The sequence below is a fragment of the Rhodococcus sp. G-MC3 genome (genome assembly GCF_030063335.1).
Taxonomy (GTDB): domain Bacteria; phylum Actinomycetota; class Actinomycetes; order Mycobacteriales; family Mycobacteriaceae; genus Rhodococcoides.
On record NZ_JASISW010000007.1, the window covers coordinates 115,343 to 172,605 of the forward strand.

Below are 57,263 nucleotides of genomic sequence, written 5' to 3' on the forward strand. Positions count from 1 at the left end.
AATGCCGCGACGGCCGAGACAGCGATCGGAGCAAAGGCCGAGTCGAGTCGTTGTGCACTGCGCGCCAGCGCACGTTCGAGAGTCTCCGGCAGTGACCCACCGCAGAGACGCGACCGGGCGGCCGGCGGCGCCACAATCCCGGTAGGACTGATGGGCGTGGGGAGATCCCGGGTCTTGTCCTGCCAGTAGAGCCGGTCTTTTTCGAAGCGCGAGGACTGTCGGTACTCGGTTTCGGCTGCGTACACATCTTCGAGCGGTCCAGCTTTCGATGGCGACGGTTCGACGCCCTCGATGCGGGCCGTATAGATCTCGGCCGCACGATTCATCAGCCGAACCGCACCGTAACCGTCGAGCGCCAGGTGGTGGACATGGGAGTACCAGAACGTGCGTGCTGTATCGATTCGAAGCGTCGCGGCTTTGATCAGCGGATCGGTGACCAGATCGATCGGCTCGGAGTATGCGCCTCGCATCCATTCGAGTGCCGCGCCCTCGGGATCGGCCTCGCCGGAAAAGTCGAGTGTCTCCGAATCGTTGCCCGCTGGCGTTTCGACGTACTGATGAGGTTCACCGTCGATCTCGATCAGACGGAGCGACCCGGCACCGAGTTCCGCAGCAGCCTGCCGCGCGGACTCGCGCATTCGATCGTGGTCAAGATCTCCGCGGACGTCGATGTAGTTGGCGATGGTGATCGGAACGTCGGGCATGAGGTGCTGCGCGAACCACAGGCCACGCTGCGCTGCTGTGAGCGGGAACGGGTCCGTCTGGGCGGCTGTTACGGTGTCGGCCGATTCCACAATGCGCTCTCTCGATTACCGGAGCGTGGTCCCGGCGGAAAATTGTGGGATCGACTAGGCGAGCGCTGCCCCGAGACGCCGTTCGCACTGTGGTCGAAAAATCCCAACCGCTGGGTTTGTCATTCCCGAGGTTTACACAATCGTTACCATCGGTCAACCGTCGTAACCGTCTCGCTGAACACCCGCCGAGAAGTCACAAAACGGTCATCCGGATTGGATGACACCTAACAACGACGAAGGCCCGCGCGACCGCCGGTGAGCAGTTAACGCGGGCCCGTTCGTCCGGTTCTGTCAAGCTTTCCAGACCGCGACCATCGACGGACGTGGCTGCGAATCGCCGCCGTCGGGCCAGTGCGACATGGGGTTGTCGGCCGATGCCTCGTCGAACTCGCCCGGGTGCTGGACCGATACGACGACCCGTTCGTCCTGCACGATGGGACCACACGTCTCGGCCCCTGCGGGAACCGTCAGGAACTGCCGTGTCTCTCCGCGACGCTCGCCGTCGAGGACGACGGCGAACAGTCCGTCGTTGGAATCGAGGGCGTTGCCGTCCGTCGAGATCCACAGGTTGCCCTTGGAGTCGAACGCCAGGTTGTCCGGGCAGGAGATCGGGCTGACCTGGGTTTTGTCGAAGCCCCCGTAGTAGGTGTCGGCTTCGCCTGGATCCCCCGCGACGATCAGAAGGTTCCAGACGAAGGTGGTACCCGCGTGGTCGTCCTCCAGTTCGAGGATCTGACCGTTCTTGTTCTTGTTGCGAGGGTTGGCCTCGTCGGCTGCCGCTTTGCCCTCGGTGCCGCGGTTCGTGTTGTTGGTCAGCGCGACGTACACCTTGCCCGTGACCGGGTTCGGCTCGAAGTCCTCGGGCCGGTCCATCTTCGTGGCACCGACCTTGTCGCCTGCCTGACGGGTGAACACGGCGACCTCCTCCGCGGACATGCCCGGTACGAGTGACTCGCCCTTGCCGTCCTCGCCGGTACGCAGCAGAGGGATCCACTCGCCTTTGCCTGCGAACTTGCCCGTCGACGGAACTGTTCCGCTGCCATCGATCGCATCGGGTGCGTCACCGGTCAGCACCGCGACGTACAGTGTTCCCGCGTCGAGCAGTGTGAGGTTGTGACGCTTGGCCGCCTGCCCGTTGCCGGACATCATCTTTCGGCTCGAGATGAACTTGTACATGTAGTCGAAACGCTCGTCGTCACCGCTGTACGCGACGACGGTGCCGTCGTCGGTGACGTAGATCGTCGCCGCCTCATGCTTGAAGCGGCCGAGCGCGGAGTGCTTGATCGGAGTGGAGTTCGGGTCCCACGGATCGACCTCGACGACGTATCCGAAGCGGTTGACCTCGTTGGGCTCCTGAGCAAGATCGAAACGCTTGTCGAAGCGTTCCCACTTGCGATCACTGGCAGCGCCCTCGATGCCGTACCGTGCAAGCCGCTCTGCGGCAACAGGTTCGGTGACCGACTCGGCGTTGCCGAAGTATTGGTTGATGTTCTCCTCGCCGGAGAGCACGGTGCCCCACGGGGTGAGTCCGCCCGAGCAGTTGTTGAACGTGCCGAATGCCGTAGCACCGGTCGGGTCCACCGAGGTCTTGAGAAAGTCGCTGCCCGCCGCGGGGCCGGTGATGGTGAACGCCGTTGTACCGGTGATACGACGGTTGTACTGGCTGAACGCAGGCGTAAGCTTGCCGCTGCCGTTCTCACCGTTCACCTGCAGTACCGAAAGACCATGTGCTGCAAGGGCGATATCGAATTGCTCGCGGGTGGGATTCTCGGCGTCGTATCCCTTGAACAGGAATGGTTCGGTGGTGTACTCGTGGTTGACCACCAGGAGGTAGGAGTTGTTGCTGCCTTCCATCGGCAGCAGGCCGGCGAAGTCGTTGTTGAAACCGAACTGCTTCGCCTGCGCCGCAGCGGTCTGGTTGTCGAAGTCGAATGCCGGTGCACCCTCGACCACCGGGTCGCCCCAGCGGACGACGACAGCCTGCTCGTAGCCCTCGGGAACTACGACGGCGTCTTCGGTGTTCGGTGCCACCGCAGTGAAGTCGACACCGTCCACCGGCGGAGTCGTCGTGGCGCCTGCAGAGCCGGTGGCTGCCGGCTCGTCGGTACTGCACGCGGCGAGAACGCTGCCCGCCCCGACCGCGACCACGGCCATCGCGCCACCGCGGAGCACTCCGCGCCTCGTCATCGCAGTCTTGACGACGTCGCCGAAGTACTGGCCCTTCGAGGTGTTGGGAACCGCGTGGAAGCACGCATCGCCGCATTTGTACTTGCAGGTCATATTCGAGCGCGAGGAACTTCCGTCGTGCGTCGTCAGGATCGGGAGAAGCTTCATGGAACGGCACAATGTCAGTCAAAAGCAAAAGTAAAGAAACGCTCAGGTGAAGCGCCGGAGAACGAGGATGCCCTAAGTGCTACAGCACCTGCGACAGAAAAGTCTTCAAACGATCGGTGTGTGGATCGTCGAAAAGCTGTTCCGGCGTTCCGGTTTCGACCGCGCTACCGTGGTCCATGAACAACACCTTGTTGGACACCGAACGTGCGAAGCCCATCTCGTGGGTGACGACCACCATAGTCATGCCGCCCGAGGCGAGATCTGCCATCAACGCGAGAACACCTTTGACGAGTTCGGGGTCGAGGGCGGACGTGGCCTCGTCGAAGAACATGATTTCGGGCTTCATCGCCAGCGCCCGAGCGATCGCGACGCGCTGCTGCTGTCCGCCGGACAGATTGCCCGGCCGCGAATCCGCCTTGTTGGCGAGGCCGACGAGCTCGAGCTGTTCGAGAGCCGCGGCCTGTGCCTCGTCCTTCGACAGACCCTTGAGTTTGCGTAGTCCGAGCGTGATGTTGTCGACAACGCTCTTGTGCGGGAACAGGTTGAACTGCTGGAACACCATGCCGATGCGCTGACGCAACTCGTCGGGGTTGTCCTTCAGGACCGACTTGCCGCCCAGGAGGATATCGCCCTGATCAGGCTCGTGCAGTCGGTTGAGTGCGCGCAGCAACGTGGATTTACCGGATCCGGAGGGCCCGATCACGGTGGTGGTGTTGCCGGCATCGACGTGGACGTTGACTCCGCGCAGCACCTTGTTGGTACCGAATGCCAGATGAAGATTGGTGCCGGTGAGGGATACGGATGGCATGTCTACCTCTCCACCACGATGGACGCCTCGACTGGATCGAGGGTTCCCGAGGTGTCGGCTTTGCCGGAGCGCAGCCGTTTGTCGATGAAGTTGACGAGGTGCGTGAGCGGGATCGTCAGGATCAGATAGAAGACACCTGCGGCGAGCAACGGCGACAGGTTGCCGGTCTGCGCGGCCGTGTCCTGTCCGACTCGAAACAGCTCACGCTGCGACGCCAGCAAACCGAGGAAGTAGATCAGCGAGCTGTCCTTGATCAGCGAAATGAACTGATTCACGATGGCAGGCAGCACCCGCCGGATGCCTTGCGGAACGACGACGAGAGTCATCGACTTCCGATAGCTGAAACCGAGAGCACGCGAGGCTTCCATCTGGCCGGTGTCGACACTCTGGATGCCGGAGCGAAAGATCTCGCCGAAATAGGCCGCTGCCATCAACGACAGTGCGGCTATCCCCAGCGGGAATGGGTTACGGCTGCCGGTCAGTTGGGTCAGTGTCGGTCCGAAACCGAGACCGATGATCAGGATGACGACGGCGGCCGGCAGTCCGCGAAAGATATCTGTGTAGATCCTGGCGGGCCACCGGAGCCAGCGGGTGCCGGAAATACCGGCAACCGCCAATCCGAGACCGATCACCGTACCGATGACTCCGGATGATGCAGCCAGAATCAGGGTGTTCGGCAATCCGACAGTGATCAGCTTGGGGACCGTTTCACCGATCAATTCCCAGTTGAAGAACGTGTCGTACAGATTCGACAATGTGCTCATTTTTTTCGAGAACTCAGATCAGCTTGCAGGCAGAACGGAAGCCTTGCTGCCCGGCTTCCAGTCGGCTGGAACCTCGCGGTCCGGGTACCACTCCTTCTCTAGGGTGTTCCACGTTCCGTCGGCGACCACGGCGTCGAGACCGGAGTTCAGTGCGTCGATCAACGGCTGGTTGTCCTTCGCGATTGCGAACGCCGTGAAGTTGGTCGTGTTGATCGTCTTCTCGAGGATGGCGACGCCGTCCTCTGCCTTGACCTGGCCCGAAGCCTGCTGCGACGGTGCGACCCATGCGTCGATCTGGCCGGACTTCACGTTGGCGTACGCGGTGTTGTAGTCCGGGAACCGAACCGGCTCGATGCCGAGCGTGTTGGTGACGTAGTCATCCTGGACGGTGCCCTGAACTACGCCGACGCGCTGCTGGGCGTCGAGGTCCGCGATGGTCTTGACCGCGTAATCGTCCTTCGCGACGAGCGCCATCTCACCGAAGTCGTATCCGTTGGTGAAACCGACGGTCTGGCGGCGAGCGTCCGTAGTCGAGATGGACGAGGAACCGGCGTCGTACACCTTGTTGTTGACAGCGGCAAGCAGGCCGGAGAACTCGGTTGCCGAGAACTCGACGGTGAGATCGAGTTTGGCTGCCACGGCCTTCAACAGTTCGTTGTCGAATCCGGTGAAGTTGCCTGCATCGTCGATGAAGATGTTCGGCGGGGCGTCGGACAGTGTGCCTACGTACAGGGTGCCCGGTTTGATCAGGCCGAGCTTCGAGGTGTCGATCTGGTCGACCGGGGCCACGTCGGCGGTCGTGTACTTGTCGAGGGAGGCCTGGTCCGAGCCGGCGAGGGCGTTCTCGCCCGTGCCACCGGAGCTGTTGTCGCTGGAGCAGGCGACGGCCCCGAGCGTGAGTGCGAGCGTCGCAGCCACGGCTGCGATGACACGGCCGCGTGTACGTCGACTGTTCAAGAGTGAACTCCTTGTTGTGCGGGGCGAGCTATTCGGATCAAAGGCCTCTGAGGCTAGCGCGGTCATGCCGCGGCCCGGAAGTCAGATTGCGGTTGTGTTAACCACCTCTCATTGCCTGGTATTCCCGCTTAGTAGATTTCGCGAGGGCACGACCGGAATCATGTCCGTAATCTTGTTGTACAAGGACAGGATTGGCGCTATCGCTCCTGGCTCGATCGCTTCGGCGGTCCATCTCGTCTCAGAATTTCTCGTTCTGCTTCGCTCGCCGCCGAGAAGGCGTGCATTGTTGTTTCGGTCATGGCCGTAGCGTGCACGCGTTGCTTAGATTTCGGCACCTATATTTGCCGAAAGGGCAAAATCATGCGGTGGAGTTGCGCCATGCGATGGCCGCCTTCAGTTCGGTGAGGTCGAAGTCGGGGCCGCCGGTTCCGACGGTGAACAGCGTGGCGCCGGCGTCGACGAATCCCTGAGCTTTATCAGCTCCTGGCCACGCAACCGAACGTGCAATAACGGACGCGTCGCGCCCCACGGTCTCTCCGTGCTCCGCCAGGATGCCGGACTTGCGCTTCAGTTCGTCGAGGTCTGCGAAGCTGTGCCAGATGTGCGCGTACTCGGCAACCATCTTGAGGGTCTTCTTCTCCCCGCCTCCTCCGATGAGGATCGGAATCTCACGTGTCGGTGAGGGATTGCCGACCGCGAGGCGGTTCTTGATGCGAGCGAGGTTGTCCTTCAACAAGTTCAGACGCGAACCGGCGGTACCGAAGTCGTAGCCGAAGTTGTCGTAGTCCTTCTGGTTCCATCCACCACCGATGCCGAGAATCAGCCGACCGCCGCTCATGTGGTCGACGGTGCGCGCCATATCGGCGAGAAGGTCCGGGTTTCGATAGCCACCACCGGTGACCAGCGCGCCGATCTCGACGTTCGAGGTCTGCTCTGCCCAGGCGCCGAGCATGGTCCAGCACTCGAAATGCTCGCCGTCGAGATCTCCGTACAGCGGATAGAAGTGGTCCCAGTTGAACACGATGTCCACTCCGGCATCCTCGGATCGCAGTACCGCGTCGCGGATCAAGCCGTAGTCAGGGGCATGCTGGGGCTGTAGTTGAACTCCGATTCGTATCGTCATGCCTTCCATGATGCCCCTCACCCGATTTTCACGCCCGTCTCCAGCATCGTCGTGCGCAGCAGGAATCCGGCTTCCTGTCCGATGATCTCGCCGACCAGTGTCACGAACCGGTCGACGAATTCGCCACCGTGCGAGGGTGTGTCCGATTGTTCCGGCTGAAAATGATGAGCCAGCTCGTGCAGAACGACGAGTTCCCGTAGCGCCCACGCCTCGTTGTGGCGATGCATCGGTACCGCGATGGTGTGCGTGTCTCGTTCGTAGTGCGATGCGCCCGCTCCCGAACGTTCACGGACATGTACGACGGTGCCCGCATGTGGCCATGTCTCGCGAATCCAGTTCAGCTCGAGGATGGCGTCGACGTAGCCCTGTATCGAATCGAGGGAGGCGAACTTCCGCTCGATCGGCAGTGTGATCGCCGAGCCGAGGATCTCCACGGTGCGTAGGTTGCGCTCATCGGCACGGTCGAAGATGACACGGACCATCGTTTCGGCCTCGTACACCTTGGAGCGTTGTGAGTCCCTGTTCTTCACCGCCGCCAGAGTAGTTGGGGCATACGACAGATGTGTCACCGGCGCCGAATTCCCTACTGGGGGTTCGTTTGTGGAGGAAGGGGTTCGTTTGTCAGACCCCTAGACAGCAGCGCTTCCAGAGCACTATTCTCGAACACATGTTCGACTACGGGGATTCAGCAGCGACAGTCGCACGCCTGGCGATCACCGACATCCACCACAGCTGGGACTACCACCAGAACTGGGACAGCGACACCACCGTCGCCGGACTCCTCGGCGTCCTACACCGCGACCGCATCACCGAAAACACCCAACGCGCCCGCATCATCGAATCCATCGCCGACATCCTCGACATCCGCACCATCGACACCGAAGACACCGAAGACGACCCCGCCGAAGCACACCGCGAAGCGCTCTGCGAAACCGCCGCCGCCCTCGGAGTCTCCCTCACCGTCGCCCGCCAGATGCTCACCGTCGCCGACACCCTCACCCGGCTACCACTGACCGCGATCCGCTTCGTCTGCGGCACCCTCGACTGGGCCCACCTCACCGTCATCACCGACATCCTCGCCGCCGCCCCCGACCACGTCATCACCGCCATCGAACACCACGCCCTCGCCGCCGCCGAACGCTACAACCCCCGATCCCTACGCACCCGAATCTGGCACCACTGGACACGCCAGGACCCCGACAGCGCCGCGCAAGCCCACACCGCCGCGAAGAAACGCGACTCCGGCGTCACCATCGACCCCGCCGATCACGGCATGGCAGTACTGACCGCGCGCATGAGCGATCTCCACGGCGCCGAAGTCGACGCCCTGATCACCGAGATCGCCGCCACCGTCTGCCCGAAAGACCCCCGAACAGCCAAACAACTCCGCCTCGACGGCCTCCTCGCCCTCATCCACGGTGAACACGCCCTCGAATGCCACTGCACCCCCGGCCCCGAAAACCCAGAATGCCCCGTCGCCGGCGATGCCGACACCAACCCACCCCGCCGCGGGCATCTACTGCAAATCCTGATCACCGTCGAAGCGCTCCTCGGCTTGACCACCGAACCGGCCACCCTCGCCGACGGCACACCCCTGGACCCCGCCCTCGTAGCCATGATCGCCGCCGACGCCCGCTGGCAAGCACTGCTCACCGAACTCGTCACCGTCCTCCACACCACCCAAGACGAAGCAGCAGCAGACAGTGCGCCGGCAGACAGTGCACCGGAACACAGTGCACCGGAACATAGCGCACCGGAAAGTAATGCAGCACCGTCCAACCCAGCCCGATCCGGAGCGCCGATACCGCCCTCTGCTCCCAGCGGCACCACAGCGCCCAATCCCGCCGCTGAACCCAATCCCGCCGCTGAACCCAGTCCCGCCGCTGAACCCAGCGGCACCACAACTGAGCCCGCCGCCCACCCGACGCCAGAGACCGCACCTGCGACCACGTCGGCACGCGAGAGCGCAAGCCCTGCAGCGGAAACGAGCTCCGCCCAACCGGCAGTTCCAGCCGCAGCGGAAGAGCCACCACTCTCGACAGACCCTGCCTCACCGTCCAACGAGCCAGCATCCCCCGGTCTGTGGTGCCCGGCGTCACCTACTGCGCTCACACCGCCCACTGACCCACCGGCACCGACCGGCGCTGCGCCTGCCGACCCGCCGACGCCGCCGGTCGCCCTCCTGCGGATCCTCGGCCGCGGACGGATTCGCCCCGCCGCCGCGCTTCCCGAATCGAACTTCGGCAGACCAGCAGCCTCCACCTCAGGGCAGGACTCTGCCCTGAGCCAGTACATCGCAGCCCTCCTCGCCCAGTACCGCACCGACCCCGCCGCCGGGATCCTCGACGCCGCCGGGCACGGCGGCCTCAGCGCACCACCACCCGGCGCCCTCACCTACACACCATCCGCAGCGACAGCAGCACTCGTACGCACCGCCTACCGCACCTGCACCTTCGCGAACTGCGAGATCCCCTCCGCGCGCTGCCAACTCGACCACATCGTCCCCTTCGACCACCACAACCCGTCAGCAGGCGGCTGGAGCATCGCCTCGAACCTGCACCCCGTCTGCACCTGCCACCACCAAGCGAAAACCACCAAAACCTGGCACACCGTCATGCACTTGAACGGGGTGATCATCTGGACCAGCAACACCGGCCACGTCCACATCACCGTCCCCGACTTCGCCCCACCCGCTACGGTCACACCCCGCCGCCGACCCGGGCCCGCCCAAGAGTTCGATCCCACCGCGAAAACCTGGTGGGAAAACAACATGACCGCCCACCGCACACCACCGACCGCCGCCGAGGAACGCGCCGCCGACACCGACATCGCCCGCAACCGAATCCGCCGAATCAGACGCAAATTTCGGCAGCACAAAGCCATCCAACGACTACGACAACGCTACGCAGACGACCTAGAACCCCCACCCTTCTGATGAGGTGCCATCGAACCAGTTTTGCCCGCGTCTCGAGATTGTCTGGGTCAGGCCTTGCAGCTCAATTCCATGCTGTCATCCTGCTTTGACGGAAAGTTCACCGTCACAGAACCGTTCGCGGGATCCCGCACATAGTCGAGATACGGCATTGTGTCGGGATGGTCTGCGTCGAGGATTTGGAATTCAGCGTAGCCACCGAACCTGGCAGTTCCGTGTCCTAAAAATCCGGTGCCCTAAAAATCCGGTGCCCTACGAATCCGGTGCCCTACTACCGTGCCGAGCTTTCGTTGAATTCGAGCGCAACTCCGATCCACCATGTGAGATCTGCGTCGGACAGTCCTTCGGGGTCTACCGCGATCCAAGACTTTCCCATGTCGCGGCCGCCCATATCGGCGGTGCGGGCGCCAGGGTGTGCGGTGAGTTCGTCCGACCGCGAAGGATCGCATTTCAGCAACAGCCTTCCGTCGACAGTCGCGCCGGCTGCCAGCTTGCCGCGGACCATGAACTGCAGTCCACCGAACATTTTCTTCTCAACCACGGAAGGTTCGCCGGACAACGCATACCGGATTCGGTCGGCTAGCTCGACGTCATAGGTCATGGTCACCAGTGTGAGGCCATTTGCCCGCCACCACCAGGGCAAAACGTTGGCTCATCCAGCATCGGCACCGCACTCGCCGTACGCGTAATTCTTGGGATGATTCACGTGCGAGGCGCTTTCAGCTCGTATCGCTCGGTGTCGTCGACTCTATAAGCAACGACTGTTGCGAGGACATCGCGACCGGGAGGCAGGATGCGCACGGTCACCGAGCCCGTCTCGGCGGCAGCGAGGCGCGTCGCGATTTCGGTACGAAGCTCAGCAACTGTGCCTGCGTCGATCCCGTCGAGCCCGCCGTCGTCCAGGAGTTGGACGGTGACGCCGCGTGCGCGCGCGGCTCGTGCAGCAGAGGCGATTTCGGGAACGTAGAGCGCCCGTGCCCGAATACTGTCACGCAGGCTGGCTTCGACCAGAATGGCCTCGCGGGCGACAGCGTCGTCGGGTTCGGTTGCGCCTGCGAGGCGTACGAGCACCGGCCTGGCCAGTTCGTCCAATCTACGAAGCTGACGACGCCGTTCCTCGGCGGTCGCAGCGGCAGCTGCCTTGGCGACGCGCTGAGCCGCTTGCTCCTCGCGCAGAGCATAAATTGATGCCGCAGTAGGTCTGATGAGGTAAGCAAAAAAAGACGCCATCAGCATTACACCCACGGACGTCACGAACGTCGATGCCGCTGCCGCCAGATCGGGCGCTGCGCTCCAGTACAGGCAGAACGCGGCGACCTGTCCCGCCCATCCGGTGACGACTCGTCCACGGACACACAGGAAAACGCACATTGCAGCACCACTGCCGACGGTGGTCGTCACGGCTTGAGTCTGGGTTGTGGAGGTGTCGACGACGGTAAGCAGTACTGACAGTTGGATGGTCGGGAGTATGGCTACCACCACGGCGCACCACCGAGGAAGTGGATCGCCCGGGACCGCGACCAGTAGAACCGCTCCAACCGCAAGGAGAGTCACGACGATGACTCTGGCGAAGATGCCGCCGCCGGGGGGACCGAGCATGGCGATACCCGCAGCGACCACAAAGAGACCGACGACTACGAATGCGCCTTTCGACTGCATTCCGATGATGGTCGATGCGTCGTTCCTGAGTGGGCCGCGTGGCCTCATTCGACTTTCGACCACTCGAGTAGAACCTTCGTTCCCGCACCCTTGCCACTGTCGATCTTGGAACTGCCTCCGTCGAGCTCGGCCATGCGGCGCACGATGCTCACTTCGATGCCGAGATGACCGGAACCGACCGCTTCGGTGTCGAACCCACCACCGGTGTCCGTTACGAGCACGCGTACGGCATCGGGTCGGAGATCGATCATGAGGCTGCGCTCGGCTTCGGGGTTCGCGTGTCGAAGGCTGTTGCGCAGCGCTTCGCCAGCGGCCCCGACAATCGCCGAAGCAACGGCAATGGGGTACTCGGATGCAGCGATGTCGATGTCGATGAAGACGACAACGTTGTCGGGGTCGTTGGTTCGATGGACGAGGGCCGCAAGTTGTTCGGCGAACAGGTTCGCTGACACCGTGCCGGAGCGTTCGGGATGCTCTGCGGCACGGTCGAGTTCGGCAAGAACAAACTTCGCGTCGCTGGAGAATCGGCCGCCCGTATCGGGACGGGCCGTGGCGAGCAGCGTAGCGAGAACTCGATCGTGGATCAGGGAGTCGAACCGCACCCGCTCCTGTTCACGCGCCTGAGATGCGGCCGCATCGGCGGCCGCGTATTCGTGGTTGCTTGTTGTTGCGTCGAGAATCGCCCCGGTACGCAAGGCCATGATGACGGCCACGGCGAGAAGTGTCGTGAAGCCGAATGCCCACACGGCGGCGTAGATGATGTCGAGCACCGAAGCGTCGGGGCCGAACAGCCCGTACTGGTCGACGGCCGCAGCTGAGGAAGTCGCAACAAGTTGGATGAGAATAGCCACCAGTGGGCGCCATACGAGAGCGGCGCACAATCCGGCGAGCCCGGCCAGCGCCGACAGCCAGGTGCCCCGGGCGGCACCATCGAGTTGGCCGCCGTTCCAGGCGAAGAACCACAGCGCCGACGCCAATGGGATCCCGATGGCGGCGGCTGCCGCGGCAACCGCGATTCGCGTCGGCGCAGCAAAGGTGACTACGAACAACGCGACACCGGGCGCGAAAACCAGGAATACCGCAACCGGTGTCCACCACGACTCCAGTAGTTGCGCTCCCTCGGCGAAGCCGGAAATGGACACGACGAAATACGCGACGAAGCCGAGGCCGAGGAACCGAGCGATGAGAAGCCTGATGCGCTGACCTGGGGAGTCTGGAAGAGGGGACTCTGGGTCAGGGGGGTCTGCTTGAGGGGACTCCGGGTGAGGGGTGTCGCCAGTATGAGCACTGTTGCCTACTGCTCGACCAATGCTCACTGTCGATACAGTACCGGGCATTCGCTGTGGTCAGCGATCACACGAGTCAATTCGCAGGCTTCACACCATCGAGTTGCCGGCTGCCCCGGCTGATCTCGGGCTCACCTCCGAGCCTTGCCGATCTGCCGGCCCGGTCGCCTGCTTTACGCGCGCCCTGCGAGTATCCGGCGCCGGCACTGTGTCGTTGCCAAGTGCCGCGTGCTTTCGAGGTGGAGGTGTAGTAGTCAGCCAACTCGACTTCCTTGTTGCGCAACACGAGTGCGGTACCTGCGTCCTGCTGTTCCTCGGCGATTGCCCTGACCTCAGCTTCTTTCTTCACCGACGCCAGACGCTTGCCGATGCGTTCGGCGAAGGCGGTCTGGAAGTTCAGGCGGGCAGTGACACCTGCAACGATGACGGTTTCCTGGCGCTTGTATCTCCTGCGGCCGATCGTCTCCGTGACCGTCCGGACGGCCGTCTCGTTCCTGTAGGCGCCGGACTTGATGTAGGCGTCGGATGCGCGGACCATCTGGATGAGCAAACTCGAGTACAGGGCCTCGCAGGTATCGATGTCGGACTCGAAGCCGTAGGCATACACCTGCGTCGACGACTGGGCGATGTCGCACTTGACGTCGTTGGCGAACGCGATGGAAACGAACAGGTGCACGAACGTCCTGAGTCCCTTCTTCCCGGGTTCGCCGATCCGGATGACGCGCTGCACGGGCGTGGCCTGCTTCTCACGCGTCGCACTGTGGGAGCGCGCTACTGCCAGATCGATCGAGGTTGCCGTTGCAAGGCGCTGTGCTGCCTCCATGAAAGCCTCGGCTTCATGGGGGTTGTCGGTCGACTCGGCCTGGCGGAGGAGACCGCCGATCCTGGTCAGCATCTTGTCAGAAGTCACGAAAGATCCTTGAACGTCACGGTCAACACGCTACAACGACCCTCTGACAATACGATTCGGGTCGTTCCGACAGGCTCCACTCCTGCGTTTCGGGTCGTTCCGACAAGCTCCACTCCTTGGTGTACCGATTCAGGTCGACGTGAATCACCCCCATCGGGCGAATTGTGTGCAATTGTGCGTATCGACATGTGCGTCGGGGGGAGCACAATCGTGTCCTTCTGTGTCCCTCCCCATACACGCCACCGTGTAACAAGCAAGTGGAGAAAATCAATGGCGTCTTTGATCACGAAGGCCGTGCTGTCCAAAGCCGCGGTGCTCGCAACAGCGGCAACGCTGCTGACGCTCACCGCATGTTCCAGCGACAGCGGATCCAGCGATTCAGCGGCGGACACCGACGGTCGCGGCCCCATCACGTACGTCGAGGGTAAGGACACCACCGAGACCGGTGTCGTTCGCCAGATCATCGACGAGTGGAACACTGCGAACCCCGACCAGGAGGTCACGTTCAAGGAGCAGTCCAACGACGCCGACCAGGCTCACGACGACCTGGTTCAGCACCTGCAGGCGGAGCAGAGCGACTACGACGTGATGGCACTCGACGTCATCTGGACCGCCGAGTTCGCCGCCAAAGGCTGGCTCGTTCCACTCGAAGGCGAGTTCGCACTCGACAACGCCGGGATCCTTCCCTCGACCGTCGAGAGCGCCACCTACAACGGTACTCAGTACGCTGCACCCAAGAACACCAACGGTGGCCTGCTCTTTTACCGCAGCGACCTGGTTCCGACCGCTCCCACCACCTGGGCCGAGCTCAACGCGAGCTGCACCGTCGCCGTCGAGAACAACATCGATTGCTACGCAGGACAGTTCGCGTCCTACGAGGGTCTCACGGCCAGCGTCTCGGAAATCATCAACGCGCACGGCGGATCATTCGTCGCCGCTGACGGTAAGACCCCGACGGTCGACAGCCCGGAGGCAAAGGCAGGCCTCCAGTCGCTCGTGGCGGCGTTCGAGTCCGGTGTCATCCCGGCTCAGGACACCACCTTCAAGGAGCCCGAAAGCCAGCAGGCATTCGAGGACGGCAAAGCCCTCTACCTGCGTAACTGGCCGTACGTGTACGGCACGGCAGCCAAGGAAGGTTCGGCAGTGGCCGGGAAGTATTCCGTTGCAACGCTCCCCGGTGTGACCGGCGTCGGAACCTCGACGCTCGGTGGCTACAACGCCGCGATCAGTGCGTACTCCCAGAACAAGGCGACGGCTGCCGACTTCCTGCGGTTCCTGCAGGGCGAGAAGGCGCAGCGCATCATCGCCGAAGGCGCACTGCCTCCCGTGCTCTCCTCGCTGTACGACGACCCGGCGCTCATCACCGAGATGCCGTACCTGCCTGCTCTGAAGGCATCGATCGAGAACGCGGTACCGCGTCCGGTCACGCCGTTCTACCCTGCAGTGTCGAAGGCAATCCAGGACAACACCTTTGCCGCCATCAAGGGTGAGAAGTCCGTGGATCAGGCAATCGCAGACATGCAGGCCGGCATCGAGACGGCCGGCTCCAACTAGAGGCACGTCCTCGTTTCTTACGGAGAATCCATGGCTCTACCTACTGGTGACACCAGTGGGGCTGTAATGGCAACCGCGGCCGGGGGAACTTCCCCCGGCCGCGGTCGGCATACACGCACCGACAAGAAGCGGAAGTTCGGACTTACGTCCGGCCGCGCCTGGCTGCTCATCGCGCCTACTCTGATCATTCTGGCGATCGTCATCGCCTATCCGGTTGTCCGTGCCCTCATCATGTCGTTCCAGAAGGACGCAGGTCTCGACCCGGCGACCGGGATGTTCATCAAAGGTGGCAGTGCCGGATTCTCCAACTACACGCACTGGATTCTGCAGCAGTGCACATCGGCGTCGGGGACGTCGGTGCCCTGTCCTCCTGGAACTCTCGGGTCCCAATTCTGGGGCGCAGTGGGCAACACCGCGTTCTTCACCGTGGTCACCGTGTCCATCGAGGTGGTCATCGGATTCGCGATGGCCGTCATCATGGGGAAGACGTTCTCCGGTCGCGCACTGTTGCGCGCCGCGATTCTCATCCCGTGGGCAATCCCGACTGCTGTGACCGCCAAGCTCTGGTATTTCATCTTCGCGTACGACGGGATCGCCAACAAGCTTCTCGGGACCAACATCCTGTGGACGGGCGACGCCTGGCCTGCCAGGTTCGCGGTGATCATCGCCGATGTATGGAAGACGACTCCATTCATGGCTCTGCTGATCCTCGCTGGTCTGCAGATGATTCCGGCGGACGTCTACGAGGCCGCGAGAGTTGACGGCGCATCAGCATGGCAAAGATTCACAAAAATCACCCTGCCACTGGTCAAACCGGCGCTCATGGTTGCAATCCTGTTCCGCACGATGGATGCACTGCGTATGTACGACCTCCCGGCAATCCTCACCGAGGGGAACCCGGCGACCCGCACCATTTCCATTCTGGTGGTCGATCAGATACGTCAGGGCTTCAACAGTGCCGCTGCGTTGTCGACCATCTCGTTCGTCTTCATCTTCGTCGTCGCATTCGTCCTCGTGAAGTTCCTCGGGGCCAATGCGGTAGCGACGCAGGAGAATCAGCGCAAGGGCACGGTTCGATGAGGACAGCTATGAAGTCGGCGCGCATCTACGTCGGTGTCGCGATCATCTTGGTGTGGGGCCTCGCGCCGTTCTACTGGATGGCCGTCACTGCGTTCCGCGATCCCCGCTACACCTTCGACACGACCCCGTGGCCGACCCACGTGACGCTCGAGAATTTCTCCAACGCGCTGTCGACGAGCAACGGAAACAATTTTCTTCGTGCGGTCGGCAACAGTCTGATCATTGGCGGCGTGACGACGCTCATTGCGCTCGTCATCGGAATCTTCTGTGCATATGCGCTTTCGCGTATCGACTTCCGGTTCAAGTACATCGTCGTCGGAATTGTTCTCGGTGCGTCGATGTTCCCCGTCGTCGCGCTGGTGACGCCGCTGTTCCAGTTCTTCACGAACATCGGATGGATCGGCACGTACCAGGCGATGATCATCCCGAGCATCTCGTTCGTGCTGCCGCTCACCATTTATACGCTGGCCGCATTCTTCGCTGAATTGCCTTGGGAATTGGAAGAAGCCGCACGTATCGACGGTGCCGGACGATTTCAGGCATTCCGCCTCGTGATGTTGCCGCTCGCGGCACCTGCCTTGTTCACGACGGCGATCCTCGCGTTCATCGCCGCCGTCAACGAGTATCTGCTCGCCAGCCAACTCTCCAGCGACAAGACCGAACCCGTCACCGTCGCGATCGCGCGATTCTCCGGCAACGATCCACACGTGGTTCCCTATGCAGCCATCATGGCGGCAGGCACCGTCGTGGCTATTCCGTTGGTCATCATGGTGCTGATCTTCCAGCGTCGCATCATCTCCGGCCTCACCGCAGGCGGGGTCAAGTCATGACAGCGCAGGACCATGTGCAGTTGCTTGCGGGCATTCTCGGATTCTTCGCGCTGATGGCGTTCATCGCTGCAGTCGTGGGCATTGTCGGCGGTGAACCCAGTATCTGGGCGTCGGCGGTGCTCTTGGGGTTGCTCGGCGCCCTGGCGTACGTGGTACGGAAAATTCGGGCCTGAATCAGCCCTCGATGCCCAGCGCTGCCCATGTGAGCGGAAATCCGTTGCAGGGGACGTATTTCCGCTCACATGGCGACGAAGTCGCCTAAGCCCCGATGATAAATTCTTCGAGCTGGGTACGAGCAACATCGTCCGGAAGCTGCTTCGGCGGGCTCTTCATCAGGTAGGCAGAAGCCGGAACAACCGGTCCGCCGATGCCGCGGTCCATGGCGATCTTCGCCGCGCGGACAGCGTCGATGATGACGCCTGCAGAGTTGGGCGAGTCCCAGACCTCGAGCTTGTACTCGAGGTTCAGCGGCACGTCACCGAAGGCACGGCCTTCGAGGCGCACGTAGGCCCACTTGCGGTCGTCGAGCCAGCCGACGTGGTCGGACGGTCCGATGTGGACGTCCTTGGTGTTGAACTCGCGCTGCAGGTTCGATGTGACGGCCTGTGTCTTGGAGATCTTCTTCGACTCGAGGCGGGTGCGCTCGAGCATGTTGAGGAAGTCCATGTTGCCACCGACGTTGAGCTGCATGGTGCGGTCGAGTTGCACGCCGCGATCTTCGAACAGCTTGGCCATGACGCGGTGCGTGATGGTGGCACCGACCTGGCTCTTGATGTCGTCGCCGACGATGGGAACGCCTGCGTCGGTGAACTTCTTGGCCCAGACGGGGTCGCTGGCGATGAAGACGGGCAGTGCGTTGACGAATGCCACGCCTGCGTCGATCGAGGCCTGTGCGTAGAACTTGTCGGCCTCTTCGGATCCGACGGGCAGGTAGGACACCAGGACGTCGACCTTGGCGTCGCGAAGTGCCTGTGCGACGTCGACGGATTCACCGTCGGCCTCGGTGATGGTCTCGCGGTAGTACTTTCCGAGACCGTCGAGGGTCGGTCCACGAAGAACCTGAACGTCCTTCGGCGGCACGTCGGCGATCTTGATGGTGTTGTTCTCGCTCGAGAAGATCGCGTCGGACAGGTCGAAGCCGACCTTCTTGGCGTCCACGTCGAATGCGGCGACGAACTCGACGTCGCGAACGTGGTACTTGCCGAACTTGACGTGCATGAGGCCGGGAACGGTGACGTTCTCATCGGCGTCCTTGTAGTATTCGACGCCCTGAACCAGGGACGAGGCGCAGTTGCCCACACCCACAATGGCTACGCGGATACTGTTCTCACCCATGGTCGGGTTCTCCTTCTGTCTTCGAAACTTTCTTCGGGGTCGGGTTGGGGGTGGCGGGCGGGGCCGCCTGCTCGGCTGCGATCACTTCGTTGAGCCAGCGCACTTCTCGTTCACTGGATTCGAGTCCGAGCTCGTGGAGCTGCTTGGTATAGCGGTCGAGCGTCCCGCTCGCTCGGTCCACAGCTTCTCGGAGCCCTTCGCGGCGCTCTTCGACCTGACGTCGTCTGCCTTCGAGGATGCGCACCCGCGCTTCCGCAGGTGTGCGACTGAAGAAGGCGAGGTGGACGCCGAATCCGTCGTCGGTGTAGTTCTGTGGTCCCGTGTCCGCAACGAGTTCGGCAAAGCGCTTTTTGCCTTCCGGAGTCAGCTCGTAGACCCGCCGCGCTCGACGTTTCACGAGAGTGTCCGGGCCGGCATTCTCGGCGATCAGCCCGTCCGCCTGTAGGCGACGCAGGGCCGGATACAACGAGCCGTAGGAAAACGCTCTGAAGGCACCGAGAAGGCCGGTCAGGCGCTTCCGGAGCTCGTATCCGTGCATCGGAGATTCGAGTAGCAAGCCGAGAATTGCGAGCTCGAGCATGCATCCTTCCTCTCCTGTGCCGATGGACCACTTACCTGATGCGATTACCGAGCATATACACAATTGTATCGCGGCGATACATGTACATACATATCGGCAAGTCGCATTGCAAGGACATTCGGTCAGATGATGGTGAGTTCGGGGTGGGCGAGCGTGCCGGAGCGCCGGCAGTCCGCCGACGCTGTGTCGAGGTTGCGCAGGCGGGGTGCGGAAAGTTGCATATGCACAGGTGGCGCACCGTGCCCGACACTGCTCGACGCCTGGCAACGACGGCGGCTGGCCCGTACCTCGGCGGCCGCACGTAGTCTGGTCAACGTGCGACTTCAGCGACAGGTGGTGGACTACGCCCTTCAGCGACGGTCACTGCTTGCTGAGGTCTACTCGGGTAGGACCGGGGTCAGTGCTGTGTGCGATGCAGACCCCTACCTGCTCCGAGCCGCCAAGTTCCATGGCCGCGGCAGTGACGTGGTGTGTCCCATCTGCCGTAAAGAACAGCTCACTCATGTGTCGTGGGTGTTCGGGGAGAAGCTCGGGACTCTGTCCGGCTCGGCGCGCACGGCGGAGGAGCTGGTTCGTCTGGCGTCAACGCAGGAGGAGTTCTCGGTACACGTCGTCGAGGTGTGCCGATCCTGCAGCTGGAACCACCTCGTGCAGTCCTACGTGCTCGGCGCGGTTCCAGCGCCGAAGCAACCACGACGCCCAAGATCCGAATCTCGCCAACCGAACTGCCGAACTGCGAGCGAGTGACACAATCGCAACGCTGACGAAGCCGGGCGGCGAACGGTCATGCCCACAGAGGTGCAGCCCTGCCGCCGAACGGGCAACACCGCAAACACTGGAGACCTGTAAGTGAGTTCCCCCTACGACAACAACCCGGGTGGTAAGTCCGGAGATGGCGAACCCTCGAGGCGTCCGCCGAATGGCCCACCGGGCGGCCCGTACGGCCCGCCTCCCGGCCAGCCGCCGCTTCGTCGCGATGCGCAAGGACGTCCCATCCCACCGCCGATGCGCCGTGATGCACAGGGGCGTCCGATCCCACCGCAGATGCATCGTGATGCGCAGGGTCGGCCCATCCCCCCACCTGCAGGCCGTCCTCCCGTCGGTCGACCGCCGACAGGACAGCAGCCGAGCCGGCCTCCGATCGGCCCGCCCCCTGGTCGTCCCATCGCGGGCGGGCCACCGCGCACGCCCCCACCGATCGATCCACCGGATGACGATTCCCCACGCTCTTCGGGCAGTGAGCCGCCCGAGCCGCCCGAGAGAGGTATCGCCGCGAAAACGAAGAAGAAGTCCAAGTGGCGTGTCGTTCGACGAACGATGTACGCGCTGATCGCGCTCGGTTTGATCGTCCCGCTTCTGGCGTTCATGGTGGCGTACACCGTCGAGGACGTTCCGCGTCCCGGTGACATCAAGACCAACCAAGTTGCGACCATTCTTGCATCCGACAGCACGACCGAGCTCGGTAGAATTGTTCCGCCCGAGGGCAACCGCACTGACGTCTCGATCGACCAGATTCCCCTGCACGTGCGCAACGCTGTGCTGTCGGCGGAGGACAGGGATTTCTACTCCAACCCCGGTTTCTCGGTCACCGGTTTCGGTCGCGCCCTTCGTGACAACCTGCTCGGTCGCGACAGCGCGGGCGGTGGTTCGACCATCACTCAGCAGTACGTCAAGAATGCGCTCGTCGGTTCCGAGCGCTCGCTGACCCGAAAAATGCGGGAGCTCGTCATTTCTTCGAAGATGGCGCGCCAGTGGTCCAAGGACGACATCTTGGCCGCGTACCTCAACACCATCTACTTCGGCCGCGGTGCGTATGGCATCGCAGCAGCGTCGACGGCGTACTTCGGCAAGCCCGTCGAGCAGCTGTCCGTCGAGGAAGGCGCGGTCCTCGCGGCGGTCATCCAGCAGCCCTCGAATCTGGATCCGGAGTCCAATATCGAGGGCGCAACGTCCCGCTGGAACTACGTCCTCGACGGAATGGTGAGCCAGGGCAATCTCGATCAGGCTCAGCGTGCCGCGATGGTCTATCCGCAGTGGATACCGAGCGCTCAGGCCGAGAACAGCGATTCCGACAGCGGCCCCAACGGACTCATCAAAGCGCAGGTGTTGCGTGAGCTCTCTGCCGCCGGCGTGAGCGGGCAGGACCTCAATACCGAGGGATTGCAGATCACCACCACGATCGATCCGGCCGCGCAGGCCGCCGCGATCGATGCGGTGAACACCAACATGGAAGGTGAATCGCCGGATCTGCGTACGGCGTCGGTCTCGGTCGATCCCAAGACAGGTGCGATCAAGTCCTACTACGGCGGCGCCGACGGCGGTGGATTCGACTTCGCCCAGGCTGGTCTGCAGACGGGTTCGTCGTTCAAGGTCTTCGGTCTCGCTGCTGCTCTGGACCAAGGGATCCCGCTTTCGCAGATGTACGACAGCTCTTCGCTGACCGTCAACGGAATCCCCATCAGCAATGTCGAAGGTGAGTCCTGCGGAACCTGCACCATCGCTGAAGCGCTCAAGAGATCGCTGAACACCAGTTTCTACCGCATGGAACTGGCGATGGACAACGGCCCGGAAGCAATCGCCGCGATGGCGCACAAGCTTGGTATCGCCGCGGAACTCCCCGGTATCGGACCCACATTGACAGAGGGTGCCGGAGTAGGCCCCAACAACGGAATTGTGCTCGGCCAGTACCAAAGCCGAGTGTTGGACATGGCATCTGCCTACGCGACGCTCGCAGCGTCGGGTGTGTACCACGCACCGCACTTCGTACAGAAAGTCGTCACCGCCGACGGCACCGTTCTTCTCGATCGCGGAGCTGAACCGGGTGAGCAGGTCGTGTCCCCTGCAGTCGCCGACAACGTGTCCGCAGCAATGCGCCCGATCGCCGGCTACTCCAACGGCCACAACCTGGCCGGTGGCCGGCAATCTGCAGCCAAGACCGGAACCGCGCAGCTCGGCGACACCGGTGAGAACAAGGACGCCTGGATGGTCGGTTACACACCGTCGCTGGCGACGGCTGTCTGGGTCGGCACCGAGCAGGGACTCCCGCTGGAGAACAGCTACGGCGGCGCGATCTACGGTTCGGGAATCCCGTCCGACATCTGGAAGGCCACGATGGACGGCGGTCTCGAAGGCACCCCCAACGAGACGTTCCCGACACCTGAACCGATCGCGGGACAGGCTGGTGTTCCTCAGTATTCGGCCCCGGCCGCACCGTCGACGCGGGCGACGGCTACGCAGGAGCAGCCGGCTGTCACGTTGCCGATCCCGACGGAGATTTCGCCTCCGGTGGTGATCACACCGCGGCAGGTGGAGATCCTTCCTGGCGTAACGATTCCGCTTCCTGGACTTGCACCGGCACCGACGCCGGAATCGCCTGCGGTCCAGGAGCCGTCACCCGCTCCAGCCAGGTAACCTGACCGGTGTGAGCGAGAGCAAATCCGGCAGGCCGGGTACGCGCAGAGTCGCGAGTCCGGCACCGCTTGCGCCGGATCTCGCCTCGGACAGCACGCGTGATCTTCCAGGAACATCGGATCCGACGACGGCTGAGTTCGCAGCCGTCGTCGGAGGTCCGGCAGGCAAGCATGCGCTGATCGGGCGGCAGCGTTTCATGACCCCGATGCGTGTCCTGTTGCTGTTGGCGTTGGTGTTTCTCAGCCTCGGATGGTTCGCGAAAGCCGGGTGTATCCAGCAGGCGCCCAACGGTCCCGGCGGGGAGCTTGGACTCGACTGGAGCGGCAGCCGTCAGTACGTCGCTATGTGCTACTCGGACACTGTGCCGTTGTACGGCGCCGAGCGACTCGACGAGGGTGCGTTCCCCTACAAGAAGTCGTGGGAGGAAGCCTCTTCCGACGGAACCACTCAAATCCGGTACATGGAGTACCCGGTGCTGTCCGGCCTCTATCAGTACGGATCCGCGGTTGTCGCGAAGGCGTGGAATTCGGTTCCGTGGTTACCTCAGGCCTTGGCGGTAGTCGTCTACTTCAACGTCGTGGCCGTGGGTTTGGTGCTCGCGTGGTTGGTGACGGTGTGGGCCACCGCTCTCTCGGCCGGTCGCCGGATCTGGGATGCCGCCTTGGTTGCGGCGTCGCCACTGGTGATCGTCCACGGGTTCACCAATTTCGACGCTCTTGCCACGGCGTGCGCTGCCGGTGGAATCCTGGCGTGGGGCCGCAAGCGGCCGGTGCTCGCGGGCATCCTGCTCGGGCTGGGCGGCGCGGTCAAACTTTATCCACTCCTGTTTCTCGGCCCACTCCTCGTATTGTGCTGGCGTGCAGGCAAGATGCGCGACTGGGGAATAGCAACGTGTGCGGCCGCAGCTGCATGGCTGGTGGTCAATCTCCCCATTGCGCTGCTGTACCCGAGCGGGTGGTACGAGTTTTTCAGGCTCAATTCCGCCCGCGGCGCCGATCCGGACTCGATTTACAACGTGCTGTCCTCCTTCACCGGGTGGTCCGGATTCGACGGCGCGCTCTACCCCGGTGACAAGCCGCTGTTTCTCAATGCTGTGACGCTTCTGTTGTTCGCGTTGGTGTGCGTTGTCATTGCGTACATCGGTATGAATGCTCCGACGCGACCGAGGTTGGCGCAGTTGGCCTTTCTCGTTGTCGCCGGCTTCCTGCTGACCAACAAGGTGTGGAGCCCACAATATTCGCTGTGGCTCGTTCCCCTGGCCGTTCTTGCTCTGCCGCATCGCCGGATCTTGTTGGCGTGGATGGTAATCGACGCATTCGTGTGGTTTCCGCGGATGTATTACTACCTCGGCGTCGCCAACAAGGGCATTCCCGAGCAGTGGTTCACGGCGGCAATCGTTCTGCGTGATATCGCGGTCATGGGACTCTGCGCCATGGTAGTCCGGCAGATCTACCGTCCGTCCGAGGATCTCGTGCGCCGTGGTGGCCTCGACGATCCCGTCGGGGGTGTGCTCGACCGTGCGCCCGATGCGCATCGAATCACCAAGACCGGACCCCGTCAGGCCCTTACGTAAGGTCCAAGCTGCGGAACAGCTTCTCCCGCATGCTTTGCGTTGATACCTTCGCCGATGGCCTGCAGTTTCCAGTTGCCGCCGTCGCGGTACACCTTGGCCATGACCAGACCGGTGAAGGCCATTCCGCCCTGCAGTGTGAACCGTGCGAGTTCGACGTTGTTCGTGTCGTCGACGAGTCGGCAGAACGCATTGCCGACTTGCTCGAACGTCTGGCCGCGGTAGGACGTCACAGTGAAGACGATGGCGGTCACGTGGGAAGGTACACGGGTCAGGTCGACGTTGACGACCTCGTCGTCACCTTCTCCTTCGCCCGTCAGGTTGTCACCCTGGTGCTGAATCGATCCGTCCTTGGCCTTGAGTTGGCCGTAGTAGACGACGTCGTTGACCTGGTTGCCGGCGAACATGATCGCGGAGGCGTCGAGGTCGATGTTGCCGCCCTTTCCGCCCCCTCCGAAGAAGCTGGATTTCTTCGGAGCTGCAACCGGATCCCAGCCGAGTCCCATGCGGATCTTGGTCAGTGCGACTCCGCCGTCCTTGCGGAGCGTCACCTTCTGGCCCTTGGTGAGGCTGACCGGACGTGCCTTGGTCAGGCTGACCTCGGGTGGGCCCGTGGGTGCGGCGGTGGGCGCAGGAGTCGGTGCGGGGGGTGCTGGGGGCGCCGGGGGTGCAGCGGCTGGTGTGGGAGTCGGCGCCGACGCGGGCTGCGCTGCCGGGGCATCGTCGACGGATACGCCGTGATCCGTCACCAGTGCGGCGAAGCCGCCTGCGTATCCCTGCCCTACGGCTCGCACCTTCCAAGATCCTGAACGCCGATAGATCTCGACCGCGATGACGATCGACTCGGTGTTCAAGCCGTCGATCGTGTAGTGGAAGAGCGAATTGCCTTGTGTATCAGCGACGTAGGCGGTGGGAGGCGCGGAGCGACCGAAGCTGCTCGACGTGTCCTCCAGGGTGATGACTGCACGGATCTGTTCGATGTCCGCGGGCACCTGGGAAAGTGAGACCGCGAGCTGTGCAGGCTGGCCGGCCTGCCCCTGAACCAATCGGACGCCGGGTCCGCTCGGTTGGTTGAAGAACACGAAATCCGCATCGGAGCGCACTTTGCCGTCGGCGCCGACCATCAGCGCGGACAGATCCGCCGGGGCGGAAATCTGTATGGAGACGACCACGTCGGTGGCGGTGATCGGACCGTTCTGGCCTTTCGCCAAGGTGCGGCCGGCGGGAGTAGACATGTGTGTCCTTCGTGTAGAAAGCGGATCGTCTCTGCCGCTCACCAATGTACTGGGTCTATTTGTCCGTTTGTGGTCACGGCGGTGTCAACGGGCGGGATGGTTCGCGTTCTTCTCGTTCGCGAGCTTCCTTATCTCGTCGCCCAGATCCAACAACGACGCGGCCGTCACAGTGATCATCGAGGAATGTCGGATCATGTACCGGCCGTCACCTGGCACATCGGCCCACTGCACTCCGGTTGGATCGTTGTCTGGTCTGCTGTCCGCCGCAGGTCCAGCGCAGACATGAATTTCACCCGCGCTGGATCTGGGGTGCGAGAACAGTGTCTCCAATTGCTTGTCCGCGGAGTTCTGGGAGACGCTCTGGAACAATGAAGTGCCGCCCTCGGATGGGCGTACGTCGATTCGCGCCGACCTTCCCGGTTCCGCCGGGGGCAGTACGTCCAGGATCATGCGCACAGCGCGGTGACTCTCGACGAGGTGGACGGCTACCGGCCCTCCCGAGGAATCGTCGACTCCTGGTTGCTGCACCAGAACCGTGGCCACCTCGTGTCGTATCGCCGCGTGTGCTCGAAGCTTCGTGGGTGCTGAACCTACAGTCCTGGTGTGACCGATGAGTTCGATGCGCAGTTGCGGATCCCGGATGATGTTCGTTGCGACCCGTAAGTCGTCATCGAACTGTGCCAGCATGGAATCGGCTGCGTCTTGACGCTGTCGATGGTAATCGGCTGCCGAGTCGGCGGTCACTTGGAATTGAAGTGGAAACGGGAGACGGTCGCGTCCGACGTGTTCCATCAGCATGCGGAATTCCAATCCGCCGACGGTCCAACTGCATTCGTTCACTCGCCGAGTACCGGTGGGGCGACGAGAGGAAGCGTGCCGATCAGTTCGTCTCCGTTGATCGCATCGATGAGGTATCCGGGTGTTTTGTGGACGTCGTCTCCGCCGCCTGCACCTCCACCGCCACGGCCTCCGGGGGGTGCCATGCCGCCCATGCCTCCCGTGCCTGGGGTCCCGGGACGTCCTGCGCCCGCGCCGTATCCGCTGCCACCGGGAATGCTGCTGCCGGGACTAGCGCCGCCGGGAATGCCGCTGCCGGGAATGTTGCTGCCGGGACTACCGCTGCCTCCGCCGAATCTGGATCCGCCCGGTGCTCCGGTGGAGCCGCGTGAACGATTCCCAGCGGGCCCGCCGAACAGTGATCCGCCGCCAGGTGTTCCAGCTCCAGGTGCTCCAGCTCCAGTCGACCCTGCGGTAGGCGATCCGCCCGCCGAGGCGCCACTCGTCGCGGGACCTCCTGACCCCGATGCACCCTGCCCTGATGCACCCTGCCCTGATGCGCCCTGCCCTGATCGACCCTGCCCCGGTGGCGCGCCGTCGGACGGCGCCCAAGTGGACGCCTGGGTTGCAGTGTCCTGAGGCGTCGAGCCGGGCGGCAGGGTCGATTCAAGCAGGGTGGACTGGGGCTGGCCGCCTGTAGGACCGGGGCCCGACGCACCTCCCGATCCGCCCCCTGCCGAGCCGGAGGACGGCTGGTACCACGGTCCGTAGGAACCGGGGTTGGACTGGGTAGCAGGCGATACGAATCCTTCGGAACCGGTCAGGGGATTCAACGCCTGAGGTAGCACCGGTATCTGCGCCGCAGCGTCTCGAATGGCGGGCGAGTAATAAGTCTTCATGACGGTTCGAGCTTGTTCCTGCGCCTCTTCGCGTTCGTATTCCCTGCTCTTCATGGAACCGAACACGCGGATCGGACTGCTCAACACATCGACCGTCGAGTCCCAGAAGGTGTCGGAGCCGGGGGGCGGAACATTGGCTTTGGCCTGGCTGACACCGTCGTGCGTCGTCTGTACCTTGTTGGCCAACGCATCGGACGCGAACATCAGCCAGAGTGAGGAATTGGCGTACCGCAGTACTCCGTCGCCTGCTGCCGTTGCGGCTGAGCCTTGCCAGTGCGCACTGACCTTCGCGTTCAAATCGGCCGCGAAATCTGCTGCGTCCGTTGCCGCCCCGAAGCCGAGACTCCGCCAGGCAGTCGAGGTGCCGTCGATCGACTCCGGGTCGATGTCTCCTACCTTTGCCCAGATTTCCTCGTGGGACATGGCATCGAAGGGGTCGTCGACGATGGACGTCGAATCCTCTTCCTGGGCGTACCCGCTCCTGCTCTTGACTCCGGACTCGTACCTGCCCTGTGCGCCGGGAACGCCGTCCCCCGCTGTCGATCCGGATTGCACGTTGTTCAGCGAACCCGCGACTTCTCGCACTGTCTGCTGGATGTTTCCGATTGGGATCAGCTCAGGATTCACGGCCGCCCCCGGTTCTGCGAGACTCATGGAGAGAACCGATGCTCATACTTCTACCCCCTGCATAGATCAACCTCTGTGCGGACCAACCCCTTGATCTGTTGGACGCACCGAGGGCCCAATCGGTTCCATCGAACGCCCAACTCGTTCGTGGAGCCAGGTCAAGATCTCCTCCCCGGCGAGGGCGCCGGACGCCTGGGTGACGGTGAGGCCCGGATGCTGGAAGTTCAGTGCTTCCAATTCACCGTGCGCGGGTCTGATGGCGTTGTTTGCGGCGATCAGCATGTCGGCGTCCAGGGCGCCGTCGCCGGCCGCGAACGTCACGGCTGCGGTGGACAGTCGACCGTCGTTGATGCAGCGCGAGAGGACTTCGGCGACGGCTCGGCTCTTGCATACCGCGTCGGGCATCGTGTAAATCTTGCGTCCCTGCTGCGAGACGTTCCAGCCCTGTGTGGCGCACCACTGCGACCATTCGGTCAGGAACCCGTCCGGTACCTCGGCTGGTTCGACGACCAGGTAGCAGAACAGGTCGTCCGCGGTGCGTCGTTTGAGCACCCAGTCGCCGTCGGCGCGTGAATGCAGTTCGGCGCGAATCTGGGCGAGTTCGATGTCGGCGAACTTCTCGCGCCACGACCGATCCGGCTCACCGTCGACGAGGATGTTGCCGCCGTTGCTGGTGATCGCATAGCGCCATGGCGCTCCAGGGAGCGCGATGCGCTGAAACTGCTCGATGGTGCGTGTCGTCGTCGGCACGACGACGGCGGTCTTCGTCAGCTCCTCCAGCGAACCGGCTGCGACATGTGTCATGTACGACAGCGGACCGCCCTCGTAAGTCTCGACGCACATCACCGAGTCGCCGATGTCGAACCCGAGAGCCAAGTCGGAGTAGATCATGGTGCGATCGAGGTCGACGGATACCAGGGCGTTCTTCATCTCACGTGACATCTTTTATCAATCCCATGCAGGAGTACGCAAGGTCGGGTACCTCGGTCACGGGGACTCCGCGTGCCTCGGCGAGCATCCGAATGTGCCGATGCTCGGGGGCGCCGGAGTCGCGCACCAGAATTCGCCATGGAACGCGGCGGAGCAGCACCCGGGTTGTTTCGCCGACGCCTGGCTTGACGAAATTGACGTGCGAGATACCGAACTGCTCGCGAACCTTCTCGACCGACGCCCAGCCGCTCCAGTCCGGAGTTCGATCCGACTTGCCGATTCTCGTCGCCGAGCCCGTGGCTTCCTCGCGTGCGTCGGCGAACCGCGCGGACACGGTGTCGAGCAGATGATTCGACACGTCGTCGGCGGCGAGTTCGGAATAGTACTTGGCGCCGTGGAAATCACCGTCGCGAATAAGGTCGGTGTTGAGGACGGTACGTGAAACCAAGCCGGAGACAGTCGAATTGAGGCACGCCGACGCGATGAGGAAATCGTCGCGGGTCCCGTAGGTGCGAGCACAGTTGCCCGGATCGGCCAGCACCGCGAGATCGTCGTTGAACAGGCCACTGCTGAACTCGCCACTGCTGAACTCACCACTGCTGAACTCGGCCAGCGCGGCCGAGAGTTCGCGGGCGATGGCGCCCTTTCCGGTCCAGCCGTCCACGAAGACGACCGATCGTGAATCATGATTGTCAGCAAGATATCTCAGCGCAACAGCATCGATTCCGCGATCACGGACGATGGATACCGCGTAGTGCGGAAGGTCGAGTCCATGCATTTCGAGGGCCCACCGCCGCATCAGAATGCCGACGGGAGTTCCGGCGCGGGCGAGCGAGGCGAGGACGATGTCGTGTCCACGCTCGGCCAACACCAGCTCGGTCACGGTGCCGACAGCGACTGCGAGTCGGCGCGAGCTCTCCTGCAGGACAGTTTCGAACAGGTCCTGGTATGCGGCGTCGGGTTGGTACTCCACCGGCAGCGATTCGGCGTAGTGAGCCGTACCAGCCTGAATCTGCTTCTCGCGCTCGGTGATATCGGCTTCCAATGCCACGGCGGACAGGTCCTTCAGTAGCCACGTCACCTCCTGCGGAGCGTAGGAGCCGAACTCGGGACCTGTCAGTGGTACGGCGCGTCGAGCCACCGTGAGTGCTAGCGGGTCCGCTCCGCTCACGACGACAACCGCCACGTCGCTACCGGAGGCGGCGATGACCTGAGCGGCGCCGCCGGGCCCGAACAGTCGACCGGTGTCGGCCGGGCCGTCGACGACCAGCACGACGAGGGCGCCCGCGGTCCCGGCAGCGTTGTAGACGTATCGAAATTCTTCCTCGTTCGCCTCCGGTGCAAGGAATCGAAACCCTCGCCGCAGTGGATAGTCGGGCTCGTCCAGCACGTATGCCGGCGAGCGAGTGGTGGTTTGATAGAGCGCCGTATGACCGAGCTCGTCCAGGGTCGCAGCGATCTGCAGCGGTAGGTGCATCAGCTCCTCGTGCCCGAGGACGACGACGGGACGTGCAGGTTCGATCGCCGCGTCCACAGCCGTCGCGATGCCGGCGGCAGCAGCGAAGAATGCAGGTGCATCCGAGGCGAGGAAACCGTGTCGTCCGCCGTCGGGCACCGCAGCGGGCCAGGAGACGTCGACACGAGTCACCGTGCCCGGTGCCCTGGCCACCGGGTTGTACTTGGGTTCGGGAAGTGCGGCGACGGCCTCGACCAGATCCGCCGGCAGTTCGACAGTTCCCTGCGCGAGGCTGACGCTGTCGATGATCACTCCGAGTTCCGTTGCAACCGAGTCGCCGTGTTCGAGATGAACGGGCGACCGCATGTCCACAAGGGACGCGATGACGTAGTGGGTTCGCGGCGAGACGGCGTGCATCGACCGAATTGCCTCCAGCGCAGTCTTTCCGGTGGAGATCTCGTCGTCCACCAACACGAGAGGCAGTGTCGTGGACAGTATGTGCGGCGAGGTAGGCAACAGCTGGTGATCGGTCGCGTGCGAGTGCCCTTCCTGGAACTCTGCGTACACCTCCGTGCCGGGGACATTCCGTCGCGTCGAGTGCAGATAGCAGTGCGCTCCGAGGTGCGCTGCGACCCCGTGTCCCAATCCGGTTGCAGTTTCGGCAAATCCGAGCACATCGACGTCGGACCCTCCGACGGCGGCGAGCACCAGATCGGCGAGCGCATCCGCTCCGGCTCTCACGAGGGCAGGCGCGACAGGAATGTGCTTGCCGAGAACCTCGGAGACGAGGAGATGCGCGCGGCGCGGATTTCGGCGAAGACCGGGCCGGACCAGGGCGGTCACCGACCAGTCGGAGGACGATCCGGTGGGGGTGATGACGATTCCCGAGGTGGGGCCCATCAACGGTCCGCCAATTCGGTGAGTAGGTCGACGAACGTGATGCCCTCGTTGGTCACGCCGAATGCGTCGGCGCGCAGCATTGTTTGCTTCGCCCAATTTCGGTGGGGACCGAGCTCGTTCATCTTGTTCTTGTAACCCGATGCTCGGACGCCTCCTTCGTCGGACTCGAGAATGTCGAGAGCGTCGTAGTACTCCTCGTGCGTGACGGCCGACATTGCGTGCACTGCGGGCACATGTGATGGATGGATGACGGTCTTCCCCTGAATTCCGTTGGCGCGGTCCAACGCAACCTCGCGCAGCAGCGCGTCGAGGTCGTGGCTTACGAGTTGTTGCCGGAAGCGGACTGCTTCCTGTTCGACGAAGGGAGTCTGCCGGAGCATGGGCCTGAACATGCGCTCGTGGTCGGCGAAGTACTCCCACACCGGTCCGGTGATGACGAATCCGGAATCGTTGCTGCGCCCCAGATGGTTGACGATCGCGCTGATGACGTCCGCGACGACGCGGACGTCGTAGATGGTCAGGTCGCGGTCGCGGCGGATGCCGAACATTCCGCACATGTCCGTGGCGCCGATTCGCACTGCCAACACTCGGTCGCGATGCTGTCCGAGGAGTTCTCGCACTGCCACCAGTTCGGTGTCGCGAGTCTCGCGGAACACTACTTCGGCGGACTCCAGTATCGGCATCGCCAGCAACCGCTTGCCGTGCGAGTCAGAAGCGTCGATGATTTCGTCGAGGAACGCAGCTCCGCGTTTCGCGGTGAACTTCGGGATCACGAACCCGGCGAGCGCAGTCGCACCATGTGTCAGCGAGGAACAGATGCGCCGGATCTGCTCGGGCGTGCGGGCGCGGACGAACACCAGCGATCCGAGTGGTTCCTCCGCGGCCAGCTGCTCGAGCGAAGCCACCGCGTTGGTGATGGCGTGCTCGAGATTGTGGTCGGCAACTGCGTCTTCCAGATCGATGACGAGTGAGCAGACACCTTCGCGGCTGCGCTTGGCCAGGGTCTGCGCGAGATCTGCCCGGGTGGCGGGCATGTAGAGAGTTGCACCGAGAGCCGCGGCGACCGTGGCCAGGTCATCGGAGGGCTCGATGCGTCTCGGTGGGCGGAGGAAGAGCCGCGCCAGCACTGCCGAGTCCAGATGTGAGAAGTGTTGCACCGCAGTCCTTAGCAGTTGTCATTGGTGAAGCAGCCGTCATGGTGAAGCAGTTGTCATAGTCGAGCAAGTACTTGTGTGGTCACCGAGCTGATCCGCGCATTCGATCGATTACGCCGTTGATGAAGCCGGAGATGCTCTCGAGATCCTGCAGGTACGACCAGTAGTCGGGATGCGTTCCGGTCAGTGCAGCGTTGGCGCGGTCGATTCGAGCCAGCTGAGCATCCAACACCGTCCCCCATTCGGCAACAAGTCCACGATTCAACGCGAGTTGTTGGGCATCTCGTAACTTGAATCTCACCGTGTGTTCAGTTTTGGTTGGGTCTGCCTTCACAGCGCGGAGCTTCTCGACACGGTCGGTGACAGCGTCGACCAGCTTCTCGGCGTCGGCCAGATGTGCGCGCGCTCGAGCGATGTCCTCCAGCGCTTCCTCCGGGTTTCCCGATCCCGAGGATGCCCGCGCAGCCGAGAGATCCTCGGCAGCTTGTTCGATGTGCCGAGCGCTCGCTCGTTCGTTGTGTGAGAGGTCAGCGGAGCTGGCTGCGTTGAACTCTCTCAGCAGCGTCGAGAAGGCAGGGGCAAGGCGGTCGAAGCGGGTGCGGACCGCCTCCACTCGGGTTCGGACCGACGCCAATGCCGACGCCGCTTCCTGGGCCCGACGTGGGGCTGCGGCAAGCGACTGGTCGAGAGTTGCGGCCGCCTCCCGCACGTGAGCGGCAGCTGCCCTTGCATCCAACGGGTTTCGTGCCGCCAGTGCCGAATCGAGGGACGCCACCGCGTCGTCGACTGCGCGGAACGCCGAGCGAACCGACGGGTAGTCGACGAACTTCGGATCAGCGGAGGCAACCGCGAGCTGGGCCTTCTCGGCGAGGCTCTTCGCATCCTGGGCGAGTCTCGGCGTCGCCGCCAGTGCCGAGCGAGCGTGCTCCAGCTCGTCGCGATGCGCACTGTAGAACCGGTCGACCTCCTTGGCCGCCTCGCCGAGGGCGTGTGCAGCGTTCTGAAAGGCCGCCTGAGCCTGGGTCGTGACGATTCCGTCGAACTGCTCGACGGCGGCAAGGTAAGCGGCACCCGCGTCGAAGCAGGCCTTCTCTGCTGCCGACCACTGTCTGCGCAGATCTTGCTCCGGAGTCAGTGCACGCACCGCGTCGACACCGGTGGATGCGATCGACTGGCGCTTGTCCATGTCGAGAAATGCTGCGACGGCACTGTCCTGCGCTGTGTGTGCAGCGGCATCCGATCCCGCGTCGCGGCGGAACAGCCCAGGTCGACGACTTGTCACCTGCCCGATAGTACTGACGGGAACTTCTCGGTGTGGTGTGCGCGTTGGCCGAAGTAGAACCCGTACGAATCTGTACGAATCGGACAGGAGACCACTACGGTTGACGGCTGTAGGGGAATCCACTGCGAAAGGAAAGTCATGGGCGTCAGCCTCAGCAAGGGCGGCAATGTCTCACTCACCAAGGCAGCTCCGAATCTGACTGCTGTCACGGTCGGACTCGGATGGGACATTCGTTCGACGACCGGCACGGACTTCGACCTCGACGCGAGCGCTATCGCGCTGGGCGCCGACAAGAAGGCATTGAGTGACGGGCACTTCGTTTTCTTCAACAACCTCAAGTCTCCGGACGGATCCATCGAGCACACCGGTGACAACACCACCGGCGAGGGCGAAGGCGACGACGAGCAGATCAAGGTCGACCTGGCAGCTGTTCCGCCGAATGTCGAGACCGTCACCTTTCCCGTCTCGATCTACGACGCCGACGCGCGTTCGCAATCCTTCGGTCAGGTCCGCAACGCGTTCATCCGCGTCATCAATCAGGCCGATCAGACCGAACTCGCTCGCTACGACCTCAGCGAGGACGCGTCGACCGAGACCGCGATGGTCTTCGGCGAGCTGTACCGCAACGGGGCCGAGTGGAAGTTCCGCGCCGTCGGCCAGGGCTACGCATCGGGACTCTCCGGAATTGCGCGCGACTTTGGGGTAAACGTCTAGTAAAGGCATACCCAAGATTGGGCCTAACCCCGCTTCATCACCCATGATGGAGCGGGGTGTTCTGGCTTTCAGACCTGCCCGTTTCGTCCCGCTTCGTTAACAGACTTGCGCCGGCTACAGAAAGGCCACACGCTCGTGGTTTTACGCATCTTCGGTTGGTCCATCGGAGTCACGATCGTCTCGATGATCGTGGCTTTCCTCTATGGAGGCTGGCAGGCACTGTTCCTGGTGCTCATCCTCGGCATCCTCGAGGTGTCACTGTCCTTCGACAACGCTGTCATCAACGCTACGGTGCTGCGCCGGATGAGCGAGTTCTGGCAGAAGATCTTCCTGACGATCGGCATCATCATCGCCGTCTTCGGTATGCGTCTTCTGTTCCCGCTGGTGATCGTCTGGGCTGCGTCGGGCAAGGGACCCGTCGCCGCGATCGATCTTGCGCTCAATCCGCCGGCGAACGACGCCGCCTACTTCGACAACGGTGACCCGAGTTACGAGACACTGCTGACCGACGCGCATCCGCAGATCGCGGCATTCGGCGGCATGTTCCTCCTGATGCTGTTCCTCGGGTTCATCTTCGAGGACCGCGAGATCACATGGCTCAGCTGGCTCGAGAAGCCGTTGGCCAAGATCGGCAAGCTGGACCAGCTCGCTGTGGTCGTTGCAGGCCTTCTGCTCGTGCTCAGCGCCGAGTTCCTCGCCGAAGACGACAAGATCTCCACCGTCATGGTTGCCGGCGTTCTCGGCATGATCACGTACATCGCCGTCAACGGGCTCGGACAGCTGTTTCACATCGAGGAAGAAGGCGAAGAGTCCTCGGGCGGGCCGAGTGAACTCGCCAAAGCAACAGGCAAAGCAGGCTTCTTCCTGTTCCTCTACCTCGAGGTGCTCGACGCATCGTTCTCGTTCGACGGTGTCATCGGTGCATTCGCGATCACGGCAGACCCGATCATCATCGCCCTCGGCCTCGGATTCATCGGCGCGATGTTCGTCCGTTCGATCACCGTGTTCCTCGTACGCAAGGGAACGTTGAGCGACTACGTCTACCTCGAGCACGGCGCTCACTGGGCGATCGGCGCGCTGTCGGTGATCCTGCTGGTGTCCATCGGTGTGCACATCAACGAGATCGTCACCGGACTCGTCGGGGTGTTCTTCATCGGAGCAGCCTTCATCAGCTCGGTGATGCGTAACCGCAAGCTCGAAGCCAAGGGCGAAGACACCCACCTGCATACCTGAGCACTACCACTCGTCGAGACCGGTGAGGCCGTCCTGTAGCGCGCGAGCGAACAGGGCGGCCTTCGTCGATGCAGGCCTGCCGAGCGCGGCGTACTTCTGACGAATCCTCGTCAAGTGGGTGTTGATGGTGCCCACCGATATGTGAACGGAACGAGCGGCGACAGTCTTCGAATCCGAGGCGAACCACGCCAACATGACTTCTACTTCTCGCGCACTCAAAGGCGGTGTGCGGTGCAACGTCTTCTCACATCCGATCGGTGAGAGCCGACGCGTGTCCAGCTTCGGCAACTACCGCCGGATCGCATGCACGGTAAGCCTGTGGTTTTCCGGCCAGTTGTGTTGAGCAACAACGGTCACAGGTCGGCGATGTCGATCAGGCCGTCCTGCAGTGCGCGGGCGACGAGGGAGGCTTTTGTCCCGGCCGGCCGGCCGGCCGCTGCGTACTTTGCCCGAATGCGGGTGAGGTGCGTATTCACCGTTCCCAGGGACAGGAACAGGGACTTGGCCACCGCAGGCTTCGAATCGCAGTGGATCCAACCGGTCAGCACCTGGATCTCACGCTGGGTCAGCATCGGCGGCGCGAGGAACGGGGCTGTATCGGCCGCTCCTGCAGGATGGTTGACCGGCGGCAATTGAACCGAGGGCACCAGCGAGATGGTTCGACGTCCGGGGAATTCGGTCAGCCGACTGCTCTTCGGACCGAATGCTGCGGACTCCACGCTAGCGGACATGAGAGTTCTCCCCATTCTCGAAGTTGCGGCAGAGCACAACTTCTTCTCGCACTGATTTTCACAGGAAACGTGCAGCTTGTCTGCCCTGAAAGTTAGGGGCATTGAACCGACAACCAAAGTGGTATCCACATCACGGCGGAACCTGCACCGATCAACGCGTGGGGAAGCGACTCAGCTGCTCGGCGGCACTTCCGGCATCGGCAGCCATCCGTCCTCCACCGCTCGCTTGTAGAGATCGGTCTTGGTGGGGGCAGGTCTGCCGGCATCGGCATATTTGTTGCGGATGCGGATCAGGTAGTCGTTGACGGTCTGCTCGGAGAGACCAGCGAGCCTCGCGACCCGTCCGGCTTTCTCCCCCGACGCATACAGCGCAAGAACCTCGCGTTGACGCGGACTCAGCCCGACGTCGGGTAGTTGAGGATCACCGTCGATGGCCGCAGCCCAATCCGTCGTGACGACTTGTCCGCCTGCAGCGGCGCGTCGGATGGCCGAGACGATCGCGGCAGCAGGTTCGGACTTTCGCACCACTCCGAGCACACCGGCGCGTGCAGCGGAGCGGACGAGGAACGGGTTCTCGGCCCCGGTGTACACGAGTACCTGGGCGCCGATGGCGTGAAGTCTCTCGACGTTCGACCTGGGCGACGATGCGTCTCCCAACCGAAGATCGAGTACGACGAGGTCGAGTTCCGGTCCGAGTGCGAGTAGTTCGTCGACGGTTGCCGCAATGGCAACCAGGTCCAGGTCGACCTCGTCGGCGAGCATTGCGCGCAACCCCATCGCGACGGACTCGTGGTCCTCGATCAGACCGATCCTGCGCAGAATCGGCTCCACGTCTACGACCTCGGTCGGATCCCCCGTGCTGTGTGTCATTGCCCGCCCCTTGATCCTGCAGAGCAACTCAGGTTGCTCGATCAATATTCGAACGGGAGAGTCGGTTCGTTACCGACGGTGCCATCGGCGTCTCACGATGGGGTGGATGCCGGTGAAGATTGCTCCGGGGCGTGGTCGGTCAGGAGTTCGGTCGAGATGTCGCTGCAGCGCAGCCGTGCCCGGGCGAACAGGAAGAAGAAGACGACGAGTAACGCCGCGCGGCCCCATACCCCGACCTCCACGAAGAACTTCGCGGTGGATGCGTCGGCGCCGTGGGCCAGCGCTCCGAAGTACTTGAAGACGCCGATGCCCATCGACAGGTCGGCGACGAGGTAGGCCGCGACGAGCGCCCACGGCACGCGCAGCAACACGAAGAATGGAAGGATCCACAGGGTGTACTGCGGAGAGTGCACCTTGTGCAGCAGCAGGAAGCCGCACAGCATCGAGCCGCTCACCGCGATCCACGGATACACGTGCTCGGTCTTTGCTCGCCGCATCCCCAACCACAGCGCGAGACCGAATGCAACGAACACCAGAAGCGGCGACAGGATGTCGACGGCGTTCTGGAACGACGCCTCCGCCGCGGCATAGTCGTCGGGTGACATGGCGGTGCTGCCCTGGATCGGCCGGATATAGAACTGCCGCAGCCCCCAATACCAGATCGAGTTGGTCGTGATGTCGGCTTGCCGCAGTGTCTGGAATGCGAACGACGCACGCCAGCCGTCGTAGCCGAGGATCGCGAACGGCAGGTTGATCGCGACGACTGTTGCCGTCGCAGCCCCCAGTACGGCAAGGCCACCGCGAATGTCGAGCCGATTGCGTTTCGACGGGCTCCTGGTGGTGCCGTACGCGACGTACGCCGCCAATGGGAGCACGAATGCGCCGGGATAGAGCTTGAGGCAGAAGCCGACCGCAAGGAGAACGGCTGCAATCATTCCCCTGGTACGCAAAGGTATTCGCATACTCATCACGAAGACCGCGCCCACTGCGGTGGCGACCACGGGTAGTTCCCAGTTGTGGAACGCGTACAGCACCAGCGGCGGACCGGCCGACCACAGCAGTGCTGCTCTGCCCGCCAGCCGTCCGAGCATCCACGCAGTCAGAAGTCCGAACGGTGCCAGTATCAGCGCGGAATAGAGGAGAAACTCGGCATCGGTATGCGCGGGAATTGCGCCGAGCCACATCAGCAGACCGCTCAACACCGGGTATTCGACGGTGCCTCCGGTCAGCTCACCGCCCTGGGTGATGGCACCGGTCAAGTAGGGAAAGACGTGTTGGTCGATATCGCGTCCGATCCAGAGGAACTGGATGTCGGAGTAGCAGACCGATGTGTCTTTGATGGCATTGAATGCAGTACTTCGGCCATCGGTATCGAACGGAGCGAGCGCGCAGCGTGCCTTGTTCAGGTATCCGATGATCAACGTGAACGCGCACAATGCGACGACGATGATCATCGTCGTCGCGGACAACCTGCTCGCGGGGATGAGCCCTCGAAACGACCGTCCACCTGATTGCATGAGCCAAGCCTATGACGCGGCGCCGCCCGCATCGGAACCGTTGTGAGATTTCGCAGGTCAACCACTGCTCGTGTAGTCTCCAGGGGTTGCTGACGCAACGACCCTCCTGCCACGGATAGTCCGTGGCCGTTTTCACTAGTCCACAGGAGGTGATGAGGTCTTATGCGTCATTACGAATTGATGGTCATTCTCGACCCCAACCTGGACGAGCGCACCGTCGCTCCGTCGCTCGATACGTTCCTCAACGTCGTTCGCAAGGACGGCGGCAGCGTCGACAAGGTCGATGTTTGGGGCAAGCGTCGTCTCGCCTACGAAATCCTCAAGCATGCCGAGGGCATCTACGCCGTTGTGAACATCAACGCCGAGCCTGCCACCGTCAGCGAGCTCGACCGCCAGCTCGGACTCAACGAGTCCGTCCTGCGTACGAAGGTCCTGCGACAGGGCAAGTAATTGTCGTTGCTCGCCTCTAGGCTGGCTGCAGCAAAGACTTACTACTGAAAGAGGAACCATGGCAGGCGAGACCGTCATCACCGTCGTCGGGAACTTGACGGCAGATCCAGAGCTTCGCTTCACCCCGGCCGGCGCGGCCGTGGCCAACTTCACCGTTGCGTCCACACCACGCACGTTCGACCGTCAGTCCAATGAATGGAAAGACGGAGACGCACTCTTCATGCGCTGCAACATCTGGCGTGAAGCTGCGGAGAATGTGGCCGAGAGCTTGACCCGCGGTGCACGAGTAGTCGTCACCGGCAGGCTCAGGCAGCGTTCCTACGAAACGCGTGAAGGCGAGAAGCGGACTGTCGTCGAACTCGAGGTCGACGAGATCGGTCCTTCTCTGCGCTACGCCACGGCGAAGGTCAACAAGGCCAATCGCGGTGGCGGAGGCGGCGGAGGCGGCTTCGGTGGTTCTTCAGGTGGATCGAGCGGCGGAGGCCAGCGTTCCAACTCGGGATCCAATTCCGGCGGGTCCAACTCCGGCGGGTCCAATTCCGGCGGAGACGACCCGTGGGGCAGTGCTCCGCAGGCGTCGGGCTCCTCCGGTGGCGGATCTCGCGGCGGGGACGACGAGCCTCCGTTCTAGATCCTTCGGCGATCGAGAACAACCAGATGTAACGGAGATTGACCACATGCCAAAACCGCCATTGCGCGACAAGGTGCTCAAGAAGAAAGCGTGTTCCTTCTGCAAGGAAAAGAACGCGTTGATCGATTACAAGGACACGACGCTGCTGCGTAAGTACGTCAGCGACCGCGGCAAGATCCGCGCGCGTCGAGTCACCGGCAACTGCGTCCAGCATCAGCGTGACGTGGCCGTTGCCGTGAAGAACTCGCGTGAGGTAGCTCTGCTCCCTTACGCCGCGACGGCTAGATAGAAAAGGGGCTTTTCACTCATGAAGCTGATCCTCACCGCTGATGTTGACAACCTCGGTGCGCCTGGCGACACCGTAGAGGTAAAAGACGGATACGGCCGCAACCTGTTGCTGCCTCGCGGATTGGCCATCGCGGCCACCCGTGGTGCACAGAAGCAGGTCGAAGGCATTCGCCGCGCTCAGGAAGCTCGTGCCGTCCGCGGCCTCGAGCATGCCAACGAGCTCAAGCAGGCTATCGAAGGACTCGAGTCCGTGACGCTGGCGGTCAAGACCGCAGGCGATTCGGGCAAGCTGTTCGGCTCGGTCACCGCCTCGGACGTCGCTTCTGCTCTCAAGGCAGCTGGCGGACCGATCGTCGACAAGCGCAGCATCGAACTCCCGAAGGCCCACATCAAGGCAACAGGCACGCACGACGTCGTCGTGAACCTGCATCCCGATGTGACCGCGAAGTTCAAGCTGGAGGTCGTCGGAAGCTGATTGTGCTTCTGGCCCGCCTCGGCTGACAAAAAGCTCCACGAACCCCGGTTCGTGGAGCTTTTTCGTGTCTCATCACAATTTCGAACCGTCCCAACGGCTTTCCTTTGTGAAGCAAGTCTCATGGGGAGCGGATCACCTGAGGTTTGCGTACCCTTTAACGAGGGGCGACATACGAAACAGAGAGTGCTCGATGGAGTGTGCTCATCGAGAGCGACCGACCGACCAGACGCCTAGACGCCCGGAGGGCCTGCCGTGACAACGACAGTTGAGAAAGATGTAACCGAGCAGAAGTCTCGGCTCGGGGAAATTCTGAAATTCGACGTATCCGCTTCGCTCGTGGTTTTCCTTGTGGCAGTACCGCTTTCGATAGGAATTGCCGTCGCGTCGGGAGCGCCGGTGATGGCGGGCCTGATTGCTGCCGTGGTGGGCGGTATTCTCGCCGGCGCGCTGGGGGGATCGCCGTTGCAGGTCAGTGGGCCTGCTGCGGGACTCACCGTGGTGGTCGCCGAGCTGGTGAATCAATTCGGTTGGGCGTTGACATGTTTGATCACCGTCGGGGCGGGTGCGATTCAGGTTTTGTTGGGGCTGAGCAGGATTGCCAGGCATGCACTGGCAATTTCGCCGGTCGTTGTTCATGCGATGCTCGCCGGAATCGGCGTAACCATTGCGCTGCAACAGATTCACGTGCTCCTCGGCGGCGACTCCGAGAGCTCGGCGGTCGAGAATCTGCTGGCAATTCCGACATCGGTGGCCGATGGTCAGTGGCCGTCGATCCTGGTCGGCGGCATCGTGATTGCGCTGATGCTGATCTGGCCGCGACTTCCGGGGAAGGTGTCGAAGATCCCCGCTGCGCTTGTCGCCGTGGTGGCAGCCACTGCAGTCTCCATCTCCATGAATCTCGACGTGGAGCGAATCGCCCTGCCCGGCAACCTGATCGAAGCACTGACTCTCCCTGGTATGCCTGACGGACAGTGGGCGGGAATCGCCACCGGCGTGCTCACCATCGCGCTGATCGCCAGTGTTGAAAGCTTGCTGTCGGCAGTGGCCATCGACAAGATGCATACCGGACCGCGCACCAACTTCGATCGCGAATTGCTGGGCCAGGGTGCAGCGAACATGGTCTCCGGTGCCGTAGGCGGTCTGCCTATCACGGGCGTGATCGTCCGCAGCGCTAGCAATGTCAAGGCGGGAGCCAAGACTCGTGCGTCGGCCATCCTGCACGGAGTATGGATTCTGATTTTCTCCATCCTCTTCATCTCGGTCGTCGAGTTGGTGCCGTTCGCAGCGCTGGCCGGACTGCTCGTCATGATCGGTGTACAGCTGATCAAGTTGGCAGACATCAAGATTGCCAACAAGACCGGTGACATCGCCGTCTACGGCGTCACTGTGATCGGTGTGGTCGCGCTCAATCTGCTCGAGGGGGTGCTCATCGGTCTCGCGCTCGCGGTCTTGCTGGTGCTGCGCCGCGTAGTGTGGGCGCACGTCCACGCGAGCGAGACCGTCGACGGAACCTGGCGCGTTCACATGACCGGTTCGCTGAGCTTCTTGTCGCTTCCGCGGCTGACACATGTGTTGTCCTCCGTACCCCGTGGCAGCAAGGTGCGCATGGAGTTGGCCGTCGACTTCCTCGATCATGCTGTGCACGAGCACCTTCACGAGTGGGTACGTCAACACGAACTTGGTGGCGGCACCGTCTGCATCGAAGAGAACGGGTCGGCGTCGCTCGCTGCCGCAGCGGAGGGACCACCCAAGCGTGGAACATCTGCGGTACGCGGATCGCTCGCCCCATGGTCCGCATGGCAGCTCAAGAGTGACTCCGACGCGGACGACAATCCACCTGCGTTGCGGCCGGTGTTGTCGGGTGTTGCCGAGTACCACCGCACGCACGCCGACGCGATCAAGCCGCACCTGGAGGGGATGGAGGAATTCCAGGACCCCGACACGTTCTTCCTGTGCTGCGTCGACTCACGCGTTATGCCGAACACGATCACCAGCAGTGGACCCGGTGATCTGTTCACGGTCAGGAACGTCGGCAACATGGTCCCCGCTCAGGGGCAGGACACCTCTGTCGAGGCTGCCCTGGCCTATGGAATCGAAGTCGTCGGAACCAGTTCGGTGGTGGTCTGTGGTCATTCGGGCTGTGGAGCGATGAAGGCCATCCTCGCCGGTCCCGAGAACGCGGGCGATGAACGTGTGACCGAATGGCTCGAGTACGGCTTGGCGAGCCTGGACGCGCACCGTAGTGGTCATCCGGTAGGGCGGGCGGCAGCGGAACTCGGCTTCTCCGAAGGAGACCAGCTGGCGATGGTCAATGTTGCCGTGCAACTGCAGACACTCGCGAGGCACCGTGTCGTCGGGCGTGCATCGGCCGAAGGGAGGCTCCGAGTCACCGGCCTGTTCTTCGACATCCCGTCGGCCCGAGTGCTGCAGATCAGCACCAAGGAGATCACCGTTCTCGACGCCCCCGCTCTCGACCGAGCGGACCTCGAGCCCGTCTAGCTTTACCGTCGAACCCGCGCAGTGGATCCGTCCGCTGTGCGGGTTCGTGCTGTGCCCGACCTCATGACCGGGTGGGACGTCAAGACCATGGAATTGAGGGCACGTTCATAGGTGTGAAAACAGCAAAATCGGTATGGAACCGACGTCGAGTCTGTTTTGTGAGTGTTCCCAGACACTGTGACTCACTTCACTAATAAGTTCACTTTCCATTTACTCAACACGCCCGAGTTGTCAACTTGGGCGACACGCCGCGAACTGATCCATACACAGGACAGAAACTTTATGTACACCTCTTACGCTGGCGAAATGGCACTTGAAGCCAAAGTTATACCCAGGTTATCCACAGATGGTCAACACAGTTGTTCAGGACTATCCACAATTGCTCCACAGATTCATGCACAGGTCGGTTTGTGACTTCAGACGAGAACCCCTAACGTCCCTCCAGCGTGTCTTCGCGGCCCATTCTTCGGTGTCCACGGCGGCGGTGACACTCGAGATCAGTGGGGGTGTCGGAGGCCAGGGGTACAACTTGTTTCAGTGCGTCGCCGAGTGTTGTTCGGCGACGATTTCCGACGGGGAAGGGCGGTCGAGTTCGCGTGGCAGTTGTGGACGATCGAGGTCAGTCGGACTACTCCTCCGAAGCACCACCGAGGGAGGCGCCGGGTGAAGATTTCGGCCGCCAACCTCCACAGGACATGGCCGCAGAGCAGTCGGTGCTCGGCGGCATGCTTCTGAGCAAGGACGCCATCGCCGACGTCTTGGAGGTGCTCCGTCCCGGCGACTTCTACCGTCCCGCGCATCAGAGCATCTACGACGCGATTCTGGATCTCTACAGCCGCGGTGAGCCCGCCGACCCGGTGACGGTCTCAGCCGAACTGGATCGTCGCGGCGACCTCAAGCGAATCGGCGGACCCCCGTACTTGATCACGCTGACCCAGACGGTGCCTACCGCTGCCAACGCCGGCTACTACGCGGAGATCGTCGCGGAGAAGTCCATCCTCCGTAGGCTCGTACAGGCCGGCACGCGAATCGTGCAGTTCGGTTACGCCGGAGCTGACGGCCAGGATGTCGCCGAGGTCGTCGACCGCGCGCAGGCCGAGGTGTACGAGGTCACCGAGCGTCGTACCTCCGAGGACTTCCTGCCCCTCGAAGAGCTGCTCCAGCCCACGATGGACGAGATCGACTCCATCGCCAGCCGCGGCGGCATCTCGCTGGGTGTGCCTACGGGATTCGCCGAACTCGACGAGATTACCAACGGTCTTCACCCAGGTCAGATGATCATTGTTGCGGCGAGACCTGGTGTTGGTAAGTCTACCCTAAGTATGGATTTTATGCGTTCCTGCTCCATCAAGCATGGAATGCCCAGCGTCATTTTCTCCCTGGAAATGAGCCGTACCGAGATCGTCATGCGTCTGCTGTCCGCGGAGGCGAAGATCAAACTTGGCGACATGCGTTCGGGAAAGATGACCGACGACGACTGGACCAGGCTTGCTCGTCGTATGAGCGAGATCAGCGAAGCCCCGCTGTTCGTCGACGACTCCCCCAACCTGACCATGATGGAGATCCGCGCCAAGGCCCGTCGTCTCAAGCAGCGTAATGGCCTGAAACTCATTGTGGTGGACTACCTTCAGCTGATGTCTTCCGGCAAGAAGGTCGAGTCCAGGCAGCAGGAAGTCTCGGACTTCTCGCGTCAGCTCAAGCTCCTCGCCAAGGAACTCGAATGCCCGGTGGTCGCGGTGTGCCAGCTCAACCGTGGTCCTGAGCAGAGAACTGACAAGAAGCCGATGGTGTCGGACCTCCGTGAGTCCGGTTCGTTGGAGCAGGACGCCGACATGGTAATCCTGCTGCACCGCCCCGACGCCATCGAGCGAGACGACCCGCGTGGTGGTGAGGCCGACCTCATCCTCGGAAAGCACCGTAACGGTCCGACCGCGACAATCACTGTGGCACACCAGCTCCACCTGTCCAGGTTTGTGGACATGGCGAGGGGATAAGCGACTAGCGCTGTCAGCGCAGCAATCTCGCTGCGAAGTCTCTGGCCTTTGCAAGGTCCCCATCGTCGGGATGCCCTTTGCTCACTCCGCCGATCAACCCGAAAGGGCCCCACGTGTCGAGACCTCGACATGTAAAGGTGTCGACGACCTTGAATCCTTGGCGATTCAGTAGCTTGCCGAGTCTGCGCGTGTAGTGCGGGAACGGCGGCTCCGGCATACCGCTCGTGGCGAACACGAAGGCGTCATGGCCTGCCATGTTGGGCAGGCTCCGAATGCAGTCCTTCAATCGTTGATCGAAGTTCATCAAGTAGATGCCCGAGCCGAAACCGATCAAATCTGCTTCGCCAAGTAAGGCCGGTGTTGCCTGCTCGGGGGTCAGCAGCTCAGCATCGAGTACGCCGCCGATTTCTTCTGCGATCCGGTGCGTGTTCTGGTGCGGCGACTTGGACGAGTTGACGATAACCGTCTTCATCTAAATCCTTCCATAGTCAACAGGGCTCACGATATTGGACGATGATCGACGAACGAATGTGACAGCTCGAGGACCTCGTGTTCACGGCTGCGTACAGAAGCTGACGAGCTCGATGTCGGCCTGCTGGTGGTGGAAGTGTGCCCGACGCTTGGTGCGGTAGCGCCCTGAACGGTCACCGACCTTCCTACCGCCTGCCAAGCGCCGCCAAGAGATTCGCTCAGAGCATTCAGTCCACGAGGCACGGCTCGGATGTGCGTGCAGCGATGCCGGCGGCCAACGCTTGGATTTCCCCGGCAAGTATGTCTCGTGGTTTCGTATCCGACTCGTGCACGAAGGTGGTGGATCCGACCACCGCGCCGCAGTATTCGAAGATCCCGCTCTCGATCTGGTTGCGGAACGCGACATCGAGACCGTGTCTTTCGAAGCTGTCCGCGTCGTCGCCGGCAACCGGGACCAGGTGGACCTGGAGTCTGCTCAGCTTCTTTTCGAACGACTTGCCCGGTGTGTAGTCGAATGCCCAGCCGTTCACGAAGACTCGATCGATCCAGCCTTTGAGTTGCGCGGGCATCGACCACCAGTACACCGGAAACACCAAGATCAGCTGGTCGGCCTCGTCCAGCCGCTTCTGCTCGGCCTCCACGTCGTCGGGGACGGGCCCCGCTCCCCTGTAGAACTGGACGTCGGCCTCGGAAAAGCTCGGATCGAATTTCTCGGCGGTGAGATCGACCAGGTCAGCGCTCCCGCCGGCGCCGCGCAATGCCTCCACGGTGCTTCGTGCGATGTACTGGGTCAGTGAGCGGGAATCGGGGTGGGACACGACAACGAGACTTTTCATAGGATTTCCTCCAGATTGGGTCGAGGTATGTACCAACGGTAGGTTACTATCAGTACATAGCGCAAGGAGGTGCTCGATGGTTCGAACCAGATTGTTGCGAGCGGACAGGTTCAGCCAGTTGGTAGAGGTGGCGTGGACGTTGGTACGAGAGGAAGGAGCCGACGCGTTGACTCTTGGACGGCTCGCCGAGCGCGCAGCCGTCGCCAAACCTGTGGTGTACAGCCACTTTGCGTCTCGAAACGCACTGTTGGCGGCGCTCTTCAGCGAGTTCGATGATCGGCAAACTGCCATGCTCGACGAGTACTTGGCGGCGGCAGAGCCCACCCTCGACGGCCGGGCATCCGCGATTGCCAATTCGTACGTCGGATGTGCGCTTGCTCAGGGGCGCGAGCTGACGGGAGTGCTTGCGGCACTACATGGATCGCCCGAGCTCGAGCAGGTCAAGCAAGAGTCCGACGATGCCTACTCGGAGCTCTGTCGCGGGATTCTTGCACCGTTCGCCCGCACCGAGGAGATAGAGAAGGCTGCCATCACGGCTATCTTCGGTGCTGCGGAGGCTCTTTCGAGGGCCGCCACAACGGGAACACTCACAGCCGATCAGGCACGCATTCAGCTGGAGACAATTATCGTCGCGGTGGTACGTCCGCACTAGCGATCACGGGTCGTACCGCCGCCGTCTCCGTTTCTGGGCGGGCACGGCGAGCGTGGGCATCGCTCGTCTCAGGTACTCGTCGAAGCCAGGCGCACTGAAGGCGGCGCTGCCGTCCGGTCGCAGATAGATCATTTCCTTCTCGACAAGATCGGATCTCGTCTCCGAACATTGGTGGGACGTGCGTCCCAGTAGTCGAGCTGTCTCGGCCTCCTTCGGCGAGTCAGCGATGGCTCTGAGGTAGGCTAGCTCCAATTCGTTTGCACGAGTGAGCTTCTTGCCGAAAAAGCTACCGTCGATGCTCGCCTCGTAGCTCTCCCGTGACTTCGCGACGGCTGCCGAGGTGACGCTGGACTCGGCATCTGGCGCCCACATCACGTGGCCGATCGTCTGAAGAAACGCGGGAATACCGCCGGCGATGTCCACTGCGGATGACACGGCATCGTCGTCCCATTCCATCGGACCACGGAGAAGGGTCGCTGCGTCGGTCTCGGACAGGCGATCGAGAACGGGAAACTCGAACAGCCGTTTGGCCCGCACCTGAACTTCGGCTGCGATGGCATCGGACCTCGGTAGTCCGGCACCGACCAACGTGATCGGTAGCTCGCGGAGATACGCGCGATGCAAGCTGTCGATCAATGCCCCGAGCTGCCCGACGGTGATCCGATGTAGTTCATCGATGACGAGCACGACGCCAGTGCCGTGCTCCTGCGCTGCCTCGCCCAGCGCAAGGATCATCGACGTGAGATCGACCGACAACGCTCCGGTATCGGCCGTTCCCTTCTCGAGTTCGGTCCACTCGGCGGTGAGGGGATTGTCGGTACCCAGCGACGACGAGAACGCGCCGAGCACTCCAGATGCAGCGACTGCCTTACGCTTCCACTTCGAGCGCGGTGACACGGCGAGGAGTGCACTGCGAAACTCGAATGCCAATTGGCGTCTGAAGCCGTGATCGTCGCGCCTGGCCGCGTCGATGTCGATGATCGCCCACCGGCGGGCTCGCGCAGCCTTGACGAGTTCACGAAGAAGGACCGTCTTACCGACTCCACGTAGTCCCGTGATCAAGTGCGATTGCCTGGCATGACCTCTTTCGAGCCCTTCGAGCAGCGTTGAGAATGCAATCCGGATCCCGTCCCGCCCGACCAGCTCCCTCGGCACTGCGCCCGATTCGGGTGTGTACGGGTTTTCCATACGAGAAGTTATATGGGGACTCGGCAGTTATGTAAAACGGAAAAAGAGAATGTTGTGACATGGGTGAAATCCTCGTCCCACAATGCTGCATCGCGATGTAGTTGCGGAACGCACCTATCCGGCCTACCCTCGTGCCGGCCGATGCGGGGGAAGGGTTCGAGATGAACATGAACAAACTTCGAGCCGTCGACGACGTGATCTCTCATCCTGCCCGATTGAGGACACTCGATCGCGCAGCTGAATGCACTGATAGCCGAGCAGTCGGGACTCTTGGCACGAGAATGTCGGAACCGCGAATCGCGTCGGAGGTCGTACGGATCGTAGACGGGTGGTGACCGAGACCACAGCGTCCGAAGTGGTCCTGGTGTCTGCGATCTACGTCGAACTCACGAAGTCGACGCAAGAGAATTTGTCGGACTTCACAGCGGCCGAACTGACAAGACTGAAAGCGAAGTGAACAACGTGACCACGGCGTTGCCCGGCAACCTCCAGGGTTGTTACTCGATCGAGGCGGAGAAGTTCATTTGGTGGGGTACCGAGGACCCAGCGTCCGACGCCGCCAGAGCGGGCTTACCCTCCGGGGAGTCCACGACCGTCGCGATGGCGGTACCCACCACCGCACGGGACCGAGTCGTCGCGATGTCGATGCCGGCTGCGGTGGTTGATCCTGGAGATGGATGGGCTGCGCTGGAGTCGTGGATTCCGAATGCCGACTCGAGCGAGTCGCTTCGAGCATGGGCAGCAATAGCTGCAGCAGCACGCCAGGATTCAGCGATCGTCCATCACATCGACGCGATGCCAGTGGCAGCTCACGCGGCGGTAGGGATGGACGAGGCCACCATCTGGTCCGCTGAGGCGACGGTCGATGCCGCGCTGCGTACACGAAACCGCGGGCCTGCGGTTCTTCTAGCCGAACTCCGGCCGTATCAGCGGGCCGGAGTTGCTTGGCTCGATGCGGCGTCCGCGCACGGCGGCGGAATCCTCGCCGACGAGATGGGGTTGGGCAAAACGCTGCAGGCCATCGCCGTGTTCACCATTCGTTCGGCAGGACCGCACTTGGTCGTGTGTCCGACGTCGTTGGTGAGCAACTGGGTTCGAGAGATCGCGAAATTTGCACCATCCCTGGATGTGGTTGTCCACCACGGCCCGACGCGCAAGCCCGATCTGACCGGCATATCCCCCGGTGGTGTGGTGATCACGAGCTATCCGACGCTTCGTAGTGACTCTGCGCACCTGATTGCAATCGATTGGGACACCGTGGTTCTCGACGAAGCCCAGCAGATCAAGAACTCCGATACGCAGCAGGCCAAAGCTGCGCGTGCCCTTCGCGGCCGGCTACGCATCGCGATGACGGGTACGCCCGTGGAGAACCGGCTCGACGAACTGTGGTCCTTGATGGCATTCAGCACACCAGGGGTTCTCGGGGCACGTGCTCGTTTTCGCCGTCGATTCGTTGTCGCGATCGAACAGAAGCGGTCGGAAGCCGCCGCCGGACGGCTTCGAGAACTCGTGGGCCCGCACATTCTGCGTCGTCGAAAGTCCGATGTTGCGCCGGAATTGCCGGACAAAGTCCACAATTCGGTCATCTGCGCGCTGACCGACGAGCAGGAGAAGTTGTACAGAGATCATCTCGACCGATCTATGAGTGACGGACTCGGCAGTGGCATCGGCCGGCGCGGCCGTGTACTGACACTGCTGACTCGACTCAAGCAGATTTGTAATCACCCTGACTTGGTCGGTGCCACCGGCGAACCGCTCGGTGGCCGATCCGGAAAGTTGGACCGACTCACGGAAATGCTGTCGGAAGTAGTCGACGACGGGCAGGCTGTGCTGGTGTTCACCCAGTATCGGGAGACCGGTGCGATGCTGGCCAATCACCTACGTGATGAAGTCACGGGTTCGACGGTTCCGTTTCTGCATGGAGGTTTGTCACCGGCCGCCAGGGATGAGATGGTCGACGCGTTTCAAATGTCGGACGGTCCACCGATATTCGTATTGAGCTTGCGAGCAGCAGGATTCGGTCTGAATCTGACACGGGCCTCCCACGTCGTTCACTACGACCGCTGGTGGAACCCTGCAGTGGAGAGCCAAGCGAGCGACCGCGCGCACCGGATCGGGCAGACACAGACCGTGACGATCCATACTCTGCTCACCGAACGAACATTGGAGTCTGCCATCGACGACATGCACCGCCACAAGAGCGGTTTGGCCGACATCGCCACCACCGCCGCATCACTCGGCGGCGAGACCGATCTCGCACGGCTCTCGGACGATCAGCTTCGCGAATTATTGGACATCGGTGCACGCCGATGACGGACGAATTCGGTGTAACTGCCTGGGGTCGTGAATGGACGCGGCTCGCCCAGCCGACCAAGATCATTCGGCCGAACCCGGCACTGCCGCGGGCTCGAGTGCTCGCCAGGAACGACAACGTTCGCGATGTCGTCCTGTTGGCCGGTTCCGTGACGGCGTCGGTGTCGACATCGGACACGAGCGACTACCGGGTGACGGTGACCTTTCCAACGTGGGATGCACGACGATCGGCCGCAGCGCACGAGGTGGTCGACGGTGTCAGCGACGGGGACTTACCGGATACCCTGCATGCAGCGCTACGGATGCGAGGTGTGTCCGTCGCGCCGCTGGTCGACGAGCTGACCGCCGTGTGCGGCTGCACACAACGCGTGCGGCCCTGCGTCCATATCCTGGCTACCTACTTCGAGGTAGCCAGGCGAATCGACGAGAACCCGCGATCGGGGCTGTTGCTGAGGGGCTTCGACCCCCGAAGTATGTCCGGCGCAAGCCAAGTCACGCTCGATGATATCGATCCCACGACGTTCTACTCCCAAGGCAAAACTGTCAGTGCAGGCCATTCCGTCGTCCACCGGGCGGCCTTGGATTCGTAGACATGGCGCATCGGGAGACGCGGATTCGGCCGTACGATTCCGGCCTCCAGGTCGTCGAATCCGTGAGGTGCGTAGACATGCCGAGCACCGTCGGGGTCACCCCGCACACCGAAGCAACAGGTGGTCGCTACGAAATGATCGATGGCGTCCTCGCTGCTGAGAAAAGGGCGCAAGGGTGAACCGAAGTGCTCCTCGTACCATAGGTGCACCCGGGCTTCATTGCGAACCTCGACATCGACCGGCATATCGGCGAAAAGAGCTGCTGCACGGGAAATCACGGCGTCCTCGCCCTCGTAGGAAAGATCCGAATCGTCGAAGTAGAAGAAGTCGTAGTCCCGAATTCCGGTCTGTGGGTCTCGGCCTGCCTGGTGATTCCACACCGTCTGGAACAGCCCGCCGGCCGTCAGGTACCAGTCCGGGAGTTCGAGATCCACCGCGCGATTCAGGATTTCGACAATTACGGGATTGGTCTCGACGATGGCAAGGAAGTCGTTCGCATCCATTTGGTGAATACTACCGACGGGTCGGGCGATTTTACCGACGAGCGTTCAGGCGCCCGACGATCCAGTCGAGACCATCGGCCACCGCTGCCCGGGTGTGGGGTTCGTCCTGCAGCGCATCGAAGCCGTGTCCGGCACCTTCGACCGTCCGAAAGTTCAGTGGTGCATCGATGTCAGACGCACGGGCGAGGAATTCTTGCTGGCCGACGACGTAGTCGGGAATCTCGTTCTGTACCAGCGTGAGATAGGTCGGCACCGAGGCAATTCCAGTGACCACGGCTTCCGGTTCAGGCCAACCGGGCGTACCGGCGCCGGGTAGAACGGGGTAGGTCAACTCGATGCAGCGAAGCCACGGCTCCGGATTCGCGAGGAACGGGTACGACAATGGCCCGCCGCCGGAGAAGAACCACAGGCCGACGGCGTCGGCATTTGTTTCAGGAAGTGCGCGCAGTTGCGACACTGCGTCGGTGATGGTCGCGAGCGCCTCGTGGTACAAAAAGCCGTCCGTCAGATCGTGGTCGACCAGGCCTGCAACGATTCCTCGCCGCGCGAGATGGCTTGCGTAATCGTGGTAGAACCGCGAATGACGTGGCGTAACCTCTGGTCTCGCCGGATAGAGACCGTGAACGAGCAAAACGCACGGCGCAGGAATGTCGCCATCTGGTAGGTAGACGTCGAGATCGCCGTGAGAGACAGGATCGATGGGTTCGACGGGAAGTATCAGTGATGGGCCGCTCGGTGGTGGCACGGTGGTTCCTCTTCGTTTCACAGGTAGCTGGGCGTCTCCAGCTTTCTCGGTCTACGCCTCCATGTCTACCCGTTTGATTAGACTCGGATGCATGACTCAAATCGGCGTCGTGCTGCGTCCTGAACTTCCACCGGAAACCATTGTCTCAGCGGCGCGCGAGGCCGACAAGGCGGGTGTCGAAGAGCTCTGGTTGTGGGAGGACTGTTTTTTCTCCGGCGGAATTGCAACGGCAGCTGCAGTTCTCGCCGCCACCGACCGAGTCCGTGTCGGTATCGGAGTGTTGCCCACGCCGCTGCGCAATGTTGCGGCGACGGCGATGGAGATCGCGACACTCGCCAGGGTGCACCCGGGGCGGATTCGGGTCGGTCTCGGTCACGGTGTCCAGGACTGGATGGCACAGATCGGCGCGCGTGTCGCATCGCCGATGACGTTGCTGCGCGAGCAGATGGCGGCATTGACCACCTTGCTCGACGGTGGAACGGTGGACGTCGAAGGCCGATACGTGACATTGAAGAATGTGAAGTTGGATTGGCCTCCGCTGCAACCACCGCCTCTGCTGATCGGGGCCACCGGGCCGAAAACACTTGCATTGAGCGGTGAAACGAGTTCCGGAACTATCCTGACGAGTGAGACGAGTCCCGAGCAACTGAAGACTGCGCGGGGTCACATCGACGGTGGTCCCGATCATGACATCGTTGTCTATGTCGACAGTTCCACCGAGGCCGCGACGGCGACCGGCAACCTACAGCGATGGGTTGATGCAGGTGCAACGACCATTGTGCTGCAGCCGTCTGCGGACCAGACCGACTTCGCGGCGCAGTTCGCAAGAGCGGTCGAACTTCAGTCGGATTTTTGCTGAGCTGTTGAACACCGATGCAACTGAATCTGCACACCCGTACCGTGGTAAGCATCCATCTCGACTTCGATGTGAGCCTGGAGTTCGACGACGGCTCGATGGTAGCTTTCAGCGAATTTGCCGTCGACGAGAACATGTACGACGAGGACAATCAATTCGAGGGTCTGAGAAAACTGGTCGGATTGTTGGGCACCGCGTGCACGATGTCTGCGGTCTCGGATTCAGGTGCACTCGTCCTCGAATTCGACAGCGGAACTCGGGTTTCTGCAGTCCCGAGGACCGAGGTCGAATCTTGGGAGTTCACTGCCGCCGATGGTGCACTGATGGTGTGTCTGCCGGGTGGCGAAATCGATGGCAGCGCTGCGCCTGCGAACTATTCGCCGCCGAGCCATCGGCCGCCGAGTCCGAGAGGGAACGCGATACCCGAAGGATCAACGGTCGTTCGACTATCGGTTGGCCGTGACGGCGGCGTCGAGTTCTCGAACGGGTCCTTCCTCCCTATCGAAGTGCCACTTCACGACGCCTACCTGATTCTGCGTGAAAGTGTCGTCTCGGTGCGGAATGCCGAAGGCGCTATGCAAGTGAAGCTTTCGTCAGGAATTCACCTCATCTCACGGTAATGCTCTCACGAGGAAAGGAACGTCAGCACTGATTCGGTTTGCTCGAGGACGGCGTGGCCGACGCCGGGCAGGACGGTCACGGCGGCGCCTCGAACGAATTCTCGCGCCCTGCGCGCGGTCTCGGCCGAATCGAACATCACGTCGCGATCTCCGACGATGACCTGGACCGGTATCGACAGTCCGCGGAGGTCGTCGTCCGAGAAGATCGGGAGCTTGTCCGTTCGCGGACGAAAGTGCGTGAAGGTCAGATCGACTTCGTCGAGGACTTGCGAATATCGGGAATCTTCCATCCCGGTGACAAGGGCTACGGACCGTCGACGTCCTTTGGCTCCGAGGAGTTGCAGCAGCATCATCTTGGGCAGCCATCCCATCGTCTGCTTGCCGATCCCGCCGGGGCAGAGCAGCGACAACCGGTTGACGCGGGACGGTCTGCGGATCGCGTAGTCCAGCGCGGTCCAGCCTCCGAGCGACATCCCGACGAATGACGCGGAGTCGACATCCAGTGCGTCCAGCACCTCGTCCATCCACGACGCAAGGGCGTCGGAGTCCAAGGGTAGTCGTACGGGCGCGCTCCCGCCCGCTTCGCCGAGCAAGTCCACGGCGTACACGCGGAAGTGCGTTGCCCAGGAGTCGATATCGGCCATCCAAGTTCCGGCATTGGCTCCTGATCCGTGCAGCAGCACCAGGGGCGGAGCATCCGGGGTGCCGGAGATCACCACGAAGGTCTCGCCGTTCGTCGTATCGATTCGGCGTTCTTCCGACGGCACCGGCCACGCGCTCAGAACCTCTCGATAGCGCTGTCGAACGGTCTCTGCTCCGGTATCGGACTTGTAGATCGACTTCATCTAAACCTCCTTGTTAGTCCGTAAACTACTCCAAGTATCGTTGATAGAGAAGTATGAAGTACTAATTGAAAGCCCAGCGCTGTTCCAACGCTCGCTGACGGAAACGCGTAACGGCCGCGGTCGGCCTGTATCTACTGGTGGCAAGACCCACCTCGCGCGTCCGATCTCCTGACAGTGAGACGGTTACGACGGTGTTGTTCGGTGAATCCCCCGCGGGCAGGAGCGCAATGCCGAGGCCGTCGCCGACGAGTGCACGAATCGTATCGATTTCATTGATCTCGAACGGAACTCGTGGAACAAAGCCAGCGGCGGAGCACCAGTCGTCGAGAATCGTACGAAGATGAAAGCTCTTCGGGCTCGCGACAAATGCTTCGCCGGCAAGGTCCACGACATCGACCTCTCCGCGGTAGTCGGCGAGCCGATGCGATCGTGGCACGTGCAGCAGTATTCGCTGACTACCGAGGATCGTCGTAGCGAGATCATCAACGGGTGGGATCATCACGGCCAAGTCGAGTCGGCCGTCCCTGAGCATGTCCACCAAGGCTTCCCCGTGTGCCTGCACGAGGTGAACGCGGACTCGCGGTGCCTCTTGGTGAAACTTGGTCAACAGCGATGAGATCATGCGGGATCCGAGCGTCAGTGGAAATCCGAAACGGACGAGGCCGCCATCCGGGTCGGCATCCGATCTCACTGCGGACGCGGCTTCGTCGAGCATCCGCACGGCAGCATGGGTACGCGCATGGAATTCGCGTCCGGACGGAGTGAGGGCCACCCCACGTCCGACAGGGTGCACCAGTTCGACCCCAAGAATTCTCTCCAGTGCCTTGACTCGCCTGCTTACCGACGATTGCGGAACGTCGAGCATCTCCGACGCGCGGGTGACGTGTCCGGTGGTGGCGACAGCGTCGAAGGCGGCGAGTAAGTGCGCGACGGATTCATCCATAATCGGATGATAACGGGTGCGGAATTTCATTGGACGGATTGATTGTGAGGCGTCACGATTCCAACATGACCTCGTATTCGAACACTCGGTATTCGAAGTTCGCACACTCGGAAATACTCGACGTTGCTTTGATCGGCGGCGGCATCATGTCGGCCACACTCGGCGCAATGCTGGGAAAGCTCATGCCGGACAAAACGATTGCGCTCTTCGAAAGGCTCGACCATCTCGCGGGTGAAAGCTCAGGAGCGTGGAACAACGCGGGCACCGGACACTCGGGCTTGTGCGAGCTCAATTACATGCCCGACCCCGAAGATTCGTCGAGAACTCACGATATCGCTGACCAATTCCAGCTATCACAGGAGTTCTGGGCGGCGCTCGGTAGCGATCGGTTCGTGACTCCGACCCCGCACCTGAATGTCGTCTTCGGGGACGACGACACAGAGTATCTGCGCCGCAGGTGGGAGGCATTACGACGTATCCCGCACTTTGCGGCGATGGAGTACACCGAGGACCCCGATCTTGTGCGTGAGTGGGCACCACTGCTGATGGAGGGGCGCGAGAGCAGTCAGAAGGTTGCGGCCACCCGGCACGAGGGCGGCAAGGATGTCGACTTCGGCGCAATCACCGCACAGCTGGCCGAAACGATGACGGCGCGCGGCGCGTTGATTCGCACGGGCCACGAGGTCACCGGTCTGAGGCGGGACGGTCAGGGTATGTGGACCGTGACGGGAAGGATTCGGACAACCGGGGCTCAGTTCAGCGTGCGAGCTCGTTTCGTGTTCGTCGGTGCAGGAGGTTACGCGCTCCGGCTCTTGCAGAAGTCGAGGATTCCTGAAATTCGCGGCTACGGTGTGTTCCCGTTCGGCGCCGAGTTCCTCCGCACCGACGACCCGTCGGTCGTGGCTCGGCACAACGCAAAGGTCTACGGCAAGCCGTCGCTGGGAGCGCCGCCGATGTCTTTGCCGCACTTGGACAGACGAGCGGTCGAGGGATCGGAGTCGTTGATGTTCGGTCCGTACGCGACCTTCGGTACCAGGTTGCTGAAGCATGGACGATTCACGGACCTTTTCACGACGGTGCGTCCGCGCAACCTACCGATTCTGCTGTCGGTCGGGATGAGAAACCTTCCCCTCGTGCGCTACCTGATCGGTCAGCTGGTCGCGTCGAAGAAAACGAAGTTCGCCGAGCTGCGGAAGTACTATCCTGACGCCGATCCCGCGAACTGGTACCCGATAGGGGCCGGCCAGCGTGCGCAACTTGTCAAACCGACATCGCGCACGAAAGGAACCCTGATGTTCGGCACCGAGATCGTGACCGGCGCCGACGGCACCATTGCTGGCCTTCTCGGTGCTTCGCCCGGCGCGTCGGTAGCCCCTGCTGCGATGATCGACGTGCTCAATCAATGCTTCGATGCTGAGCGGGATGAATGGCAGCCGCGGCTGGAGGCAATGATTCCATCGGCCATCGGCCGTCAGGGCAGTCAGGGCAGCTGAGGTGGCGCGGTCGCCGCGAGTGCGTCGATGAGATCTCGCTGCATGTCGGTTGCGGGAACCGTCGCGTCGACGACGGCCGAGACGGCAAGTTGAAGCCGGTGCCCGGATTCGGTACGGAACACCAACCCGGTCTTCGGTGTGCTTTCGGCGGTACTGGCGTACATGATGGACCAGCAGTCCGGTTGGTTGAGCAGGTCGGCGCTCGCGGTGTGGTCGAGTGCGACTGGCGGGCCGAATGTCAGTCCGAGCCCACTCCGTTTCATTTCGCGTTCGATGACTCGGTGCAGCAGGATCTGTTCGCTGCGCTTGGGCAGGAGGAGTGGGTAGGCCGCGAGTTGCTCGAGGCTCGGGTTGTCGGCGCCTGCCAGCGGATGTCCTTCTGTCAGGACGACGACGAGGTCCTCGGTCCACAGTTCGGTGACGTAGAGGTTGGATCGCTCGACGGTGCCTCGGATCAACGCCACTTGGCAGTCCCCCGAAGTGACGGCGTCGATTTGCTCTGCAAATCGCTTGAGAACGAAGTCGATCTCGGCGCCGGGGTGACGTTCCCGCACGCTCACGATCGCAGCGAGGGCATTCGCGGCGAACGTCATGTTGCCGGTCAGGCGCAATTGGTTCT

Annotated in this window: 54 protein-coding genes and 1 pseudogene (2 of these 55 running past the window's edge); 23 read left to right on the plus strand and 32 right to left on the minus strand. The window is 62.4% G+C overall.

All coding sequences use genetic code 11. From position 1 onward, the window contains the following. The 6 genes and pseudogenes from QMK17_RS09670 to QMK17_RS09695 all read right to left on the minus strand — a co-directional run. A protein-coding gene (locus QMK17_RS09670; protein WP_283508600.1) for a non-ribosomal peptide synthetase crosses the window boundary here: on the minus strand, positions 1–794 show its 5' portion. The gene continues 13,861 nt to the left of window position 1, outside the view; only the first 794 of its 14,655 coding nucleotides appear in the window; the start codon lies at positions 792–794; its stop codon lies beyond the left edge, outside the window. A 291-nt stretch (positions 795–1,085) separates the two neighbouring features. Further along, positions 1,086–3,128 carry a PhoX family protein gene (locus QMK17_RS09675; RefSeq protein ID WP_283508602.1) on the minus strand — a complete coding sequence of 681 codons (2,043 nt, stop codon included), beginning with the start codon at positions 3,126–3,128 and terminating at the stop codon, positions 1,086–1,088. Between the two features lie 79 nt (positions 3,129–3,207). Further along, entirely contained in the window at positions 3,208–3,936 is a 729-nt protein-coding gene (locus tag QMK17_RS09680) for an amino acid ABC transporter ATP-binding protein (protein WP_283508604.1), read from the minus strand. 2 nt (positions 3,937–3,938) lie between these two features. Continuing rightward, positions 3,939–5,723 (minus strand): annotated as a pseudogene (locus tag QMK17_RS09685) (ABC transporter substrate-binding protein/permease). A gap of 292 nt (positions 5,724–6,015) precedes the next feature. Beyond that, positions 6,016–6,780: an LLM class F420-dependent oxidoreductase gene (locus tag QMK17_RS09690; RefSeq protein WP_283508606.1), complete on the minus strand. Its 765-nt coding sequence runs from the start codon at positions 6,778–6,780 to the stop codon at positions 6,016–6,018. A 17-nt stretch (positions 6,781–6,797) separates the two neighbouring features. Continuing rightward, positions 6,798–7,262 (minus strand): TIGR04338 family metallohydrolase, encoded by a 465-nt coding sequence (locus QMK17_RS09695; RefSeq protein ID WP_442972736.1) that lies wholly within the window; start codon positions 7,260–7,262, stop codon positions 6,798–6,800. A gap of 185 nt (positions 7,263–7,447) precedes the next feature. Between QMK17_RS09695 and QMK17_RS09700 the strand changes: the two genes are divergently transcribed. Next, complete coding sequence (locus tag QMK17_RS09700; protein ID WP_283508609.1) at positions 7,448–9,715, plus strand: HNH endonuclease signature motif containing protein; 2,268 nt, start codon at positions 7,448–7,450, stop codon at positions 9,713–9,715. 268 nt (positions 9,716–9,983) lie between these two features. Here the strand turns inward: QMK17_RS09700 and QMK17_RS09710 are convergent, their stop codons facing one another. The 4 genes from QMK17_RS09710 to QMK17_RS09725 all read right to left on the minus strand — a co-directional run bounded on the left by QMK17_RS09710 (position 9,984) and on the right by QMK17_RS09725 (position 13,567). Then, on the minus strand, positions 9,984–10,313 hold the full coding sequence (locus QMK17_RS09710; RefSeq protein WP_283508611.1) for a TfoX/Sxy family protein: 330 nt from the start codon (positions 10,311–10,313) through the stop codon (positions 9,984–9,986). Positions 10,314–10,414: 101 nt separating this feature from the next. Beyond that, a complete protein-coding gene (locus QMK17_RS09715) occupies positions 10,415–11,371 on the minus strand; it encodes a hypothetical protein (RefSeq protein ID WP_283508613.1) in 957 nt (318 codons plus the stop codon). A gap of 44 nt (positions 11,372–11,415) precedes the next feature. Further along, positions 11,416–12,687, minus strand: a complete 1,272-nt coding sequence (locus tag QMK17_RS09720) for a sensor histidine kinase (protein WP_283508615.1) — start codon at positions 12,685–12,687, stop codon at positions 11,416–11,418. 46 nt (positions 12,688–12,733) lie between these two features. Further along, complete coding sequence (locus QMK17_RS09725; protein WP_283508616.1) at positions 12,734–13,567, minus strand: DUF2786 domain-containing protein; 834 nt, start codon at positions 13,565–13,567, stop codon at positions 12,734–12,736. Positions 13,568–13,837: 270 nt separating this feature from the next. Between QMK17_RS09725 and QMK17_RS09730 the strand changes: the two genes are divergently transcribed. Genes QMK17_RS09730 through QMK17_RS09745 form a run of 4 tightly spaced genes read left to right on the plus strand, consistent with a single transcriptional unit; the run spans position 13,838 to position 17,204 of the window. After that, a complete protein-coding gene (locus tag QMK17_RS09730; protein WP_283508619.1) occupies positions 13,838–15,121 on the plus strand; it encodes an ABC transporter substrate-binding protein in 1,284 nt (427 codons plus the stop codon). Between the two features lie 30 nt (positions 15,122–15,151). After that, positions 15,152–16,201: a carbohydrate ABC transporter permease gene (locus QMK17_RS09735; protein WP_283508620.1), complete on the plus strand. Its 1,050-nt coding sequence runs from the start codon at positions 15,152–15,154 to the stop codon at positions 16,199–16,201. Next, positions 16,198–17,031, plus strand: a complete 834-nt coding sequence (locus QMK17_RS09740; protein WP_442972726.1) for a carbohydrate ABC transporter permease — start codon at positions 16,198–16,200, stop codon at positions 17,029–17,031. Before QMK17_RS09735 ends, QMK17_RS09740 begins: the two co-directional genes overlap by 4 nt. Further along, positions 17,028–17,204: a hypothetical protein gene (locus QMK17_RS09745; RefSeq protein ID WP_283508624.1), complete on the plus strand. Its 177-nt coding sequence runs from the start codon at positions 17,028–17,030 to the stop codon at positions 17,202–17,204. The genes QMK17_RS09740 and QMK17_RS09745 overlap by 4 nt, the downstream gene beginning before the upstream one ends. A gap of 85 nt (positions 17,205–17,289) precedes the next feature. Here the strand turns inward: QMK17_RS09745 and QMK17_RS09750 are convergent, their stop codons facing one another. The 3 genes from QMK17_RS09750 to QMK17_RS09760 all read right to left on the minus strand — a co-directional run bounded on the left by QMK17_RS09750 (position 17,290) and on the right by QMK17_RS09760 (position 19,260). Beyond that, positions 17,290–18,366, minus strand: coding sequence for an inositol-3-phosphate synthase (locus tag QMK17_RS09750; protein WP_283508626.1), 1,077 nt, complete (start codon positions 18,364–18,366; stop codon positions 17,290–17,292). Beyond that, a complete protein-coding gene (locus QMK17_RS09755; protein WP_283508629.1) occupies positions 18,359–18,946 on the minus strand; it encodes a PadR family transcriptional regulator in 588 nt (195 codons plus the stop codon). The genes QMK17_RS09750 and QMK17_RS09755 overlap by 8 nt, the downstream gene beginning before the upstream one ends. A gap of 122 nt (positions 18,947–19,068) precedes the next feature. Next, positions 19,069–19,260 (minus strand): hypothetical protein, encoded by a 192-nt coding sequence (locus QMK17_RS09760; protein WP_283508630.1) that lies wholly within the window; start codon positions 19,258–19,260, stop codon positions 19,069–19,071. A gap of 1 nt (position 19,261) precedes the next feature. Between QMK17_RS09760 and QMK17_RS09765 the strand changes: the two genes are divergently transcribed. The 3 genes from QMK17_RS09765 (at position 19,262) to QMK17_RS09775 (ending at position 23,930) form a co-directional block, all read left to right on the plus strand. Next, the gene (locus tag QMK17_RS09765; RefSeq protein WP_283508631.1) at positions 19,262–19,693 is read left to right on the plus strand and encodes a DUF5318 domain-containing protein; all 432 of its coding nucleotides are present in this window, start codon (positions 19,262–19,264) and stop codon (positions 19,691–19,693) included. Positions 19,694–20,263: 570 nt separating this feature from the next. Continuing rightward, on the plus strand, positions 20,264–22,357 hold the full coding sequence (locus QMK17_RS09770) for a transglycosylase domain-containing protein (protein WP_283508876.1): 2,094 nt from the start codon (positions 20,264–20,266) through the stop codon (positions 22,355–22,357). Positions 22,358–22,367: 10 nt separating this feature from the next. Next, a complete protein-coding gene (locus tag QMK17_RS09775; protein ID WP_283508633.1) occupies positions 22,368–23,930 on the plus strand; it encodes a glycosyltransferase family 87 protein in 1,563 nt (520 codons plus the stop codon). On the opposite strand, the gene QMK17_RS09780 is transcribed toward QMK17_RS09775, so the two are convergent. The 7 genes from QMK17_RS09780 to QMK17_RS09810 form a co-directional block, all read right to left on the minus strand. Beyond that, complete coding sequence (locus QMK17_RS09780) at positions 23,915–25,162, minus strand: TerD family protein (RefSeq protein ID WP_283508635.1); 1,248 nt, start codon at positions 25,160–25,162, stop codon at positions 23,915–23,917. The two genes, QMK17_RS09775 and QMK17_RS09780, sit on opposite strands and share 16 nt — an antisense overlap. Positions 25,163–25,246: 84 nt before the next feature. Further along, the gene (locus QMK17_RS09785) at positions 25,247–26,002 is read right to left on the minus strand and encodes an ESX secretion-associated protein EspG (RefSeq protein WP_283508637.1); all 756 of its coding nucleotides are present in this window, start codon (positions 26,000–26,002) and stop codon (positions 25,247–25,249) included. Next, a complete protein-coding gene (locus tag QMK17_RS09790) occupies positions 25,999–27,492 on the minus strand; it encodes a hypothetical protein (RefSeq protein ID WP_283508638.1) in 1,494 nt (497 codons plus the stop codon). The genes QMK17_RS09785 and QMK17_RS09790 overlap by 4 nt, the downstream gene beginning before the upstream one ends. Positions 27,493–27,531: 39 nt before the next feature. After that, positions 27,532–28,395 carry an HAD family hydrolase gene (locus QMK17_RS09795; protein ID WP_283508640.1) on the minus strand — a complete coding sequence of 288 codons (864 nt, stop codon included), beginning with the start codon at positions 28,393–28,395 and terminating at the stop codon, positions 27,532–27,534. 1 nt (position 28,396) lies between these two features. Next, positions 28,397–30,751 carry a phosphoribosyltransferase gene (locus QMK17_RS09800; RefSeq protein ID WP_283508642.1) on the minus strand — a complete coding sequence of 785 codons (2,355 nt, stop codon included), beginning with the start codon at positions 30,749–30,751 and terminating at the stop codon, positions 28,397–28,399. Continuing rightward, on the minus strand, positions 30,751–31,908 hold the full coding sequence (locus QMK17_RS09805; protein ID WP_283508644.1) for an HpcH/HpaI aldolase/citrate lyase family protein: 1,158 nt from the start codon (positions 31,906–31,908) through the stop codon (positions 30,751–30,753). The genes QMK17_RS09800 and QMK17_RS09805 overlap by 1 nt, the downstream gene beginning before the upstream one ends. A 79-nt stretch (positions 31,909–31,987) precedes the next feature. Then, positions 31,988–33,091, minus strand: a complete 1,104-nt coding sequence (locus tag QMK17_RS09810) for a hypothetical protein (RefSeq protein ID WP_283508878.1) — start codon at positions 33,089–33,091, stop codon at positions 31,988–31,990. 234 nt (positions 33,092–33,325) lie between these two features. Between QMK17_RS09810 and QMK17_RS09815 the strand changes: the two genes are divergently transcribed. Both QMK17_RS09815 and QMK17_RS09820 read left to right on the plus strand, forming a co-directional pair. After that, the gene (locus tag QMK17_RS09815; protein WP_283508645.1) at positions 33,326–33,901 is read left to right on the plus strand and encodes a TerD family protein; all 576 of its coding nucleotides are present in this window, start codon (positions 33,326–33,328) and stop codon (positions 33,899–33,901) included. A 135-nt stretch (positions 33,902–34,036) separates the two neighbouring features. After that, complete coding sequence (locus QMK17_RS09820; RefSeq protein WP_283508646.1) at positions 34,037–35,134, plus strand: DUF475 domain-containing protein; 1,098 nt, start codon at positions 34,037–34,039, stop codon at positions 35,132–35,134. 3 nt (positions 35,135–35,137) lie between these two features. Here QMK17_RS09820 and QMK17_RS09825 read toward each other — a convergent pair whose 3' ends face one another. From QMK17_RS09825 to QMK17_RS09840, 4 genes are all read right to left on the minus strand, one after another. Beyond that, positions 35,138–35,422: a LuxR C-terminal-related transcriptional regulator gene (locus QMK17_RS09825; protein WP_336620140.1), complete on the minus strand. Its 285-nt coding sequence runs from the start codon at positions 35,420–35,422 to the stop codon at positions 35,138–35,140. 65 nt (positions 35,423–35,487) lie between these two features. Further along, positions 35,488–35,865 carry a response regulator transcription factor gene (locus QMK17_RS09830; protein WP_283508647.1) on the minus strand — a complete coding sequence of 126 codons (378 nt, stop codon included), beginning with the start codon at positions 35,863–35,865 and terminating at the stop codon, positions 35,488–35,490. 171 nt (positions 35,866–36,036) lie between these two features. Beyond that, positions 36,037–36,735, minus strand: a complete 699-nt coding sequence (locus QMK17_RS09835) for a response regulator transcription factor (protein ID WP_283508648.1) — start codon at positions 36,733–36,735, stop codon at positions 36,037–36,039. Positions 36,736–36,827: 92 nt separating this feature from the next. Then, entirely contained in the window at positions 36,828–38,189 is a 1,362-nt protein-coding gene (locus QMK17_RS09840) for a glycosyltransferase family 87 protein (RefSeq protein ID WP_283508881.1), read from the minus strand. Positions 38,190–38,414: 225 nt separating this feature from the next. On the opposite strand from QMK17_RS09840, the gene rpsF reads away from it, so the two are divergent. From rpsF to dnaB, 6 genes are all read left to right on the plus strand, one after another. Continuing rightward, entirely contained in the window at positions 38,415–38,702 is a 288-nt protein-coding gene (gene rpsF / locus QMK17_RS09845) for a 30S ribosomal protein S6 (protein ID WP_121111211.1), read from the plus strand. A 58-nt stretch (positions 38,703–38,760) separates the two neighbouring features. After that, positions 38,761–39,333: a single-stranded DNA-binding protein gene (locus QMK17_RS09850; protein WP_283508652.1), complete on the plus strand. Its 573-nt coding sequence runs from the start codon at positions 38,761–38,763 to the stop codon at positions 39,331–39,333. A gap of 46 nt (positions 39,334–39,379) precedes the next feature. Continuing rightward, on the plus strand, positions 39,380–39,622 hold the full coding sequence (gene rpsR, locus QMK17_RS09855; RefSeq protein WP_115966614.1) for a 30S ribosomal protein S18: 243 nt from the start codon (positions 39,380–39,382) through the stop codon (positions 39,620–39,622). Positions 39,623–39,640: 18 nt separating this feature from the next. Further along, complete coding sequence (gene rplI, locus QMK17_RS09860; protein WP_283508655.1) at positions 39,641–40,096, plus strand: 50S ribosomal protein L9; 456 nt, start codon at positions 39,641–39,643, stop codon at positions 40,094–40,096. Between the two features lie 252 nt (positions 40,097–40,348). After that, entirely contained in the window at positions 40,349–42,595 is a 2,247-nt protein-coding gene (locus QMK17_RS09865) for a SulP family inorganic anion transporter (protein ID WP_283508656.1), read from the plus strand. Positions 42,596–43,191: 596 nt separating this feature from the next. Further along, on the plus strand, positions 43,192–44,589 hold the full coding sequence (gene dnaB / locus QMK17_RS09870) for a replicative DNA helicase (protein WP_442972727.1): 1,398 nt from the start codon (positions 43,192–43,194) through the stop codon (positions 44,587–44,589). Between the two features lie 13 nt (positions 44,590–44,602). Here the strand turns inward: dnaB and QMK17_RS09875 are convergent, their stop codons facing one another. Both QMK17_RS09875 and QMK17_RS09880 read right to left on the minus strand, forming a co-directional pair. Then, on the minus strand, positions 44,603–45,061 hold the full coding sequence (locus QMK17_RS09875) for a flavodoxin family protein (RefSeq protein ID WP_283508658.1): 459 nt from the start codon (positions 45,059–45,061) through the stop codon (positions 44,603–44,605). Positions 45,062–45,287: 226 nt separating this feature from the next. Beyond that, on the minus strand, positions 45,288–45,896 hold the full coding sequence (locus QMK17_RS09880) for an NAD(P)H-dependent oxidoreductase (protein WP_283508660.1): 609 nt from the start codon (positions 45,894–45,896) through the stop codon (positions 45,288–45,290). Between the two features lie 76 nt (positions 45,897–45,972). Here QMK17_RS09880 and QMK17_RS09885 point away from each other — a divergent pair, with 76 nt between their 5' ends. After that, positions 45,973–46,548, plus strand: a complete 576-nt coding sequence (locus QMK17_RS09885) for a TetR/AcrR family transcriptional regulator (RefSeq protein WP_283508662.1) — start codon at positions 45,973–45,975, stop codon at positions 46,546–46,548. Positions 46,549–46,551: 3 nt separating this feature from the next. Here QMK17_RS09885 and QMK17_RS09890 read toward each other — a convergent pair whose 3' ends face one another. Further along, positions 46,552–47,736, minus strand: a complete 1,185-nt coding sequence (locus QMK17_RS09890) for an ATP-binding protein (protein ID WP_283508664.1) — start codon at positions 47,734–47,736, stop codon at positions 46,552–46,554. A gap of 331 nt (positions 47,737–48,067) precedes the next feature. Here QMK17_RS09890 and QMK17_RS09895 point away from each other — a divergent pair, with 331 nt between their 5' ends. From QMK17_RS09895 to QMK17_RS09905, 3 genes are read left to right on the plus strand one after another with little or no spacing between them, the layout of a single operon-like run. Next, on the plus strand, positions 48,068–48,193 hold the full coding sequence (locus tag QMK17_RS09895) for a hypothetical protein (RefSeq protein ID WP_283508665.1): 126 nt from the start codon (positions 48,068–48,070) through the stop codon (positions 48,191–48,193). Beyond that, positions 48,190–50,049, plus strand: a complete 1,860-nt coding sequence (locus tag QMK17_RS09900) for a DEAD/DEAH box helicase (RefSeq protein WP_336620141.1) — start codon at positions 48,190–48,192, stop codon at positions 50,047–50,049. Before QMK17_RS09895 ends, QMK17_RS09900 begins: the two co-directional genes overlap by 4 nt. After that, entirely contained in the window at positions 50,046–50,639 is a 594-nt protein-coding gene (locus QMK17_RS09905) for a hypothetical protein (RefSeq protein WP_283508666.1), read from the plus strand. Before QMK17_RS09900 ends, QMK17_RS09905 begins: the two co-directional genes overlap by 4 nt. On the opposite strand, the gene QMK17_RS09910 is transcribed toward QMK17_RS09905, so the two are convergent. Together QMK17_RS09910 and QMK17_RS09915 are read right to left on the minus strand one after the other, a co-directional pair. Then, entirely contained in the window at positions 50,573–51,142 is a 570-nt protein-coding gene (locus QMK17_RS09910; RefSeq protein WP_283508668.1) for a nucleotidyltransferase family protein, read from the minus strand. The two genes, QMK17_RS09905 and QMK17_RS09910, sit on opposite strands and share 67 nt — an antisense overlap. Before the next feature lie 31 nt (positions 51,143–51,173). Further along, a complete protein-coding gene (locus QMK17_RS09915; protein ID WP_283508670.1) occupies positions 51,174–51,887 on the minus strand; it encodes a dienelactone hydrolase family protein in 714 nt (237 codons plus the stop codon). Between the two features lie 91 nt (positions 51,888–51,978). Here QMK17_RS09915 and QMK17_RS09920 point away from each other — a divergent pair, with 91 nt between their 5' ends. Both QMK17_RS09920 and QMK17_RS09925 read left to right on the plus strand, forming a co-directional pair. Continuing rightward, a complete protein-coding gene (locus QMK17_RS09920) occupies positions 51,979–52,746 on the plus strand; it encodes an LLM class flavin-dependent oxidoreductase (RefSeq protein WP_283508671.1) in 768 nt (255 codons plus the stop codon). Between the two features lie 14 nt (positions 52,747–52,760). Then, the gene (locus QMK17_RS09925; RefSeq protein WP_283508672.1) at positions 52,761–53,363 is read left to right on the plus strand and encodes a DUF6188 family protein; all 603 of its coding nucleotides are present in this window, start codon (positions 52,761–52,763) and stop codon (positions 53,361–53,363) included. 5 nt (positions 53,364–53,368) lie between these two features. On the opposite strand, the gene QMK17_RS09930 is transcribed toward QMK17_RS09925, so the two are convergent. Next, complete coding sequence (locus QMK17_RS09930) at positions 53,369–54,208, minus strand: alpha/beta fold hydrolase (protein ID WP_283508673.1); 840 nt, start codon at positions 54,206–54,208, stop codon at positions 53,369–53,371. Between the two features lie 61 nt (positions 54,209–54,269). Then, positions 54,270–55,151 (minus strand): LysR substrate-binding domain-containing protein, encoded by an 882-nt coding sequence (locus QMK17_RS09935; RefSeq protein WP_283508674.1) that lies wholly within the window; start codon positions 55,149–55,151, stop codon positions 54,270–54,272. Between the two features lie 65 nt (positions 55,152–55,216). Here QMK17_RS09935 and mqo point away from each other — a divergent pair, with 65 nt between their 5' ends. Then, positions 55,217–56,644, plus strand: coding sequence for a malate dehydrogenase (quinone) (gene mqo, locus QMK17_RS09940; RefSeq protein WP_283508675.1), 1,428 nt, complete (start codon positions 55,217–55,219; stop codon positions 56,642–56,644). Here mqo and QMK17_RS09945 read toward each other — a convergent pair. After that, on the minus strand, positions 56,632–57,263 hold the 3' portion of the coding sequence (locus QMK17_RS09945; RefSeq protein ID WP_283508677.1) for a LysR family transcriptional regulator. Its footprint extends 268 nt past the window's final position; 632 of the gene's 900 nt are visible here — the last part of the coding sequence; its start codon lies off the right edge, out of view; it ends in the stop codon at positions 56,632–56,634. The genes mqo and QMK17_RS09945 overlap by 13 nt on opposite strands.

Excerpts from the sequence above, each read along its gene's own strand:
- QMK17_RS09675 (WP_283508602.1), bottom strand. The coding sequence starts at position 3,128 with ATGAAGCTTCTCCCGATCCTGACGACGCACGACGGAAGTTCCTCGCGC.
- QMK17_RS09680 (WP_283508604.1), bottom strand. The coding sequence starts at position 3,936 with ATGCCATCCGTATCCCTCACCGGCACCAATCTTCATCTGGCATTCGGT.
- QMK17_RS09690 (WP_283508606.1), bottom strand. The coding sequence starts at position 6,780 with ATGACGATACGAATCGGAGTTCAACTACAGCCCCAGCATGCCCCTGAC.
- QMK17_RS09695 (WP_442972736.1), bottom strand. The coding sequence starts at position 7,262 with ATGGTCCGTGTCATCTTCGACCGTGCCGATGAGCGCAACCTACGCACC.
- QMK17_RS09700 (WP_283508609.1), top strand. The coding sequence starts at position 7,448 with ATGTTCGACTACGGGGATTCAGCAGCGACAGTCGCACGCCTGGCGATC.
- QMK17_RS09710 (WP_283508611.1), bottom strand. The coding sequence starts at position 10,313 with ATGACCTATGACGTCGAGCTAGCCGACCGAATCCGGTATGCGTTGTCC.
- QMK17_RS09715 (WP_283508613.1), bottom strand. The coding sequence starts at position 11,371 with ATGCAGTCGAAAGGCGCATTCGTAGTCGTCGGTCTCTTTGTGGTCGCT.
- QMK17_RS09730 (WP_283508619.1), top strand. The coding sequence starts at position 13,838 with ATGGCGTCTTTGATCACGAAGGCCGTGCTGTCCAAAGCCGCGGTGCTC.
- QMK17_RS09735 (WP_283508620.1), top strand. The coding sequence starts at position 15,152 with ATGGCTCTACCTACTGGTGACACCAGTGGGGCTGTAATGGCAACCGCG.
- QMK17_RS09740 (WP_442972726.1), top strand. The coding sequence starts at position 16,198 with ATGAGGACAGCTATGAAGTCGGCGCGCATCTACGTCGGTGTCGCGATC.
- QMK17_RS09745 (WP_283508624.1), top strand. The coding sequence starts at position 17,028 with ATGACAGCGCAGGACCATGTGCAGTTGCTTGCGGGCATTCTCGGATTC.
- QMK17_RS09750 (WP_283508626.1), bottom strand. The coding sequence starts at position 18,366 with ATGGGTGAGAACAGTATCCGCGTAGCCATTGTGGGTGTGGGCAACTGC.
- QMK17_RS09755 (WP_283508629.1), bottom strand. The coding sequence starts at position 18,946 with ATGCTCGAGCTCGCAATTCTCGGCTTGCTACTCGAATCTCCGATGCAC.
- QMK17_RS09770 (WP_283508876.1), top strand. The coding sequence starts at position 20,264 with ATGTACGCGCTGATCGCGCTCGGTTTGATCGTCCCGCTTCTGGCGTTC.
- QMK17_RS09780 (WP_283508635.1), bottom strand. The coding sequence starts at position 25,162 with ATGTCTACTCCCGCCGGCCGCACCTTGGCGAAAGGCCAGAACGGTCCG.
- QMK17_RS09790 (WP_283508638.1), bottom strand. The coding sequence starts at position 27,492 with ATGAGTCTCGCAGAACCGGGGGCGGCCGTGAATCCTGAGCTGATCCCA.
- QMK17_RS09795 (WP_283508640.1), bottom strand. The coding sequence starts at position 28,395 with ATGAAGAACGCCCTGGTATCCGTCGACCTCGATCGCACCATGATCTAC.
- QMK17_RS09800 (WP_283508642.1), bottom strand. The coding sequence starts at position 30,751 with ATGGGCCCCACCTCGGGAATCGTCATCACCCCCACCGGATCGTCCTCC.
- QMK17_RS09810 (WP_283508878.1), bottom strand. The coding sequence starts at position 33,091 with ATGGACAAGCGCCAGTCGATCGCATCCACCGGTGTCGACGCGGTGCGT.
- QMK17_RS09815 (WP_283508645.1), top strand. The coding sequence starts at position 33,326 with ATGGGCGTCAGCCTCAGCAAGGGCGGCAATGTCTCACTCACCAAGGCA.
- QMK17_RS09830 (WP_283508647.1), bottom strand. The coding sequence starts at position 35,865 with ATGTCCGCTAGCGTGGAGTCCGCAGCATTCGGTCCGAAGAGCAGTCGG.
- QMK17_RS09835 (WP_283508648.1), bottom strand. The coding sequence starts at position 36,735 with ATGACACACAGCACGGGGGATCCGACCGAGGTCGTAGACGTGGAGCCG.
- QMK17_RS09840 (WP_283508881.1), bottom strand. The coding sequence starts at position 38,189 with ATGATCATCGTCGTCGCATTGTGCGCGTTCACGTTGATCATCGGATAC.
- rpsF (WP_121111211.1), top strand. The coding sequence starts at position 38,415 with ATGCGTCATTACGAATTGATGGTCATTCTCGACCCCAACCTGGACGAG.
- QMK17_RS09850 (WP_283508652.1), top strand. The coding sequence starts at position 38,761 with ATGGCAGGCGAGACCGTCATCACCGTCGTCGGGAACTTGACGGCAGAT.
- rpsR (WP_115966614.1), top strand. The coding sequence starts at position 39,380 with ATGCCAAAACCGCCATTGCGCGACAAGGTGCTCAAGAAGAAAGCGTGT.
- rplI (WP_283508655.1), top strand. The coding sequence starts at position 39,641 with ATGAAGCTGATCCTCACCGCTGATGTTGACAACCTCGGTGCGCCTGGC.
- QMK17_RS09875 (WP_283508658.1), bottom strand. The coding sequence starts at position 45,061 with ATGAAGACGGTTATCGTCAACTCGTCCAAGTCGCCGCACCAGAACACG.
- QMK17_RS09880 (WP_283508660.1), bottom strand. The coding sequence starts at position 45,896 with ATGAAAAGTCTCGTTGTCGTGTCCCACCCCGATTCCCGCTCACTGACC.
- QMK17_RS09885 (WP_283508662.1), top strand. The coding sequence starts at position 45,973 with ATGGTTCGAACCAGATTGTTGCGAGCGGACAGGTTCAGCCAGTTGGTA.
- QMK17_RS09890 (WP_283508664.1), bottom strand. The coding sequence starts at position 47,736 with ATGGAAAACCCGTACACACCCGAATCGGGCGCAGTGCCGAGGGAGCTG.
- QMK17_RS09905 (WP_283508666.1), top strand. The coding sequence starts at position 50,046 with ATGACGGACGAATTCGGTGTAACTGCCTGGGGTCGTGAATGGACGCGG.
- QMK17_RS09910 (WP_283508668.1), bottom strand. The coding sequence starts at position 51,142 with ATGGATGCGAACGACTTCCTTGCCATCGTCGAGACCAATCCCGTAATT.
- QMK17_RS09920 (WP_283508671.1), top strand. The coding sequence starts at position 51,979 with ATGACTCAAATCGGCGTCGTGCTGCGTCCTGAACTTCCACCGGAAACC.
- QMK17_RS09925 (WP_283508672.1), top strand. The coding sequence starts at position 52,761 with ATGCAACTGAATCTGCACACCCGTACCGTGGTAAGCATCCATCTCGAC.
- QMK17_RS09930 (WP_283508673.1), bottom strand. The coding sequence starts at position 54,208 with ATGAAGTCGATCTACAAGTCCGATACCGGAGCAGAGACCGTTCGACAG.
- QMK17_RS09935 (WP_283508674.1), bottom strand. The coding sequence starts at position 55,151 with ATGGATGAATCCGTCGCGCACTTACTCGCCGCCTTCGACGCTGTCGCC.
- mqo (WP_283508675.1), top strand. The coding sequence starts at position 55,217 with ATGACCTCGTATTCGAACACTCGGTATTCGAAGTTCGCACACTCGGAA.